Genomic DNA, 56340 nt, shown 5'->3' with positions numbered 1-56340 from the left:
GGCCCTCGGCGGAGCGGCCATTGGCGGCGCGATGATCGCCGTGATGGGCCCCGGCTGGGTCCTGGCCGTGGACGCGGCGGCCTTCGCGCTCGCGGGCGCCCTGCGCGCCTTCCTCGATGTCAGCCACGTCCCCGACCGGGCGCCGGGCGGCGGCCTGCTGGCCGATCTGCGCGAAGGCTGGGTGGAGGTCCGCACCCGTCCCTGGCTGTGGAGCATCGTGCTCCAGTTCTCGGTCGTCGTCGCCGTCGTCGGCGCCGCGGAGGCGGTCTACGGTCCCCTGGTGGCCCGGGACCGGCTCGGCGGGCCGGCGCCCTGGGGCCTGGCCCTGGCCTGCTTCGGCCTCGGCACCATCGCCGGTGCGGTGCTGATGATGGCGTGGAAGCCGCGGCGGCTGCTGCTGGTCGGCACCTTGTGCGTGTTCCCGCTGGCACTGCCGTCGGCCGGGCTGGCGCTGCCGCTGCCCGTATGGGGTCTGTGCGCGGTGATGCTCGTCAGCGGAGCCGCCATCGAGGTGTTCGGCGTGAACTGGATGACCACGATGCACCAGGAGATCCCGGAGGAGAAGTTCTCCCGGGTCTCCGCCTACGACTGGTTCGGCTCGGTCTCGATGCTCCCGCTGGCCACGGCCCTGGCCGGCCCGGCCGAATCCGCCTTCGGCCGCGGCCCGGCCCTCTGGGGCTGCGCGACCCTCGTCGTCCTGGTCACCGCCCTGGTCCTCACGGTCCCGGACGTCCGCCGCCTCACCCGCAAAGCACCGCCGCCCACGTCCCCGAAGATGCCCGCCCCGACGCATTCCCCCGAGCCCGTAGCCTCGGGTACCTCCACCCCCGCCGACGGCTGAGCCACGGGGCCGGGCCCGGCGGCCTCAGGGGAACGTGCTCGCGCGGCAGCCGCCCCTCAGCCCAGGGTGAACGCCCCTTCCGGCGGGGCCGGAGACGGACCGGCCTCGGCGTCGGCCACCGGCCGCGCCCCCCGCATGAACCGCGCCAGCCCCTCCCCGAACTCCACCCGGGCGGGAAACGCGTCGGCCGCGCACCGTCGAGCCAGCGCGGCGACGGGCAACTCCCCGTCCGAGGCCAGCACCAGGACGTTCCCGAACCGCCTCCCCCGGCGCACCGCCGGCTCCGCGATCAGCGCGAGTTCCCCGAACACGGCCCGGAAGTTGGCGAGTTGGGCCCGCAGGAAATCGAACGGCGCCCCGTCCGCCAGATTGGCCGCGTACAGCCCGCCCGGCCGCACCACTCGGGCAGCTGCCCGCGCGTACTCCACCGAGGTGAGCCGCGCCGGCACCCGCGAGCCGCCGAACACGTCGGCCACCACCACGTCCGCGCTGTCCGCCGGGGCCGCTTCCAGCCACGTCCGGGCGTCGGCGGTGTGCACGGTGATCCCGGAGCCCTCCGGCAGCGGCAGGTGCTCCGCGACCAGTTCCACCAGGCCCGCGTCGTATTCGACGACCGCCTGCCGTGACCCGGCCCGCGTCGCCGCCGCGTACCGCGGCAAGCTCAGCGCGCCGCCGCCCAGGTGCAGCAGGTCCAGTGCCCGCCCCGGCTGCGCCGCGCAGTCCAGGACGTGCGCCAGCCGTCGCGCGTACTCGAACTCCAGGTACTCCGGCTCGTCCAGGTCCACGTACGACTGCGGCGACCCGTCGACGGTGAGCAGCCAGGCCCGCCGCCGGTCCACGTCCGGCATCAGCTTGGCGGTGCCCTGGCCCACTGCCCGGATCACCGGGATCTGTTCGTCGCTCACCCCACCATTGTCGGGCCGGGTCTCAGTCCTGCCGGACCGGCCAGATCGCAGCGGCCTCGGCCGCGTGCGCGGCGGCCTGCGCCAGGCCCGCGCGCGCCGCCGGGTCGCGCCGGGCGGGGTCGAGGACGTTGCGCCCGAAGGTCTTGCGGGCCGCGGCCGACGGGGTGATCAGCAGCACCCGCGCCCCGGCCTTCCGCAGCGCGGCGGCCTGCGCGGCCGGTGAGGGGACGAGCCCGGAGCCCAGCGTGAGGGGGGCGATGATCACCACGCGTGCGTAACCCTCGGCCAGATCCGCGTTGGTGGCGGAGCGGATACCGCCGTCGATGAAACGCCGCCCGCCGACCGTGACCGGCGGCCATACGCCCGGGACGGCGCAGCTCGCCGAGACGGCGTCGACCAGTCCCGCCGTGCCCTCCCGGTCGAAGGCGGCCAGTTCGCCGCTGAGCGCGTCCACCGCCGTGACGAGCAGCCGCCGCTCGGGCCACTCGTGCGCGACCAGCCGGGCCGCCAGGACCTCGCGCCGCCGCGCCTCCGCGCCCGTATCGGCGGCCAACGCCATGGCGCCGACCCGCCGCCGGTAGGCGGTCGCGTCCCGCGAGCGCACCATCGCGACGGCATAGCGCGCGACCAGGCCCGCGCCCAGCCTCGCCGCGCTCTCGCCCGCGGCGTCGCCGAGCTGACGCTCGTACAACTGCCGCGGGGTGAGCAGTCCGGAGGTCAGCTGGGCGCCGACCACAGCACCCGCCGAGGTGCCGACGACGAGGTCGGCGGTGGTGAGGTCCACGCCGGCGCGGGCGAGCCCGTGGAGGATCCCGCACTCCCAGCCGATGCCGGTCAGTCCCCCGCCGCCGAGCACCAGTGCCGTATCGCCGCCCATCGCGCCCCACCCATCCTCGTACGCCTGTGAGGCCGCAGTCTGACGCAGCGCGGCCGCCGCCACCACAGGGGGGCCCGGAAGCGCTCGGCGCCGAGGGCCTCAGTGGTCTTCGTCACTCTTCGACCGCGCCCGCCGCAGCAGGTGAGGGTGGCTGGGAAGGACGCGACGGCCCTCGCGGGCCGCCGGTCGTTCGCCGGCATGAGGCCGGGATGACGGCGGGCCGCCGCACCCGTCGGCTACGCTCCCCGGGTGTCCCTCCTCCTCGCGCCGTGGACCCGGCTGTCGCTCCTCGTCGTGCTGCTCCTCGCGGCCGGCGTGTGCGTGCTGCTGTACGAGCCCCAGCGCTTCCTCTCGGAGGGCTGGCCCCCGGGACTCCCGGTGGGTACGGCGGTGCTGATGTTCGCTGTCGCATACGGCGTCTGCTCCGCTGCCTTCGTACCGCGGCCGCTGCTCAACCTGGCCGCGGGAGCCGTCTTCGGCGCGCAGTTCGGCCTCATCGCTGCGGTCGGGGGTACCGTTCTGGGTGCCGCCGCGGCCTTCGGCCTCGGCCGGGTGATGGGCCAGGAGGCTTTGCGGCCGTTTCTGCGCGGCCGGTGGCTCCAGGCGGCCGACGGCCAGCTCAGCCGGCACGGGTTCCGCTCGGTGCTCGCCGTCCGGATCTTCCCCGGTGTCCCCTTCGTGGTGGCCAACTACTGCGCGGCGGTGTCCCGCTGCGGCTGGTTCCCCTTCCTCTTCGCCACGGCGATCGGCGTGGTCCCGAACACGGCGGCCTACGTGATCGCGGGGGCCAGCGCCTCCTCCCCCGGCTCCCCCGCCTTCCTCCTCTCGTTCGGCTTCATCGCGGTCTCTCTCCTGGCCGCCGCGGCGGTGGCCTGGCGCAAGCGGCACCGCCTGACGCCGCCTCGAACACGCGAAGTCCCGTACGAGCTGACGCCCCAGCACCCCCCTGTGGTCAGCGGTGCCTCGCGCGGGCCCTAGCATCGGACGCGAACTGCCCGACGATCACAAGGACGAGCGCACACCGACATGAGCTGGTTCGAATCCCTAATCCTCGGTCTCGTCCAGGGCCTTACGGAGTTCCTTCCGATCTCCTCCAGCGCGCACCTGCGGCTGACCGCGGCGTTCGCCGGCTGGCAGGACCCGGGGGCGGCCTTCACCGCCATCACCCAGATCGGCACCGAGGCCGCCGTGCTGATCTACTTCCGCAAGGACATCGCGCGGATCGTGTCCACCTGGTTCCGCTCGCTGTACACCAAGGCGCTGCGCTCCGAGCAGGACGCGAAAATGGGCTGGCTGGTGATCGTCGGTTCGATCCCCATCGGCGTCCTCGGTCTCGCCTTCACGGACGAGATCAAGGGCCCCTTCCGCGACCTGCGGCTCATCGCCGCCACCCTCATCGGGATGGGCATCGTGCTCGGCATCGCGGACCGGCTGGCGGCCCGTGACGAGGTCGGCGGGCGGCACCGGGCGATCCGCGAGCGCAAGACGCTGGCGCAGCTGGGCGTCAAGGACGGTCTGATCTTCGGTCTCTGCCAGGCCATGGCCCTGATCCCGGGCGTCTCCCGCTCCGGCGCGACGATCTCCGGCGGTCTGCTGCTGGGCTTCACGCGCGAGGCGGCGGCCCGCTACTCCTTCCTCCTCGCCATCCCGGCCGTCCTGGCCTCGGGCCTGTTCGAGATCAAGGACGTGGTCGAGGACCCCGGCCACATCTCCTGGGGTCCGACGGTCTTCGCGACGGTCATCGCCTTCGTGGTCGGGTACGTGGTCATCGCATGGTTCATGAAATTCATTTCCACCAAGAGCTTCATGCCCTTCGTGATCTACCGGATCGCGCTGGGCATCGCCCTGTTCATCCTCATCGGCATGGGCGTGCTGAGCCCGCACGCCGGTGAGGCGAGCTTGTAGGCGCTCCCGTTCGCTACTTCGTGTGAAGGGGAGGCCGGTCGGGAACGTTCCCGACCGGCCTTCGCGTCGTTGTCCCTGGAGAGAGCTGAAGGCAAACCCAGGGGGTGTCCCATGGTTCGCATGGTGTTGGAGCGCTTTCCGGCCGGAAGTCCGAGGGGCAGCTGGCCGGCCGAGGAGTACGCCGCGCAGCGGATGCGCGAGGGCGTGCCCGCCGAGGTGGTAATGGACCTGGACAGTGACGCGTTCCTCGTCGTGGTACGGCAGCGGGAGGCGCATTCCGGTCGTTGACGACTCGATCGCCGACCGCGCGCGGGTCCGTTTTTCGGCGGTCCGCCGGCACCACCCCTTGGCCTTGTGCCCCGGCAGCCCCACACTGACCCGATGACGCAGCGTGTGGACCTCGCGACGGTAATGGACCGGCTGGCCATCGACGAGGTGGTGACGGGCTACGCGGTGGCCGTGGACGACGGCGACTGGGCGGCCTACCGCGCCCTCTTCACCGCCGACGGGCGGGCCGACTACAGGTCGGCGGGCGGGATCGAGGGGCCGGCCCGGGAGGTCGCGGACTGGCTGGAGGAGACCATGAAGCTCTTCTCCGTACGACAGCACCTGGTGGTCAACCGGCTCGTCCGGCTGGAAGACCTGGGCGGGTCTCCCGGCGACCGGGCCGAGGTGCAGGCGGACTTCTTCAATCCGATGCGGCTGTCGGGAGTCGCTCCCGGTGCGACCGGGGCGGCGCCCGATCTCCTCGCCGCCGGGCGGTACGCCTTCACCCTCGCCCGTACGCGGGACGGCTGGCGGCTCGCGGGCGTCACCGTCCACGAGAGATGGCGCCACACCTCGGGCTGAGCCGGCCGGGCTGTGCCGGCAGCGCGCGTTGTGCCGACTGCCCGGGCCGCACCGGCGGTTCCGGCTGTTCCGTACACATGATCCACCCGTTCCACGTGTTCCCCGTGTTGCACCTGTTCCACACTGGAAGCGGAGGCAGGCATGGTCGCAAGGCAGAACGGCTTGGTCCCGCGGTGGCGCGCGCCCGCCGCGGTCGGCGCCGGTGCGCTGCCCGCCCTCGCCTTCCCCGCCCCCTCCCTCTGGTGGTGGGCGTACGCGGCCCTGGTGCCCTGGATGCTGCTGCTGAGGTCGGCCCCCGCCGGGCGGCGGGCGGCCTTCGAGGGGTGGCTCGGCGGAGCGGGCTTCATCCTGGCCGTCCACCACTGGCTGCTGCCCAGCCTGCACGTGTTCCTGGTGCCGGTGGCCGCGCTGCTGGGGCTGCTCTGGATCCCCTGGGCGCTGCTGGTGCGGGGCCTGCTGGGCGGGGTGCCGTCGGCGGGCCGGGCGGGGGCCGCGCTGGTCCTCGTACCGGCGGGATGGCTGCTGTCGGAGCTGGTCCGTTCCTGGCAGGGGCTGGGCGGGCCGTGGGCGCTGCTGGGGGCGAGCCAGTGGGAGGTCGCGCCCGCGCTGACGCTGGCTTCGGTGGGCGGGGTGTGGCTGGTGAGCCTGCTGGTGGTGGCGGTGAACTGCGGGCTGGTCCTGCTGATCGCCGTGCCGGCGGTGCGGGTACCGGCGGTGGCGGGGGTGGCGGGCTGTGCGGTCCTCACGGGGGCGGTGTGGCTGTGGGCGCCGCGGCCCGAGGCTTCGGGCGGGCTGCGCGTGGCCGTCGTACAACCGGGCCCGGTGGCGGGCGCGGAGGGCCCCGAGCGGCGGTTCGCCGCCGGGGAGCGCCTGACCAGGGAGCTGGCCGGCCGGCCGCTGGACCTGGTGGTGTGGGGCGAGAGCAGCGTCGGCGCGGACCTGGCCTCGCGCCCCGATCTGACCCGCCGACTGGCTTCGCTGTCCGCTGAGGTGGGGGCTCCGCTGCTGGTGAATGTGGACGCGCGGCGCTCGGACCGGGCCGGGATACACAAGAGCTCGGTGCTGATGGGCCCCGGGGGCCCGACGGGCGACCGGTACGACAAGATGCGGCTCGTCCCCTTCGGCGAGTACGTCCCGGCCCGCTCCGTCCTCGGCTGGGCCACCTCGGTGGGCAAGGCGGCCGGTGAGGACCGCATGCGCGGCGCGTCCCCGGTGGTCATGGACCTGCCGGGCAGCGGCGTCCGCGTCGGCCCGCTGGTCTGCTTCGAGTCGGCCTTCCCCGACATGACCCGCCACCTCACCCGCGACGGGGCCGCCCTGCTCGTCGCCCAGTCGGCGACCTCCACCTTCCAGGACAGCTGGGCACCGGCGCAGCACGCCTCCCTGGGCGCGCTGCGGGCCGCCGAGAGCGGCCGCCCGGTGGTGCACGCCACTCTCACCGGCATCAGTGCGGTCTTCGGCCCGTCCGGCGAGCCGGTCGGCAGCCCCCTGCCCACCTCCGCGAGCACGGCGGCGGTGTACGACGTGCCGCTCGCCGCAGGCACCACCCTCTACGTGCGCTTCGGGGACTGGGCGGTGGCCGTGTCCCTCGCCGCCCTGGCGGCGTACTGCGCCGTCCACGGCGCCCGTTCGCTCAGGAAGCGTGCTCCAGAGCCGAGCGCACCACCCGCTCGCACAGCTCGTGGGTGAGCAGCGCGTCCCGGGCGCTGACGGTCCTGCCCGTGGCCACGGCCCGCAGGAAGGCGTCCACGGCCTGCTCGATGCCGCGCTGGCGGGCGACGGGCACCCAGTCCCCGCGGCGCCGCACGGTCGGCTGGCCCTTGTGGTCGATGATCTCGGCGAGGTTGACCACCTGCCGCTTGGTGTCCTGACCGGAGACCTCCAGGATCTCCTCGGTCGAACCGGACAGCCGGTTCATGATGCCGAGCGCGGTGAACCCTGCGCCGGACATCTGGAGGACCACCTGACGCATCAGTCCGGCGCGGACCACGGCGCGGACGTCGATGTGGTCGGCTTCCCCGGGCAGCAGGAAGCGCAGCGTGTCGACCACGTGGATGAAGTCGTCCAGGACGAAGGTGCGCGGGTCCTCCGGCAGCCCGACCCGGTTCTTCTGCATGAGGATCAGGTCGCGCGGGTGGTCGGCGCACTGCGCGTAGCCGGGCGCGTGGCGGCGGTTGAAGCCCACGGCGAGCGAGACCCCGCGCTCCTCGGCCAGTTCCACCAGCCTCGTGGAGTCGGCGAGCTCGTAGGCGAGCGGCTTGTCCACGTAGGTCGGCACGCCGGCTTCCAGCAGCCGCTCCACGATCTCCGGGTGGACCGGGGTCGGAGCGTGCACGAAGGCCGCGTCGAGCCCCTGCGCGAGCAGCGAGTCGAGATCCGTGTGCCGGCGCTCCGCCGGGAGGTGGTGGTGGGCGCCGACCCTCTCCAGCGTGGCGGGGGTCCGGGTCTGCAGGTGCAGCTCGACTTCCGGACGGTTGGTGAGGACGGGCAGGTACGCCTTCTGCGCGATGTCGCCGAGTCCGATGCAGCCGACCTTCACCGGGAGCCTCCAGGTTGTTCCTTGTGGACGCCCGCAGCTTAATCCCTGGTGGCCGGGGACTCGTTCGCCGAGGATGTGGACCATGACTTCCGACGGATCCCACCGCCCAGAGCCCTCCACGACCGCCAACGAGCGCGACATGCTCGACGGCTGGCTCGACTACCACCGCTCGACCCTCGCCTGGAAATGCGCCGGCCTCACCGAGGGGCAACTGCGTCTGGCCCCGCTCAAGCCTTCCGAGCTGAGCCTGATGGGGCTCGTACGGCACATGGCGGAGGTGGAGCGCTACTGGTTCCGGGAGATCATGCTGGGTGAGGAGCTGCCCGAGCTGTACAGCACCCGCCACGAGCCGGACGGCGACTTCCACTTCACCGACGCGGACACCTGGTCGGCGGCCGAGCAGGTGTGGCAGACCGAGGTCGAGCTGGCGCGGCAGGCCGCGGCGGGCCGTTCCCTCGACCTGGTGTCGGACGCCGCCAGCCACCACCGGGGCGAGTCCTTCAGCCTGCGCTGGGTGTACACGCACATGATCGAGGAGTACGCGCGCCACAACGGCCATGCCGACCTGCTGCGCGAGCACATCGACGGAGCCACCGGCGAGTAGGCGGGTGTCCGCCGGACACCCGCCTACCGTCACCCGTGCGGGGTCAATTTCGGCTCCGGGTTTTCACAACGGGGTCCTGGCACAGCAGAGTTGCGCGGGTGCATCCAACCCGAACCACGACAAGCCTGCTGCTCGGAGTCGCCTGCGCCGTCTCGGCCGTCTCCGGCTGCGCGCAGGCGGGACCCGTCCCCGCGCAGCCGGCGGCCGCCCCCTCCTCGGGGGCGCCGCCGCAGCACCAGCCGCGGGGCGGACCGGAGGCCGGTCTGGTGGTCGTCCAGGCGCCCGCCCTGGAGGCGCTGCAGGCGGCGCCGGAGCGGCCCGCCGGTCCGACCGCCTCGGCCACGGCCACGGCCCGCACGCCCTCCGCTCCGCGCGCCGCGAAGGGCCCGGTCGGCGGGTCGCGGGAGGCCGCGCCGCCGGTGCCGGACATCCCCGAGCCGCCGAAGTCCGTACACCGCGGCCCGGGGCGCCCGGACGGCCGCCCCCACCGTCCGCGGGCGGAGGCGGAGGTGCCGCGGGAGCTGATGCGGGAGCTTCCGGTGCGGCCGGCCGACGTGTGCGCGCTGGGCCGCCGGCACGGTCACTGGGACCCGGACGGCCCGGAGGCCCGGATCTGCGCGGGGGTGCGCGACGGGTGACCGGGCCGGGGCCCGGGCCCCGTCGTCGAAGTGGCCCCCGGGCCGGGAGGGACTTTGGCGAAACGGCCTACGGCGACTGCTCCGGGAACGGGCGGTGCCCCCCGTCCGGTTCCGCGGCCAGCCGCTGCTCCAGCCGGGCGATGGCGGCCCGTACGCCGTTCCCGTACCCGTCGTCGGACAGGGCCCCGGTGGCGGCCCGGGCCCGCGCCAGGTGGACCCGGGCGGCCTCAGGCCGCCGCAGCTTGACGTAGTCGGCGGCCAGGCTGAGGTGCAGGGACGGGTAGAACACCCGCATGGCGAGGTGCGGCTCCTGCTGTCCCGTGCGCCCGCGCGGCGGTCCGAGGTCCTCACCCAGCCCGTCGGCGGCCTTCAGGGCGCGCAGGTCCCAGGCCAGTTCCTCGGCGGGATCGTCCTGGGCGTCGGCCATGTAGTGCGCGAGCGTGCAGAGGTGGAGGCTGTGGCCCTCCTCGCCGATCTCGGACCAGATCTCACCGAGCCTGTTGCGGGCCTCCTCGCGGTCGCCGGCGTGCAGCAGGATGACCGCTTGACCGATCCTGGTCATGACGGCGTCTTCCGACGCCTCCTGCTGCTCCGTCAACGCGGCCTCCGGCGTGTTCTGCCAGACCTGCTCCGGTCTGATCATCAACACGCTAGCCGCAGGCACCGGCAATGGCGCCGAGGCGCGGTGTGGCGTCAGCCGAGGTCGGGGATCCGCCAGTCGATCGGCTCATGGCCCTGCGCGGCTACGGCCTCGTTGATCTGGGTGAAGGGCCGGGAGCCGAAGAACTTCTTGGCCGACAGCGGGGAGGGGTGGGCGCCCTTGACGATCACGTGCCGCGCCTCGTCGATCAGCGGGATCTTCTTCTGGGCGTAGGCGCCCCACAGCACGAAGACGGCCGGGTCGGGGCGGTCGGAGACCGCGCGGATCACCGCGTCGGTGAACCGCTCCCAGCCCTTGCCCTTGTGCGAGTTCGGCTCGGCCTCCCGGACGGTGAGCACCGCGTTGAGGAGCAGGACGCCCTGCTGGGCCCACGGCATCAGGTATCCGTTGTCCGGGACCGGAAGGCCGAGCTCCTCCTTCATCTCCTTGTAGATGTTGCGCAGCGAGGGCGGGACCTTGATCCCGGGCCGCACGGAGAAGCACAGGCCGTGCCCCTGGCCGGCGCCGTGGTAGGGGTCCTGGCCGAGGACCAGGACCTTCACCCGCTCGAAGGGGGTGGCCTCCAGGGCGGCGAAGACCTGCTCGCGGGGCGGGTAGACCGGCCCGTTCGCCCGTTCCTTCTCGACGAACTCGGTGAGTTCTCCGAAGTAGGGCTGGTCCAGCTCCCCGCCGAGGACGGGGAGCCAGGACTCGGGCAGCATTTGGGTCACGGCGACAACCTCCGGTACAAGTTCGTGCGACTGCTCCAGAACCTACCCGGGGCCACTGACAACGCTGCGGCCGGCCGCCTGTGAGCCGTGGTTACCAGCTGGGCTTGCGGAACAGCTCCCACATCTGCATGGCGGCCTGCGGGTCCATCGCCCGTTCGGCGCCGGCGATGTCCTCACGCGCGGCGACGTACAGCTTGCCCTGCCACAGCGGCAGCAGCCGGACGTCCTCGGCGAAGATCTGCTGGGCCCGCTCGAACTGCTGGATGCCGGCCGAGCGGTCGCCCTCGCGGCGGGACTTGGGCAGCAGCTCGGTCAGGACCTCGGCGGGCTCGTACGGGGTCCCCACCGCGTTCTCCTTGCCGACGAACGGGGCGATGAAGTTGTCCGCGTCGGGGAAGTCGGGGAACCAGCCGCGGCCGAAGACCGGGTACTCGCCGCTCTTGTAGCCCTCCTGGAAGACCTTCCAGGGCTGGCCGCGCAGCGTGATCTTGAACAGCAGGCTCTCGTCCAGCTGGCGCTTGATCTCGGTGAACTCGTCCGCCGTGGAGGCTCCGTACCGGTCGGTGGTGTACCAGAAGGTCAGCTCCACCGGCTGGTTGATCCCGGCGTCCTTGAGGATCTTCTTGGCCTTGGCGACGTCCGCGTTGCCGTACTTGTCGAAGAACGGCGTCTTGTGGCCGACGACGCCCTTGGGAACCATCGAGAAGAGGGGTTCGGCGGTGCCCTGGTAGACCTTGGACACCAGTGCGCCGCGATCGATGACCTGGGCGATGGCCTGGCGCACCGGAAGCTTGTTGACCTGGGGGTCCTTGGGGTTGAAGACCAGGTAGCGGATCTCGGCGCCGACGTTCTCGACGACCTGGACGCCCAGGTCGTTGGAGGCGGGGCTCTGGAGGTCCTTGATCTCGGGGGCGGACAGGCCCCGGTAGATGGCGTCGATCTCCTTGGACTTCAGCGCCCCGACCATCTTCGCCGACTCCTTGAAGTAGCGAATGGTCACCGCGCTGTTACGGCGGTTGGCGAACCCGGCGTAGCTCGGGTTGCCGCCGAGGACTGCCTCGCCGCCTTCCTCGTACGATTCCAGGACGTACGGGCCGGAGCCGGTGATCTTGCCGTCCGTGCGCACCTTGTCCGCCGGGTAGTCCTTGGGCGCGACCAGCGAGGCGGCGGGCGAGCCGAGGACGTACGGGAAGGTGGCGTCGGGGGTCTTCAGGTGGAAGACGACCGTCAGCGGGTCCGGGGCCTCGATCTTCTCAAGGGTGCCGAAGAGGTCCTTGGGGCCGAGTTTGTCGCCGATGGTCCGGATGCGGTCCAGGGAGTGCTTGACGGCCTTGGCGTCGAGTGCCTCGCCGTTGGAGAACTTCAGGCCCTTGCGCAGGGTGCACCGGTACGACTCGTTCGCGGAGTCCGTGAACTCGCAGCTCTGGGCGGCGTCCGGCTGGGGCTTGGTGGCGCCCGTGGGGAAGGCCAGCAGAGTCTGGTAGACGTTCCGGTAGAGCTCCCAGGAGCCGTCCCAGGCCGCCGCGGGATCGAGGCTGGTGGGCGCGCTCGTCGTGCCGACGACGATCGGCTTCGCGTCGTCGTCGCTGCCGTCCGAGAACATTCCGCATCCGGCGAGCATGGATATGGACGCAAGGGCCGCAGTGATCTGCAGGCATCTGGTCCGGTTGAACACGTGCACGCTCCTCGATCAGCCAGGGGTGCGGCAGACCCTACCGCAGTGCCCCACGAAACCAATGACTAGGTTCCGTGGGGCACTTGACCGGTTCCGTGCATATTCGGTATGCATTTGCCCCTCTTTCCGGGGCGCATGTGTCCGCTTATCGGTCAGTGCACTCCGGCATTGAGGAACATTCCTCCGTCGATGACCAGAGTCTGCCCCGTGATCCATTCCGCTTGTGGAGAAGTCAGAAAAGCCGCGGCCCCTCCGATGTCCTCCGGCAGCCCGAGCCGGCCGAGCGGGTAGGCCGCCGCGGCCTCCTGCTCCCGGCCCTCGTAGAGCGCCTGGGCGAATTTGGTTTTGACCACGGCGGGAGCGATCGCATTGACCCTGACCCCCGGTGCCATCTCGTGGGCGAGCTGGAGGGTGAGGTTGACCATGGCGGCCTTGCTCATTCCGTACGCGCCGATGAAGGGGGAGGCGGAGATACCGGCGATGGAGGCGATGTTGACGATCGCGCCGCCGTTGTCCTTCTGCCAGGCGCGCCAGGTCCGCTGGGCGAAACCGAGCGCCGAGATCACATTGGTCTCGAAGACCTTGCGCGCGACACCGAGGTCCAGGTCGGCGATCGGGCCGAAGACCGGATTGGTGCCCGCGTTGTTCACCAGGAAGTCGACGCGCCCGAAGGCCTCCATGGTGCGCTCGACCGCGACGGCCTGGTGGGCCTCGTCGTGGGCCTTGCCGGCAACACCGATCACCCGGTCGGCACCGAGCCGCTCGACGGCCTCCTTGAGGGCGTCCTCGCTGCGGCCGGTGATGCAGAGCCGGTCGCCGCGGGCGACCAGTGCCTCGGCGATGCCGTAGCCGATGCCCCGGCTCGCGCCGGTGATCAGCGCGACCTTGCCCGTGTCGGGGCGGCCGTTCTCCGTGCTGCTGTTCGTCATGACGTTGCGTCCCGTCTCTCGTCAGCTGAGCGGGCCGCCGGCCACGTACATGACCTGGCCGGAGACGAAGCCGGCGGCCTCGCCCGTGAAGAACGCGATGGCGTTCGCGATGTCGTCGGGGCGGCCGACGCGCTGGACCGGGATCTGGGTGGCCGCGGCCGCCTGGAAATCCTCGAAGCCCATACCGACGCGGGCGGCCGTCTGAGCCGTCATCTCGGTGACGATGAAGCCGGGGGCGACGGCGTTCGCGGTGACGCCGAACTTGCCCAGTTCGATGGCCAGGGTCTTCGTGAAACCCTGCAGACCGGCCTTGGCGGCGGAGTAGTTGGCCTGGCCCCGGTTGCCGAGGGCCGAGCTGCTGGAGAGGTTCACGATACGTCCGAACTTGGCCTCGACCATGTACTTCTGGCAGGCCTTCGACATCAGGAAGGCACCGCGCAGGTGCACGTTCATGACCGTGTCCCAGTCGGTTTCGCTCATCTTGAACAGCAGGTTGTCGCGCAGCACGCCCGCGTTGTTGACCAGGATGGTCGGAGCGCCGAGCGTGCCGGCGACGCGCTCGACGGCCGCCTCCACCTGCGCGCCGTCGGAGACGTCGCAGCCGACCGCCAGCGCCTTGCCACCGGCCGCCGTGATCGCCTCCACGGTGTCCTTGCAGGCGGCCTCGTCCAGGTCGAGTACGGCGACCGCCCGGCCCTCGGCGGCCAGGCGTACGGCGGTGGCCGCGCCGATGCCCCGGGCCGCCCCGGTCACGATCGCGACGCGCTGCTCGGTGGTGGACATGCTGGATCTCCTCGCCCTTGAGAGGCGGCCGCCCAGAGATGAGCAACCGCTTAGTAGCTTCAGCTGAGGAGACGCTAGGAGCCCTGGCACCCGGTGTCAACGGCAGCGGTGCGCCTTGCGGCCCCCCGCGCGGCGCGCCGGGGAGCGGCCGGGGCCGAGGGCTCCGCGCCACGGCCTAACGGACCAGCAGCTCCAGCAGCCGTTCCAGTTCGGCCTCCGGGTCGGCCGTCAGGCCGGTGTGTACCGGCCCGGGCTGGACGACCGTGCTGCGCGGGGCGATCAGCCAGCGGAAGCGGCGGCCCGCGTCGTCTCCCGCCGCCTGGCCCGCCCGCTCCCCGCCGCGGCACACCCCCTCGATGCCGCGCAGGGCGGCCCGTACCCCGGCCACGTCGGCCTGCGGGTCCAGGGCGATCAGCTTGGCCTCGTCCAGGTGGGTGCGTGCGGCGACGTAGGAATGCGCCCGGCAGTAGACGATCACTCCGGCGTTGAAGCACTCGCCGCGTTCCATCCGGGGCACCACGCGCACCAGCGCGTACTCGAACACGTCCCGCTTGCTCACTCGCCGTCGCTCTTCTTCTGGTGGGTCTTGTGGGGCCACTCGGTCAGGTGGTCGGTGAGCCAGCCGGGCGGACCCGCCGGGGCCTTCACCTCCGCCTCCAGCGAGATCCGTTCGTGGATCGTCGCGGCCCGCGGCAGCAGCGCCTCCACGTAGGCGCGGCGCAGGGCGTCGGTGGAGTCGAATCCGGGCTCGTCGACCAGCCACTCGTCGGGGACTTCGGCGGCCACCTCGGTGAGGAGTTCCTCCGTGACGCGAGGCGCGAGATCGGCGGCGGCGGCCTCGATGTCCGGGCCCACGGGAGCCAGTACGTGGTCGGAGGCGTTGTACGGCTTGGCGGCCGCGGCCCGGGCCGTGGGCCAGTTGTGGTGCCAGATCATGGTGGCCCCGTGGTCGATGAGCCACACGTCTCCGTGCCAGACCAGCATGTTCGGGTTGCGCCAGGACCGGTCGACGTTGTTGATCAGGGCGTCGAACCAGACCACGCGCCCCGCCTCGACCGGGTCCACCCGGTACGCGAGCGGGTCGAAACCGATCGAGCCGGGCAGGTAGTCCATGCCCAGGTTGAGGCCGCCGCTGGCCTTGAGCAGCTCCTGCACCTCCTGGTCCGGCTCGCCGAGCCCGATGACGGGGTCGAGCTGGATCCGCACCAGCCGCGGGACCCGCAGACCCAACCGCTGGGCCAGGCGCCCGCAGATGACCTCCGCGACCAGGGTCTTGCGCCCCTGGCCGGCGCCGGTGAATTTCATGACGTAGGTCCCGAGGTCGTCGGCCTCGACGATTCCCGGGAGCGAGCCGCCCTCACGCAGGGGCGTGACGTAGCGGGTGGCGATCACTTCTGTGAGCATTTCCCCAGGCTAACGGGGGGGCACCCTTCACGATCCAAGGTTTTTGTCCCGAGCCGCTGCCTGCCCCGACCGGACCGGCGATCAGCCCTGCGGCGAGTCCGTGGAGTTCGGGCCGGAGCCCTCGCTCCCCGGACCCCAGCAGCCCGTCGGACCGCCGCGCCGCACCCGGAGCGGTTCAGAGCCCTGGTGCGGCGCCTCGGGCCCTCCAGGGTCAGGCGGCCGTGGGGAAGCGCTCCCACACGCGGTGTGCGCCCAGCAGCTGGATGATCTGCTCCAGCGTGCCGCTGCCCGTGTCTCCTCGCACCACGCCGGGTGCGTCGGCGGGAATGCCGGCGCCGGGCAGGACGGCGTCCGCGCCGGACCAGTGCCCGATGGCCTTTCCGTGGCGGAAGGCTTCGTTCAGGAGCAGCAGCAGCCTCGGGTCGGTGGCGGGGCGCTGGGCACCCCCGGCCTTCGCGTCCCTCGCTCCATATGCGTCCGCGCCGGCAGCGGGTGCGCCGGCCAGGAGGATCGCGTCGAATTCGACGGAGCGGGCGGTGGCGAAGGTGCGTTGCACCGTGATCGGTTCGCCGTCGGCTCCGATCGTGCCGCCGGCGGGGGCGATCATCAGGGGGACCATGCCTGCGTCCAGGACTGCCTGGCGTACGGACCTGACGCCCTCCAGGTCTGCGGCCGCGTCGGTCACGATCCCGATGATCCGGCCGTCCGGCGGCCAGGTCTGCCCGAGCTGGGACAGAGCCGGGCTGGGCTCCGGATCGGCGAGCCGGCCGGCGGCGGCCGGTGCGGACAGGCCGAGCCCTGCCGCAACCCGTTCACAGAGCTGCGGGTCGATGTTGGCCAGTACGCTCAGCGCCCTCTCCTTGATGGCCTGCTCGTAGCACTTGCCCAGTTCGAAGGTGTAGGCGGCGATGATGTGTTCCCGCTCGGGCGGGGTCATGCTGAGCCAGAAGAGGCGTGGCTGGCTGAAGTGGTCGTCGAAGGAGGCCGGGGCCTGGCGGACCTTGCGGCTCTGTGCCACCTGCGCGGGCACGTCGATGAAGGCTCCGGTGTCCGCGCCGGCAAGGAAGGGGCAGCCGCCGTCGAGGCTGTTGGGCCGGTAGGGCGCGACCCCGCGGTGCACGGCGGTCTGGTGCATGCCGTCGCGCTGCATGTCGTTGACCGGGGCGTGGGTGCGGTTGATGGGCAGCTGACCGAAGTTGGGGCCGCCGAGCCGCGTGAGCTGGGTGTCCAGGTAGGAGAAGAGCCGGCCCTGCAGGAGCGGGTCGTCGGTGACGTCGATGCCCGGGACCAGGTGGCCGACGTGGAAGGCGACCTGCTCTGTCTCGGCGAAGAAGTTCGACGGGTTGGCGTTCAGTGTCAGCAGGCCGATCGGCCGGACCGGCGCCAGTTCCTCGGGGACGATCTTGGTCGGGTCGAGGAGGTCGATGCCCTCGAAGGTCTGCTCCGGATTGTCGGGGAAGGTCTGGATGCCCAGTTCCCATTGGGGGTACGCGCCGGCCTCGATGGCGTCGGCGAGGTCCCGGCGGTGGAAGTCGGGGTCGACGCCGGCGGCGATCTGCGCCTCCTCCCAGACCAGCGAGTGCACCCCGAGTTTGGGCTTCCAGTGGAACTTCGCCAGCGTCGTGGCACCCTCGGCGTTGACCAGCCGGAAGGTGTGGACGCCGAAGCCCTCCATGGTGCGGTAGGACCGGGGGATGCCGCGGTCCGACATGTTCCACAGGGTGTGGTGCGTGGCCTCGGTGTGCAGGGTTACGAAGTCCCAGAACGTGTCGTGGGCGCTCTGGGCCTGCGGGATCTCCCGGTCGGGATGCGGCTTCCCGGCGTGGATGACATCGGGGAACTTGATGGCGTCCTGGATGAAGAAGACCGGGATGTTGTTGCCCACCAGGTCGAAGACCCCCTCCTCCGTGTAGAACTTCGTGGCGAAGCCCCTCGTGTCGCGCACGGTGTCGGCGGAACCGCGCGATCCGAGGACGGTGGAGAACCGCACGAACACCGGCGTCTCGGCGCCCTCCGCGAGGAACGCGGCCTTGGTGACCCCGGCCGCGGTGCCGTAGGCCTGGAAAACACCGTGGGCGCCCGCGCCGCGGGCATGGACGACGCGCTCCGGGATCCGCTCGTGGTCGAAGTGCATGATCTTCTCGCGCAGGTGGTGGTCCTGCAGCAGGACCGGCCCGCGCGGGCCGGCCTTCAGCGAGTGATCCGTGTCGTACAGCCGGGCGCCCTGGGCTGTGGTCAGGTGAGCGCCGCTCTGCGCCATCCGGGCCTGCTGCGCGCCGGTGGGCCGGCCGGTGGGGCTGACCGTTTCCGGGCCGTGCTGGTCCGCCTTCGGCGGCAGTGGTTCCGTCGGCGCGGTCGGCTCCGCCACCTGGGGCGAGACTGCGGCCGGCTTGCCCGGGACGGCGTCCTGCGGACCGCCGTCCTCGCCCCGCAGCGTGCCTGCGATCTTCTCCGCCGCGGACTTGATGGGGTTCTGCTCGTTCACCTGCTGCTCCTCAGTCATGATGTTTCAGGGCGAACCGACGAAAAGCCTCTCAAGATAGGCATACAGACGGTTAGGGACTCGGGAACACGCCGCTTCTCCGACTGCGCGGGATCGGCGGCCACCCCCAGGAGCCCGGTGCTCCGCCTGCCCGGCCACCCGCTGATCACTCCTCGCAGCCATGAATGATCGTCAGTTCCTCCCGGGTGGGTGGCTCAAACCACAGGCCGCGCTCTGCGCGCTCCCAGGAGCGAGGGGGCAAGGACTGAAGGGGCGCTACGCGATGTCACCTCACGCCGTTTCACATCGTGCGGCCGTCGCCCCGGCGAGCCTCAGCCGCGACGGTCACCGGCCCTCTCCACCGTGTGTCTGCTACAACCAGCCGTTGCGGCGGAAGGCGCGGTACAGGGTGCCCGAGGCGAGTGCCATGAGCCCCACGGCCGCCGGGTAGCCGTAGGTCCAGCCCAGCTCTGGCATGTGCTCGAAGTTCATCCCGTACACACCGGCGACCATCGTGGGGATTGCGAAGATCGCCGCCCACGCGGAGATGCGGCGCATGTCGTCGTTCTGCCAGGTGCCTACCCTGGCCTGCTGCGCGTCGAGGACCGAGTTCAGCAACTCGTCCAGGGTCCGGACTTCGATGTCCGTGCGGTACAGGTGGTCGGCCACATCGCGGACGTACGGCCCGATCTTCAGCGCATGGTCCTCCTCCCCCGGGCCGCTGAGGAGGCCTTGGACCACCGGGACGAGTGGCTGCACGGCGTCCCGGAACTCGCGTACCTCCCGCTTGAGGGAGTAGATGCCCTCGGTGTGGTCGACGCGCGAGGTCGAGAAGACCTGGTCTTCGAGACGGTTCAGCGCGGTGCGCACCCTGCGGGCCGCGTCGCTGTAGGCGTCGACGGCGACGTCCAGCACGGCGTGCAGGACAGCCCAGGGACCCGACCGCAGCATGTCCGGGTCGGCGTCCAGCCGGCGGGCCGCCTCGGCGCAGGGGTCGACCACTCCGTGGCGTACGGTGAGCACGCTGCGGGGCCCGACGAAGACCATCATCTCGCCGGTCTCCACGGCCGTCTCCTCCTCCACATACCAGAGGGTCTTCAGCGCGACGGCGAGGACATCCCCGAACCGCTCCCGCTTCGGGCGCTGTTGCGCATGGACCGCGTCCTCGACGGCCAACGGATGCAGTCCCAGCTCCTCGGCCAGCCGCACGAGCTCATCCTCGGACGGATCCGCCAGCCGCACCCAGGCGAACTCGCCGTCCCCCAGCCCCCGCAACCGCTTGACGACCATGTGGCACCCGTCGTCCGGCAGCTCGCACTCCACGAGCTCCGACCGGCCGGAGTCCTTGTCGTAGATGACGCATTCCATCCCCCGCTCCTGCTTCACGATCCGGGCTTCATGCGTGCCTGCGGTCAGCCGCCTCCCGGCGGATTCCGCAGCCCACGGAGTCGGCCGGTGGCGAACAGGGCGGGGCGGGCGCACGAGAACCGGGGGACGCCGGTGGCTCGGCATCCTTCTCACCTCGAAGGATGCCGAGCCACCGGCTGCTGTGGGGACCCAGGAGGCCCAGGACGACGCCGGTTACTTCGGCATCAGCACGGTGTCGATGATGTAGACGTTGGCGTTGGCGGTCCTGACGTTGCCGCACACCACGCTGGCGGTGTCGTTGACCTCGTAGGACTCACCGGATCCGGTGGTGGTGACCATGCCCTTCTGCAAGGTCTCGAAGGAGCCGTTCTCCAGCTGCTGCGGGGTGAGCTTCTGGCCCACCACGTGGTAGGTGAGGATCTTCGTCAGCGTGGCCTTGTCGGCGAGGACCTTGTCGAGGTCCGCCTTGGGGATCTTGGCGAAGGCGTCGTTGGTCGGGGCGAAGACGGTGATGTTCTGGGCGTTGTTGAGGGTGTCGACCAGGCCGGCCTGCTTGACGGCGCTGACCAGGGTGGACAGGGCCGGGTTGTTGGAGGCGGCGGTGGCGACCGGGTCCTTGGCCATGCCGTCGAAGGATCCGGCGCCCTGCTTCGGGACACCGGCGCAGGCCGGGCCGAACGGCTTGTCGCTCGTCATCGCGCCGTCGGACGGGGTGCTCTCGCCGGTCTTGGCCGCGTCCTCGGCGGCTGCGGTGGGGGCGGCGGCCTTGGTGTCGCTGCCGGAGTCGGTGCAGGCGGCCAGGGAGAAGGGCAGCAGGGCGGCTGCGGCAACGGCGATCGCGGTACGGCGGATGGGCATGCTGTTCATGATCAATTACTCCTTGGAAGGTTTCGTTCTCAGGTCTGGAAAGGCTTGTGGGGTGTGCTGCCGGACGGGCGTGGGGCTGGTCCGGTGGTCTAGGTGACGGTGACGAAGACGCTGTGCCAGCCGCTCGCTCCATCGGGGACGGTCCGGGTGCGCTGCTCGGCCTGTGTCTGGCCGGTGCCGTCGGTGGCGCGGACGGTGATCGTGTGGCCGCCGGGGCCGGCCTTCCAGGGGAAGGACCACTGGCGCCAGGTGTCGACGGTGTCCTGGGTGGCGAGGTCGGCGTCCTGCCAGGGCCCCTCGTCGATGCGGACCTCGACGCGGGTGATGCCGCGTCTCTGGGCCCATGCGACGCCGGCGACCGTGACCGTGCCGGCGGCGGGGCGCCCGAAGGGCTTGGGCGTGTCGATGCGGGACTGGGTCTTGACCGGAGCCCGGCGGGCCCACTTGCGTTTGACCCAGTACGGGTCGTAGGCGTCGAAGGTGGTGAGTTCGATGTCGGTGATCCACTTGCAGGCCGAGACGTACCCGTACAGGCCGGGGACGAGCATCCGGACGGGGAATCCGTGGTCGAAGGGCAGCGGTTCGCCGTTCATACCGAGGGCGAGGATCGCGTCGCGTCCGTCCATGACGTCTTCGACCGGTGAGCCGAGCGTCATGCCGTCCACGGAGCGCGCCACCAGCTGATCGGCCTTGCCGCCCTTGGAGGGCGCCTTGACGCCGCATTCGGCCAGCAGGTCGGCCAGGCGTACGCCGAGCCAGCGGGCGTGCCCGATGTAGGGGCCGCCAACCTCGTTCGAGACACAGGTCAGTGTGATGTCCCGTTCGATCAGCGGTCGGGCCAGGAGGTCCTCGAAGGTGTAGGTGCGGGGGCGGGTGACGCTTTTGCCGTGGATCCGCAGCCGCCAGGTGCCGGCGTCGACCATCGGGACGGCCAGGGCGGTGTCGACCCGGTAGAAGTCCCGGTTGGCTGTAGTGAAGGAGCTGACCCCGGGCACCTTCAGCTGGGCGCCGGCCGGAACCGCGGGAGCGGGCGAGGCAGCAGCGGGCAGGGTGAGGCCGTCGCGGGAGGCGACGGCCCCCTGACCACGTTGCCCGGACAGCGCCCGGCCCAGCACCCCAGCGCCCGTGGCGGCCGCGGCGGTCACGGCTGCCGCGGTGAGGAACCCCCGCCGGCTCCAACCGCCTCCTGTGCTCTCATCACCCGACTGGGAGCCGGCAGCGGTGGCCTTCCCCGCCAGGACGTACAGCACCAGCGCACCGGCCAGCGCCCCCACGAGAGAGGGCAGCGCATCACCGGCCCCCGCGGAGTCCGGCCTGCCCAGGGCAGCGGCCGCGCCGACGACCCCGAACAGCAGAACACCGGCTGCGCCCAGACGCCGGTACTTCAGTGCCAGGACACCCAGGACCATCGCGAACAGGGCCAGCAGCGCGAGGATGCCGAGCTGGAGGACGGCTTTGTCGTCCTCCCCGAAGGTGCGGATCGCGAAGTCCTTCACCGCGGCCGGGGTCCGGTCGATCACCGCCCCGCCGACCACCGTCACCGGCCCGGCGGCCGGGCGTACCAGTGCGGCGACCAGCTCGGCTGCGGCCAACGCGGTGAACGCGGCCAGGAGACCGGCCAGCGCGCCGAGGCCGGCCTGGGAGATGGTGCTGCGGAAGCTGCTCACACCCTCCATTCGGCGGCGCCCCGCAGGCGGATTGGTCACCTACCCAAATCAATCGCGTACGAGGCCAAGGCGTTTCAGGGCCGAGGCTCGCGAGCGGCCTTCATGCGGACTTCTTCGCCGGGATCGGCGGGCTCCTGTAGGAGGTCCGGGCGCGTCCTGCCCGCTGCCGCCGTACCGGGCAGCGCGGCCTCCTCCGCCGCGGCAGGTCGGCGCGCAGCCTGACCGGCCTGGCGGAGGGCATCGTTCTGCCGGATTGGCGGCCTTTCCCATCCTTCGTTCCGTTCGCGGCGAACCTCTGGTGACGCTCCTGCTGAAGGAGCTGGCACAGCCGACTATCCGACGAAGGGAGGTGAGTGCGATGACCGCTTCACCGCACATACGGCGTCTGGTGGCCGGGGCCGCTTCAGCCGGGCTCCTGGCCGGCGTCTCGCTGCTGGGACTGTCCGGTACGGCGAATGCCGCCCCGGTGTCCTCCGCCACGGTGAGCTCGGCTCTCACCGGGGACCGCGACCACCGGCACGACCGCTGGGACCGCTGGGACCGCCATGAGCGGTGCACCTGGGCCAAGGGTCACTGGGCCCACAAGTGGGTCAAGGGCCATGGGGAAGGCAAGTGGCACCACGGCACCTGGCACCAGGGCCACTGGGACCACCACGGCACGTGGCATGACGGCTGGTGGGGCAAGGGGTACTACGAGCAGCACTGGGTGCCCGGCCACTGGGTCGACCACTGGGTTGCCGGCAACTGGAACTGCCACGACAAGTGGTAGCCCGGCCCGGCACGAAGGGGTTCTGGGGCCACCGCCCTGGAACCCTTGTCCCTCCTCCGCGCGGCCCTGACGCGCTGGGGGACGCCCGGACACCGAGGACCGTCATGGACATCGCAATCGCACGCTCCACGCAGCCGGCCACCGTGCACTGTCCGCTGCCATCGGGGCCGCAAGTCGCCCGGGCAGCCCGTGAGGTGGCCGCACGGACGCTCGCGTCCCACGCGGTGCACTGCCCGCACAGCACCGCCGAGGACATCGTCCTCATCGTCTCCGAGCTGGCCGCCAATGCCGTCCAGCACGCCAGGCCGCCCTACGCGCTCACACTCAGCTTCGAGCAGAGCCGGGCCGGCATCGCCCTCAGCGACGCCTCACCCGCCCTGCCCCGGCAGCACGGTCGCAGCGGCAGCCTGGCGACACGGGGGCGGGGGCTTGAGATCATCCGGGCCCTCGGCGCGGACGTCTTCGTCAGCCGCTCACCCCACGGCAAGCAGGTCATCGCGGTGATCACCTGGGCCGACCACTGACGGCCGGTGCGGTGGGGATGCCGCGGGTGGCTGTGCCGCCAGCCACCCGCAGCCGACCCGCCCGGGCCCGCGGTGTGCGCGGGAGGTGTCAGCAATCCTCCCGCCCGTGAGCCACGGCAGGTCACCGGTCCGCGCCATCCCGTCTTACGGCGGCGGACCGGAGTCTTTCAGCGATTCCCGGTCAGGCGTTGACGCAGGTGTTGCCGAAGGACGGGTTCAGCAGGCTCCGCCGCGCGGAAGAGCCGCGCGGCGGCCGAGGGAGCCGGTGAACCCCTTCCGGCTCCCTCGCCCTGTCCTTCGCAGCCGCCTCAGGGTCGGCTGGGCCGCGGCGGCCTGGTTCCCTCGAAGGAGGGAACGGCGGTTGTCGCGGTGACCGAACGCCCTCCCATCCGCACGCACGTCCGCTACGAAGAACCGTCAGAGACAGCACACGGCTCTGGGCGGGACCTTCCCTGGCGGCGGTCCGGCCCCGCTCTACGGACAAGGACCCCCATGCGATGGACACCCCGCCCCCGGCCGGCCGCCATCGGCCGCCGCTTCGGCTGGTCGCCATGGCCGGAGGCCGGCCGGTGAACCAACCACTCCCCTTCGGCCGCACCGGCCACACCGGCCGCGCCGCCGAACTAGCCGAGGTCATGCAGAAGGTCGCGCACGGCGACAAGCAGGCCTTCTCCGTCCTGTACGACGCTCTCGCGCCCCTGGTCTTCGGAACCGTCATCAAAGTCGTACGCGACCGGGCGCAGTCCGAGGAGGTCGCCCAGGAGGTGATGATCGACCTGTGGCGGCAGGCCACCCGCTACCGGGCAGAGGCCGGCAGCGTGACCACGTGGGCGGCGACCATCGCCCACCGCCGGGCCGTGGACCGGGTCCGCTCCGCCCAGGCATCGGCCGACCGCGAGCAGACCCACGCCGCCCGGCAGCACCAGACCGCGTTCGACGAGGTCACCGAGCAGGTCGAGACCAGGCTGGAGAGCGAGCAGGTACGCCGCTGTCTGCGCGGCCTGACCGAACTCCAGCGCCAGGCGGTGACCCTGGCCTACTACCGGGGGCTGACCTACCGTGAAGTCGCCCAAGCCCTGCGCACACCGCTTCCGACCATCAAGACACGCATGCGCGACGGGCTGATCCGGCTCCGCGACTGCATGGGGGTGACCACATGAAACAACACCACAACGACATCCACACCCTCGCCGCCGCCTACGCCCTGGGCGCCCTCGAACCCCCCGAGCGCCAGGCATTCACCGACCACCTCCAGCACTGCGACGCGTGCCGCCAGGAGACCGCCGAGTTCCAAGCCACCGCCGCACGCATGGCCGACGCCGCGGCCCAGGCCCCGCCGGCCTCCCTGAAGCAGCGCACCATGGCCGCCATCGACGGCGTCCGCCAACTCCCTCCCCGGCTGCCCGGTACCACGCCGACGCTCAGCCTCGCCACCCTCGTGCGGCGCAAAGCCGTGCCCCTGGCGCTGGCCGCGAGTCTGGCCGCCGCCGCCTCGTTCGCCGGCCTCGCCGCCTGGCAGAACCAGGAAGGCCGGGAACTGGCGCAGCGCGCCCGGCAAGCCGAACAACGCCTCGACGACGTCAGCACCGTCCTGGCCGCGCCCGACGCCCGTACCACCCACGCGAAGACCAGCAACGGAGCCCTGACCGCCGTCGTTGCCTCGCCGCGGCAGAACAAGGCCGTCTTCACCGCCACCGGCCTGCCCGCACCCGCCCCCGGCAAGACCTACCAGCTCTGGCTCGCCCACGACGGCACCATGCGCCCGGCCGGGCTGATCCACCAGGACGGCACCGTCCCCATCGACGGCAACGTCACCGACGCCAGCGCCGTGGGCCTCACCCTCGAACGCGCCGGAGGATCCCCTCAGCCCACCACGGCCCCCCTGGTACTGATGAACCTGCCGACCTGACGGGAACCACCGGACGCGAGGACTCGACGCCGCAGCGGCCGCCGGCCGCGATCCGCTTGCCTGGGCCCTGCGGCTGGTGTGCCTGCCCTCTACAGTTCCTCCTCCCGCAGGTCTTCCTCGTCGCGCAGCCTGTCATCCTGGGGGCGAGGGGATGATGCCTCGACGCCCGGCTCGCGGGACGGCTGACCGGGGTGCAGGGGGTCGGGGCCGGGATGTCCCAGGCGCTCCTGCTCCTCGCCGCCCCTGCCCCGCCTCTCGCGCCTGCTCTGCCTGCCGGCCATGACGGTGGCTCCCTTCGGCGCGCGGATGGCGATGCCCTTACCGCTGGCGCCCCGGCACCGCCGGGCCGTATCCGGGCCCGCTTCGCCCACGTACGGGAGAATGGGAAGAACCCGCGGGGCACCGAGACGAAACGGTCGCCCGCAGTCAAGTATGAGGCGTTACTCGCGCCTATGAGGTGTTACTCCCGCCCCGAGGCAGGGCGCCTGAGCGGGACTTCCCTCCGGACGCCTGCGAGGGCCCTTGCCGGGGTAGACGATGGTGCACACGGGTGTCGCCCGCTGTCGGATGGCTGGATCTTCATCGCCACCGTGCCGGCGGGCGGGAGGAGCTGCCATGGGCGCGGACGGTTTCCAGGCCGATCTCGGTCCTGCCGGGCATGCGGAGTTGAGCGGCTCCCCCCGGGGCGGGCTGCTGGACGTGCTGGGCGTGGCGGCGATCGTGCTGGACGCGGAGGGGCGGATCGTGTTCTGGAGCCCCCAGGCGGAGATGCTGACGGGTTACAGCGCCGGGGAGGCGCTCGGCCGGTACGCGACGCAGGTCCTGGTGGCGGACGAGCACGTCGATCTCGTCCTGCGGCTGTTCGCCGAGGTCATGACCGGTGAGGGCAGCTGGGCGGGCACGTTCCCGGTGCGGCACAAGGACGGCAGGACGCGGCTGCTGGAGTTCCGCAACATGCGGCTGCAGGACGACCTCGGTGATCTGTACGCCCTGGGGCTGGCGACCGATCAGGCGCTGCTGCGGCGGGTGGAGCGGGATCTGGCCCTGTCGGTGCGGCTGGTGGACCAGTCCCCGATCGGGCTGGCCGTCATGGACACCGATCTGCGGTACGTGACGGTCAACCCGGCGCTGGAGCGGATCAACGGCCTGCCCGCCGAAGAGCACCTCGGCCGGCGTGTGGGCCATGTGCTGCCGTTCCTGGACACCGAGCGGGTGGAGTCCGCGATGCGCCAGGTCCTGGCCACCGGCACCCCGCTGGTCGACCAGTACACCCTGGGCCGCACCCGCGCCGACCCGGATACCGAGCACGCCTGGTCGATCTCCTTCTACCGCCTGGAAGACCCCGGCGGAAAGGTGCTGGGGGTGGCGACCTCGGTGGTGGACGTCACCGACCGGCACCGCGCGGCCACCGAGGCGGATCGCGCCCGGCACCGGCTGGCCCTGGTCGCCGACGCCTCCGTACGCATCGGCACCACCCTGGACCTGGAGCAGACCGCCCGCGAGCTGGCCGCCGTCGCCGTGCCCGAGCTCGCCGACATGGCCGCCGTGGACATCCTCGACTCCGCCCTCGTCGGCCATCCCGCCCCGGCCCCCGCTGACGGGCCGGCGCTGTTCAGGGCCCTGGCCGTCGCCACCGCCTACCCCACCGAGGCCGCGGCCGCGGCCGACCCTCCCGGTGCGGCGGCCCACTACGCCGCCGACCGCCTGGTCACCCGGTGCGTGAACACCAGCCGGCCCGTCATGGTGCCGCACGTGGAGGCAGCCGACCTGTCCCTCATCGCCCGCGACCCCAGGGCCGCGGCCATGCTCGCCCGGGCAGGCGTCCACTCCTACCTCGCCGTCCCCCTGATCGCACGCGGTGAGGTCCTCGGCGCCCTGGACCTGGCCCGGGCCCGGAACCCGCTGCCCTTCACGGGCGACGACGCCACCCTGGCCGCCGAGCTGGCCGCCCGCGCCGCCGTCTGCATCGACAACGCGCGCTGGTACCAGAAGCAGCGCGACACCGCCCTCACGCTCCAGCGCAGCCTGCTGCCCCAGCCGCCGCCGCACCTGTCCGGCCTGGAGGTCGCCTCCCGCTACCAGCCCGCCGGCGCCGCCATCGAGGTCGGCGGCGACTGGTACGACGTCCTGCCCCTGACCGGGGACCAGACCGCGCTCGTCGTCGGCGACGTCATGGGCAGCGGCATCAACGCCGCCACCACCATGGGACGACTGCGCACCGCCACCCAGACCCTCGCCGGAATGGGCCTCGACCCCGCGGAGGTGCTGCGCAATCTGGACCGGATCACCACCGGCCTGGACCCGTACATCGCCACCTGCACCTACGCCCTGTACGACCCCCACAGCGCCCGGTGCCACATCTCCACCGCCGGCCACCTGCCCCCCGTCCGCATGCGGCCCGGACACCCGCCGGAACTCCTCGACCTGCCCACCGGCGCCCCGCTGGGCGTCGGCGGCGTGCCCTTCCGCACCACCTCCGTCGACCTGGACCCGGGCGACCAGCTCCTCCTCTACACCGACGGCCTCGTCGAAACCCGCGACCAGGACATCGACGCCCGCCTGGAGACCCTCCTCACCCTCCTTTCCGGCCCCCAGCGGGGCCTCGAATACACCTGCGACCACCTGCTGGCCGCCCTGCGGCATCCCGACGACCACGACGACGTCGCCCTCCTCATCGCCCGCGTCCGTCGATGACCCTCCGTCCGGACCGCTGAACGTCCCCGTCCGCGTCCTGTACCAGTACGCGCCGGCCCATGCGACCATTATCACCGTACGTAGTCGAGCCATCACGCCGCCCCGCCAGACCACAGGGGCGGCGGACAGGAGCCGCGCGACATGGCCGTGGAACGACCAAGGGCGTCCCGGGTCTCCCCGTCCCGGGCGGGCCTGGCGCTGGCGGCCGCGTTCTCCGCGGCGGCCTGTGCTCAGGCGCCGCCCGGTTCCCCGGCGCCGGACGGCGCCGAGGCGCCCGGCGTCGTCCGGACGGACGCCGGTCAGGTACGCGGGGTGGTCGCCCACGGGTTCCGGGTCTTCCAGGGCGTCCCGTACGCGGCCGCCCCCGTGGGGCAGCACCGGTGGGCCGCGCCGCGCGAGGCGCCGCCGTGGAAGGGAGTCAGGGACGCGACGAAGCCCGGCCCCTTGTGCCCCCAGGTCCCCAATCCCTACGCGCAGATCTCCAGCCTTGAGGAAGACTGCCTGGCCCTCAACGTCACCACCGCCTCCGGCACGCGCTCGGGTGAGCGCAGGCCCGTACTCGTCTGGATCCACGGGGACGGGACGGTCGGCGGCGGCTCCTTCTTCGACGGCCGGCGTCTGGCCGCCCGCGGGCTGGTGGTGGTGACGGTCAACTACCGGCTCGGCGTGTTCGGCGGCTTCGCCCACCGCGGCCTTCCCGGGTCGGGCACGTACGGCTTGCAGGACCAGCAGGCCGCGCTGCGCTGGGTGCGCCGCAACGCGGCCGCCTTCGGCGGCGACCCGGGCCGGGTCACGGTGGCCGGTTCCTCCTTCGGCGCGGCTGCCATCGCCGGCCACCTCACCTCCCCGGGCGCGCGGGGGCTGTTCCAGCGCGCCGTACTGGCCAGCGGCGAAGGGATGACGGACATGCCGGCCGGGGCGATGGGGCCGGGTGTGCCCGCCTACCCCTGGTACACGTGGCGCACCACGCGGGAGATGCAGGACACCGGAGCCGAGACGGCCTCGGCCCTGGGCTGCGGGGGGCGGGATCCGGCGGGCACGCTGGCCTGTCTGCGGGCGGTGCCGGTCAAGCGCGTACTGGAGGTCCCGTACGTCATGAACGCCTTCCAGGCCTTCGCCTTCGGCAATGAGGTACTGCCGGAACTGCCCGAGGAGGCCCTGCGCGCGGGACGCTTCGCGCGGATCCCGCTGCTCTCGGGCGCCACTCGCGACGAGCACCGCCTGTTCGCCGGGCTCACCTACGACGCGGCCGGCAAGAAGCTGAGCGAGCAGCAGTACGACGCACTGCTCGACACCGCCTTCGGAGCGCGAGCACCCAGGGTGCGCGCCGAATATCCGGTGAAGAGCTTCCCCTCACCCGCCCTCGCGTGGGCCGCGGTGATCACCGACCGGATGTGGGCGCGCGGCACGTACGCGCAGCACACCGCCTTCGGCCGGTACGCCCCCACGTACGCGTACGAGTTCGCCGACCGGCAGGCTCCGATGTACCTGCCCTCGACCGGCCCCTTCGACTTCGGCGCGTACCACGGGAGTGACACGCCCTACGTGTTCGAGGACAAGGACGCGCAGTCCCGCTTCACCCAGGCTCAGGTGCGGCTCTCGCAGACGATGGCGGACTACTGGGCGGGCTTCGCGCGCAGCGGCGTACCGGCCGCCGTCGGCCGTCCGCCGTGGCCGAGGTTCGTGCCGGGGTCGCGAACGCCGTACACGCAGTCCCTCGCACCGGGGCGGATCGGGCCGGTGGACTACTCCGCCGAACACCGCCTGCCCTTCTGGGAAGGGCTGCGGTAGCCGGGCCTGCTCCCCCGGCTGGCGTTCCTCGGGTTTCCGCATTGCGCACCTCCCGCAGCCTGGCGTGGGCGGCCCTCACCCTGGTGCGCAAGGTGATCAGCTCCCGGCGGCCCGGCCACTGACCCCTCCACGCCCTCGCTGCTACGGAGGGCCGGGCGCGGGAGTCCACTGGGCGAGAAGGGCTTCGGCCGTGGTGATGGCCGCGACCAGCGCGAGGGAGTTGCGGATGACCTCGGCCGTGCAGGAGGCGGGCACTCCGGCGATGGCGTCCGCGGGGACGACGACCTGGTAGCCGAGGTTCACGGCGTCGAAGACGGTGCTGGGGATCGCGATGTTGGAGGAGACCCCGGTGACCACGAGGGTGCGGATGCCGAGGTTGCGCAGCAGGGCGTCCAGACCGGTGCCGGCCATCGGGGAGAGTCCGTGCAGCCGGCGCACCACCAGGTCTTGTTCCGCCACGGTGATCGGGGCGGCGATCTCCACCGCGGCGGTCCCGGACAGCTGCCGCACGGGCAGCTTCCCGGCGGCCCGGAACAGGCGCGCGTTGGTGCTGGCGCCGAGCCCGTCCGGCCGCCGTTCGGCGACCGCGTGGAGCACCTGTACGCCGGCTCCCCGGGCGGCCTCGACCAGGGCGGCGACACGCTCCAGCATTCCCGAGTCCCGTGCCTCCCGCGCGAGTTCCGGAAGGGCGCTGCGCGCGCCGACGACGCCGTTCTGGCACTCGACGGTGAGCAGCGCCGTGGTGGCGGGATCGGATTCCGGTATGGATCCCGGCATGGATTCCGGCATGGGCTCCCCCTGGCGTGGCGGCGCGAGAGGGCTCATGATTCCTGACACCTAGTCAGATGTGAAGGGGCGCGGAACACATGGACGAGACCCAGCGGCGGGGCCGCCGCATCATGATGACCGACGCGGAAGTGGACGCCTTCCTGCGCGAGCAGCGGACCTGCCGGGTCGCGACGGTCTCCCCGGACGGGCGGCCGCACGTGGGCGCCCTGTGGTTCGTCTGGGACGGCAGCTCACTGTGGCTGTACTCGCTCACGCGCAGCCGTCGCTGGTCCGACCTGCGCCGGGACCCGCGGCTCTCGGTGGTCGTGGACGCGGGCGAGTCGTACGCCGAACTGCGCGGCGTGGAACTGTCCGGCAGCGCCGTCTTCGTGGGCGAGGCACCGCGCGCGGGGGAGCCGTGCCCCGAACTGGCGCAGGCGGAGCGGATCTTCCCGGTCAAGAACTTCGGCATCGAGGAGATGCCGCACGACGGACGGCACGCCTGGATCCGGCTGACCCCCGATGCGGTCGTCTCCTGGGACTTCCGCAAGCTGTGACCCGCGGCCCCCGGCCGGCTCGCCCCGGCAGTCCGGTGCCCGCCCGCCCGCTTCGGGCGCTCCCGTGCCCGCATGCTCGCTGCGCTCCGGCGTTCCCGTACCCGCCGGCAAGGCGCCGGACTCCGCCTATGACTGCGCGGACGCCGCCTGGCGCAGTGCCTGGACGGCCGCCCGGATGGAGGGACGCCGGTCGGCGTCCGCTCGCCAGACGACGTACACGTGACGGCGCACGGTGTCGCAGACCGGCAGCAGCCGGACCCCCTCCGGTACGGGCCCGCGACCCAGCCTCGGCGCCACGCACACCCCGAGCCCGGCCTCGACGAACGCCAGTTGGGTGTGGTGCTCCTCGGCGACGTGGGCGATGCGCGGCTCGATCCCGGTACCGCGCAGGGTGAAGACCAGCCACTCGTAGCAGAACTGGCCCTCGCTCCACGAGATCCACTCGTCGCCGGCGAACGCGGACAGGGAGATCGGGCCACGGCGGTCGGCCAGCGGATGGCCGGCCGGGACCGCGATGTCGACGGAGTCGTCCAGCAGGTGCGCCCGGGCGAGTTCGGCGGGCACGGGCATCCGCTTGTTGTGCCAGTCGATGGCGAGGGCGAGGTCCAGATCGCCGCGTACGACCGCGGCCATGCCCTCCCCCGGCTCCTTCTCGCACACCGCGGCCCGCAGCTCGGGGTGGTCCGCCCGCAGTGCGGCCACGGCCCGCGGCAGGAGTCCGCGCATGGCGGTCGGGAAGGCGCCGATCCGCAACTCCCCTACGGCGCGGCCCCGCTGAGCCTCCACATCGGCCTGGGCCAGCTCCACCTGCGAGATGATCCGCGCCGCGTGGTCGGCGAGCAGCCGCCCCGCGTCGGTGAGGCGGACGCCCCGGCCGTTCTTGGCCAGCAGCGGCTGCCCGACTTCGCGCTCCAGCTTGGCCATCTGCTGGGAGACGGCGGAGGTGGTGACGTGGAGTCCGTCGGCCGCGCCGCCGACCGAGCCGTGCCGCGCGAGGGCATCGAGGGTACGCAGGCGCTCCAGATTCAACATGTAAGCGATGCTACGACTTCGCATCCAGGAAATCTCGCTTGTTCTACGATGTTGATACGAGCACAGTAAGGCCCATGAGTGCACCGCCTGCCGCCCGGCCAGCCCTTTTCACCCCTGCCCGCCCTTCCGCCGCTGCCGCCTCTCCGGCCACGGCCCCGGCGACGGCCAGCCGCCCCCCGACGCGCCGGGCCCGCCTCCTGGACTGGCGCGTCCGCTTCGCGGTCCTCTCGGTGATCTGGGGCTTCAGCTTCCTGCTGATCAAGGTGGGCACTGAGGCGTACGCGCCCTTCCAAGTAGCCCTGGGACGGGTGCTGTTCGGTGCGCTGGCCCTGCTGGCCGTGCTGCTGGTCCGCCGCGAGCCGCTGCCCCGCGGGCTGCGGACCTGGGGCCACCTCTCGGTGGCGGCCATCCTGCTCAACACCGCCCCGTTCTCCCTGTTCGCGTACGCCGAGCTGACCATCCCGTCGAGCCTGGCCGGAATCTGCAACGCAACCTCGCCGCTGTGGGGCATGGCGCTGTCGATGGTCGCGCTGTCGGAGGACCGGCCCACGCGCCGCCGGTTCGCGGGCCTCGGCCTGGGCTTCCTCGGAGTGCTCACCGTGCTCGGCGCCTGGCACGGCTTCTCCGGCGTCGACGGCAAGGGCACCGCGCTCGCCCTGCTGGCCTCGCTCTGCTACCCCATCGGCTGGATCTACGTCCGGCGCACGCTTGCCGCCACTCCCGGCTCGCCGGTGGCCCTGACCGGGGCTCAGCTCCTGGTCTCCACCCTCCAGCTGACCGTGTTCAGCGCCCTGTTCACCTCGGCCCCCGCTTCGCTCCCCCTCTGGCCCACCCTGTCGGTGATCGCCCTCGGCGCCCTGGGTACGGGCATGGCCCTGCAGATGCAGTACGGCCTGGTGACGGAGGTCGGCCCGACCACCGCCCAGATGGTCACCTACTTCATCCCGGTCATCGCCACCACGGCGGGCGTCCTGGTCCTGGGCGAGCAGCTCCACTGGAACACCCCGGTGGGCGCGGCGATCGTCCTGGCGGGAGCCGCCCTCACCCAGACCCGCCCCGGCCCCCGCAAGGCTGTCTGACGGATCAACAGCCCTGCGGCCCGGGCCCGTTGCAGGAGCCGTCGAGGCACCGCGCCCACCATACGAAGGGGCCCGCGACGAGACGGGCCCCGACGCGGCGCGGCGGCCGGGCGCGTCAGTCGTAGCGCACCCCCGGCGCGCCCGGCCGCACGGCCGCCGCCACCGCGTCCGCCAGCCCCGCCACCTCCTCCACCGCCAGCGGTGACACCGTCAACCGCACGCCGGGCGGGGACTCCACGCGGAACCGGGCCCCGCCCGTCACCGCCCACCCCGCCGCCAGCAGCCTCGTCACCACCGCCGTCTCATCGGCGACGGGCACCCACACGTTCATCCCGCTGCGGCCGTGCGCCCGCACCCCCCGTTCCCGCAGGGCCGCCACCAGCCCGTCCCGCCGCTCCCCGTACGAGCGGGCCACCGCCGTACGGTCCACCGCGCCGGAGGTCCACAGCTCCACCACCGCGTACTGGAGCAGCCGGCTCACCCACCCCGGCCCCAGCCGCTGGCGTCCCCGCACCCGGTCCAGCGTCACCGCGTCGCCCGTGAGCACCGCGAGCCGCAGGTCCGGTCCGTACGCCTTCGCCGTGGAGCGGACCAGCGCCCAGTGCCGGGTCACACCGCCCAGGGAACTCAAGGGCAGATCGACGATGCCGTGCGCGTGGTCGTCGTCGATCACCAGGACGCCGGGGTACCGGGCCAGCAGCGAGCGCAGCTCCCCCGCCCGCGCCGTGCTGACGGCCGCCCCGGTCGGGTTCTGCGCCCGCGAGGTCACCACGAGCGCCCGCGCCCCCGCCTCCAGGGCCCGCGCCACCGCCGCGACTTGCGGCCCTTCGTCGTCCACCGACACCGGCAGCACCCGCAGGCCCAGCGCCGGGACGAGGTCCAGCACACTGCCCCAGCCCGGATCCTCGACCGCCACCGCGTCGCCGGGCCGCAGGTGCGCGGACAGCACCCGCTCGATACCGTCCAGCGCGCCCGAGGTCACCGCCACCGGTCCGGCCGGCACCCCGTCCGTGTCCAGGTCGGCCCGGGCCAGCCGGGCCAGATCCGGCGCCACGGGGTCCTCCCCGTAGAGCGTCGGCGCCCGCCCGTAACGCCGGGCGGCCGCGGCCAGCACCCCGTCCAGCGCGGGGAGCAGGGCCACGTCCGGGTTGCCCTCGGCGAGATCCCGTACGCCGGACGGCACCGCCATCCGCTGGGCGTCGCGGGGCGCGCTCGACGGGCGGGCCCGTACCCGGCTGCCGCGCCGCCCGTCGGTCTCGATGACCCCCCGCTCGCGCAGCGTCCGGTAGGCGGCGGCCACGGTGTTGGGGTTCACCCCCAGCACACCGGCCAGCTCCCGCATCGGCGGCAGCGACGCCCCCGGCGCGAGTGCGCCCGTCCCGACGCCGGCCTCGACGCTGGCCGCGATATCCGATGCGCGCCGCCCTGTGATCCGATAGTCTCCTAGCACAAAGCTCATTATGCACTAGTACAACGGAGCCCGCACCATGACCACCTCGCCCCCCGCGCCGGCCACGGAGACCACCAGCGCGTACGAGCCCACCGCCCGCACGGTCCCCAGCCGCTCCCGCGACCGGGCCCGCTACGACCGCGAGACGGTCCACTCGATACTCGACCAGGCCTACCTCTGCCACCTCGGCTTCATCCGCGACGGCGCGCCGGTGGTCCTGCCCACCCTGTTCGGCCGGGTCGGCGAGGCCCTCTACCTGCACGGTTCCACGGGCTCCCGGCCGCTGCTCGCCGCCGGCAAGGCCGATCCGGGCCTGCCCGTCTGCGTGACCGTGACCCACGTGGACGGCCTGGTGCTGGCCCGCTCGGCCTTCCACCACTCGCTCAACTACCGGTCGGTCGTCGTCCACGGCACGGCCTACCAGGTCACCGACGAGGCCGAGCGACGCATCGCACTGGACGCCCTCGTGGACCAGGTCGTCCCCGGCCGCTCCGCCGACTCCCGGCCCGCCAACGCCAGGGAACTCGCCGCCACGGCGGTGATCCGCCTGGACCTGACCGAGGTGTCCGCGAAGCTCCGTACCGGAGGGCCGAACGACGATGCCGAGGACCTCGGCCTGCCCTACTGGTCGGGCGTGATCCCGGTCGCGCCGGCGTACGGGACCCCCGTGCCCGCCGCGGACCTGGCCCCCGGCATCGCCACCCCGGATTACCTCGCGGCGCTCTGAGCCAGCGCCTCCCGCGCGGCGGCGGGCCGCACCACCGGCCCGCCCGCCGGACGGCGCGACTCCGCCGCGATCAGGGCGCCCACCGATGTCAGCAGCAGTACGGTGCCCACCACCACGGCGCCGGTCAGCCGTTCACCGAGCACCAGGACGGCGATCACCGCGGCGCTCACCGGTTCGATCAGCATGACCACGGACACCGTCGCGGCCCGCACGGCGGCGGCCCCGGTGAAGTACAGCGCGTACGCCAGGGCCGTCGGCACGGTGGCGACGTACACCAGCAGCCACAGCACCCGCGCCAGTTCGGCGGTGTGCGGGAGCAGTCCCTCCACGGCGGCGAGCGGCAGCAGGCACACGGTGCCCACCGCCACCGACCAGGCCGTGGTGACCAGCGGGTCCCCGCCCGCTCCCCGCCGGCCCAGCCACCGGGCCCGCAGGGTCATCGCCGCGTACCCGAACGCCGACAGCAGCGCCCAGCCGACGCCGAGCGGCCGCACCTCGGCGCCACCGCTGCCCAGGACCAGTACGGCCAGCCCCGCGAGCGCTCCGACGACGGCGACGACCCCGCCCCGGCCGAGCCGCTCGCCCATCCAGAACCGCGCCCCGAGCGCGATCAGCACGGGCCCGGCGCCGAGGGTGACCACGGTGCCGACCGCGAGGCCGGTCTCGCGGACGGCGGCGAAGTACGCGGCCTGGAACAGGGTGAACAACAGCCCCGTCGCGATCAGGGAGCCCGTCGACGGCCGCGGCCGCCGGGCGGCGCGGTGGCCGGGCCGGCGGATGGCCAGCACCCCCAGCAGCACCGCGAGCCCGCCCGCGCACCGCCAGAACGACAGGGCGAGGGGCCCGAGGTCACTGGCCAGGAAGAGGAGTGAGGCGGCCGCTCCGGCGGTGCCCCAGGCGGCTCCGGCGACGACGAGGTACAGCAGACTGCGCCCGGCAGCGGGCGAATGGTTCGACACGTGTCTCTCCGCGCTTGCGTGAAGGATGAAAGGAGCAGGTCATCGCTTCGCGGGCAGCGCGGACCCGCCCGGGAACTCATCGCCCCGGGCCGGGGTCACGTTCGTGGAAGTGCCGCCCGCGCTAGGCGGCGGGAGGCGGAAGCACGGTCGAAGGCATGATCCGCAGCTTAGGCCCTGGTCCTCGCGCGGTCCAGCACGGCCGGATCGGCGGGATCGGCGGCACCGGCCGGAACCTGCTTGCCGGCCCGGGAGGACTGCGCGATGAAGGCACCGCCCAGGACGAGCGTTCCACCGGCGATCTGCCAGGTCGACAGGTGCTCGCCGAGCAGGACCCAGGCCAGCACGGTCGCGACCACCGCCTCCAGACAGGCCACCACGCCCGCGACCTGCGGCGAGAGCCTGCGTACGGAGACCACGCCGGTCAGGTACGCGAAGACGGTCGCGATGATCACCACCCAGCCGAGGAGCGCCAGGGCCGGCACCATCGTCTCGCCCACCGCCGCCTGCCCGGCCAGCACCTGCCAGTCCATCTGCCACGGCCGTGCGATCACCGTCATCACCAGCGTGCCGAAGAGCATGCCGTACGCGATCACCCCGAGCGGGTCGGGCACGTCCGCGCCGTCGGCGCCCTGGTCGGCGAAGACGAAGTAGAAGGCCTGGCAGCAGGCCGCGGCGAGGCCGAGGAGCACCCCGAGCGGATCGAGGCTCAGACCGGACCAGATCTGGACCACGCAGGCCAGCCCGACGACGGCCACCGCAGCGCCCGCGGCTGCCGCCCGCGTCACCGGCTTGCGCTGGACGAAGCGGATCCAGCCCAGCAGCAGGGCGGGCCCCAGGTACTCCAGCAGCAGGGCCACTCCGACCGGGATCCGGGACAGGGAGGCGAAGTAGAAGGCCTGCACGCCCGCGACGGCCACCAGCCCGAAGCCCGCGAGCAGTGCGGGCTTGCGGCGGACGAGATCGCGGTGGCGCCATGCCAGCGGGGACAGCACCAGCGCTGCCCCGGCCACCCTGAGCCAGACCATGTGGAGGGGGTCGAGACCCGCCTCGATCAGCGGCTTGGCCGCCACTCCGGAACCACCGAACGCGAACGCCGAGACCAGGGCGAGGCCCAGTCCTCCGGCATGTCTCCCTGACGCTTGCATCGGGCCATCATGGCAGGGTCGGTCAGCAGCGTCATGAGCGTGACGCCTGTTGAGACAGAGTCGACACGGGGCGCGCCCGCGGCCCGAGAAAAGTGGGCACACCTCGGGCCCACGACGGGCCCACGACGGGCCCACGTCGGATGCGTCCCCCCGCGACCCCCACTATCTGACAGGCCGTCAGTCTTGTATGTTCCCGCGCCGGGGGCTACCTTCCGCCGCACGTACCCGACGAGAAGGGGTGGTCGCATGGCCGAGGTCACGGCGGAATCACGCATCGGGGCGTCCCCGGCGAAGCTCTGGTCCCAGCTGACCGACTGGGACGCGTACGACCAGTGGAGCATGACCCACACCAGCTTCCCCCAGGGCGGCCCCGAGACCCTCGCGGTCGGATCCACCTTCGCGGAGAACATGAAGATGATGGGCTTCCCGGCCGAGGTCCTCTGGACCGTCTCGGAACTGGGGGACGAGCGCCTCTTCGCCATCACCGGCAAGGGTCCGATGGGCATGGCCGTCCTGACCCGCTACACGCTGGTCCCCGACGGCGGGGGCACCACGGTCCGCATCGAGGGGGAGTTCACGGGAGCGGCGGTCTCGCTGATGGCGGGCAAGCTCAAGGATTCGGCCACGGCCGCGCTGAACGAATCCCTCCGCAAGCTGGCCGCCCTGGTCACCTGAGCCGCTCGGCAACCCGGATCATCACGGCGTCGGCAGCCAGCCCACCTTGCCCGCGAGCAGCGCGTATCCGCCGAAGGCCACGATGTCGAGCAGCGCGTGCGCGACGACGAGCGGTCCCACCCGCCCCCAGCGGCGGTAGGCCAGCACGAACACGACCCCCATCACCACATTGCCGATGAAGCCGCCGATGCCCTGGTAGAGGTGGTAGGAGCCGCGCAGCACCGCGCTGGCCAGCAGCGCGGGCATCGGCGACCAGCCCAGTTGGTCCAGCCTGCGCAGCAGGTAGGCCAGCACGATGACCTCCTCCACGATGGAGTTCTGCAGCGCGGAGAGGATCAGTACGGGGAATTTCCACCACACGTCGGGCAGCGCCTCCGGCACCACCGTGAGGTTGAATCCGGCGGCCCGGGCGCCCAGGTAGAAGGCCAGCCCCGCGCTGCCGATCCCGGCCGCGACCAGCACCCCCCGGCCCAGGTCCCGCGCGGGCCGGCTGCGGTCGAAGCCGAGCACCCGCAGCCCCGGCGCCCCCTCCCGCGTGAGCAGGTGCGCGACGAGGAGCACGGGAACCAGCGCGGTGGCGATGCCGAACAGCTGCCAGGCCAGGTCGAGCCAGGGCCGGCCCGGCGCGTAGGAACCGTTGAGCGTGGCGGCCTGGTCCTTGAGGCCGCCCGGTTTGGTGAGCGAGCCGAGGAAGCTGATCAGCGCCGAGACCCCGCTCGCGCCCAGCGACAGCGCCAGTACGAGCAGGGTCTCGGTCCGCAGGACACCCCGCCGCGCGTCGCCCTCGCGCAACTCCACCACCACCGGTTCCGGCTCCGCCCGCACGCCCCGCTCCCGTCCCGCCGTCCCGCTCCGACGACCCCATACTGCCCCCTCGGCGGGCCGGGAAGGCAGCGTGGGCGTCGGCCGGTCGATCGGGCGGCCGGTCCGGGCCGCTCCGGCGGCTCAGCGCGCGGCCGGTACGGAGACCCTCACCTCCTCCTCGGCCAGCCCCACGGGCCAGGTGTGTACGGGATTCCCCTGGTGCATCAGCTCGCTGTAGCGCCGGGTGGTCGCGGCCAGCGCGGCGTCCCGCTCCAGCCCGGCGGCGACCGCCGCGTGATAGGTGTCCACCTGCCAGGTCGCCCCGTTGACCCGCCGGCGACAACGCTCCTCGATGATGCCGAGGTAGTGGTCCCGGTCGGCGGGCTCGATGCCCCAGGCGTCCAGTCCGGCCGCCGCCATCGGCAGCAGGTCGTCCAGGACGAGCTGTACGGCGGAGACGCCGGTCAACCCCCCGGTCCGGCCCCGGCGCGGCCAGCGCAGCCGCGCGTCGATCCCGTACCGGCACGCCGCGTCGAAGTTGGCCTCCGCCTCGGCGAACGGCAGCCGGGTCCACACCGGCCGCGGTTCGTCGGCGAGGGTGCGGACGAGCCCGTAGTAGAAGGCGGCGTTGGCGACGACATCGGCGACCGTGGGCCCGGCCGGCAGCACCCGGTTCTCCACGCGCAGGTGCGGCACCCCGTCGGCGACCCCGTAGACGGGCCGGTTCCACCGGTAGACGGTGCCGTTGTGCAGCACCAGTTCCTGCAGGCTCGGCACCCCGCCCTCGCCGAGCACCCGCAGCGGCTCCTCCTCGTCGCAGATCGGCAGCAGGGCCGGGAAGTACCGCACGTTCTCCGCGAAGAGCTCGTAGGCCGAACCCACCCACCGCTCACCGAACCACGTACGCGGCCGCACCCCCTGCGCCTGGAGTTCGGGCGGGCGGGTGTCGGTGGCCTGCTGGAAGAGCGGCGGCCGCGATTCGCGCCACAGCTCGCGCCCGAAGAGGAAGGGGGAGTTCGCGCCGACGGCTATCTGTACGGCGGCCACCGCCTGCGCCGCGTTCCACACGTCGGAGAAGCGGGCCGGCGTCACCTGGAGGTGCAGTTGTACGGAGGTGCAGGCGGCCTCCGGCACGATCGACCCGGAGGTCCAGGTCAGCCGCTCGACGCCGTCGATGTCGAGGGTGAAGTCCTCGCCGCGCATCATCAGGATCTGTTCGTTCAGCAGCGAGTACCGGTCCACCGCGGAGAGGTTGGCGGTGACCAGGTCCTCGCGGGAGATGGTCGGCAGAATGCCGATCATCACCACCCCGGCGTCGATCTCCGCGGCCTGCCGGTGGGCATAGCCGAGCCCCGTGCTGAGTTCCTCGGCGAGCTGGTCGAATACCCGGCCGCCGAGCCGGTGCGGAAGGACGTTCACCTCCAGATTGAACATTCCCAGCTCGGTCTGGAAATCGGTGCTCGCAATCCGCTCCAGCACCTGGGCATTGACCATTCTCGGCAACCCGTCGGCACCCGCTAGATTCAGCTCGATCTCCAGCCCCATCATGTTCTTCGGTCGGTCGAACCTCTTCTCTGCCAGAAGCCGCTCCAGCCCCTCCAGGCACTCGTGAAGCTTCCTCCGATACCGCTGCCGATCGGACAGGTCGAATCCTCCTGCCACGATCTTCTCCCCCATCGAAGCGTCCCTCCTCCAGTGGGCCCGGCACGGGACACCCAGGCGCGCGTTACGGTCGATGATGCCCCGGCGGAGTGATCCATAACGCGGAAGGGGGCGTGAGTGGCGAGGAGCGCGCGCCGGTTTGGCCGAAGGGTGCTTGGGCACATTCATCTGGCAAGTCACTTCTCGCAAATTCCGCATCGACTTTGCCGATTTCGGATAACCGGCGCTTTCCAGCCGAGCCCCCGTCCGGTACCCTCCGAGGTCAGCGCGGTATGTTCACGCGCAAGGCGGCATGAATGCCCTGACAGTGGGTCCGGTAAGCGCCTTGTCGGCAATAGACGGGACGGCTAGCCGAAACACTGCGTGAACACGTGTCGTATAAACTCCGTTAACGAGGCAGAGAGTTGGCGCGCGGCCATTGCCCCTCAGCCCCCCTCTGGCCCCAGAATGCGACAGCGCCCGTCCGCACCCCGCCCCCGCACCACCGGTCTCCCTAGTGAGAGGCGACCCACCATGCCGCTGCATGTCCCTCCGGCTCCCGCATCCGCCCTGCGCAGCGTCCTCGCGGCACTCGGAACCCCCACCGCCGTCCATGAGGCGCACACTCCGGCCATGCGCGCGCTGCACGGGCCCATGACCGCCGAGCTCCCCCTTCCGGTCCACGTCCTCGACCGGCTGAACACGTCCCATCTGGCGGCGGGCGGCAGGCCTCCCCGTACGCGGCTCACGGGGTGGCGCTTCCTGATCCGCGGCGGCGACCGCCACGTCGCCGCCGCCGACACCCGGCTGACGGCGGACGGCTGGTCCTTCTCGCACTTCTTCGAGGGCCCGTACGTCGCCGCCACCGAACGCGCCCTGCGCCAGGCGGAGTCGCTCAGCCAGAACTACCAGCCCAGACTCCTGTCCGTACCGGAGCTGTACATGCTGACCCTGTGGCTGCACGGCGCGGTCGGCGCCGACGCCTCCGCCGGCCTGCCGGCCGGTGAGGACCTGCTCGTGCCGCTGGCACCGGCCCCGCCCGGCATCACCGCGTACCGGCCGCACGCCGTGTCCGAGCTGCTGCCCGTGATGACCCACCGGCTGACGCCCGCGCCGCCGCCGGCGCCCCCCTCGCTGGCCGCGCCCGCGGCCTGACCTGATTGACCCATTCGGCCTAGCCCGCTCGGACCACTGCGGAACCACCCGAAATGACAGGGGAGTTGAGCTGAACCGCCCGCACGAGTGATGCGTCCTCCCTCTATGAGGGCGGCTGCCGGGAAATGCCTGCGAAGCAGCTGTCATGGGGGAACACTGAGGACATCTCCCCGCGGGCGCGGGGGTGACACAGGGGGACGGCCATGAATCACGCATCGAGCCGTAGCACACAGACCACACCGCAGCGAAAGAACGCATCCATGTGCCAGCACCAGCCTGCCTGCCCGTCAGCCGACTCAGCCGACCGAGAGGCCGCGCAGCCTGTGGCCAACCACCCGGAGCAGGGCTGGAGCCTGCTGTGCAATGGCGTCCTGCTCTTCGAGGACACCGGTGAGCTGCTGCCGGACGGCCAGATCATCGCACCGCACCGCCCGCTCGCGGCTTCGGCGGCCTAGCGCTGACCCAGCCGGCGGGAGTGCGGGCGAAGGGGCCGGTCCGGGAGGTTCTCCCGGACCGGCCCCTTGGTCACGTCACATCGCATCACGCATGGGTGATACGCCCGTCATGGGACGCCGTGCGGTTCAGTTGTCGTACGCGTCCAGCGGCGGGCAGGAGCAGACGAGGTTCCGGTCACCGAACGCCCCGTCGATCCGGCGCACCGGCGGCCAGTACTTCTCGGCGGCCGTGACCCCGCCCGGGAAGACGGCCTCGTCACGGGTGTAGTGGTGGTTCCACTCGCCGCCCAGCGCCGCCGCGGTGTGCGGGGCGTTGGCCAGCGGGTTGTCGTCCACCGGCCACTCCCCGGCGGCGACCCGCTCGATCTCGCCGCGGATGGCGATCATCGCGTCGCAGAACCGGTCGATCTCACCGAGGTCCTCGGACTCCGTCGGCTCGATCATGAGCGTGCCCGCGACCGGGAACGACATGGTCGGCGCGTGGAAGCCGTAGTCGATCAGACGCTTGGCGATGTCGTCCACGCTCACACCGGTCGCCTTCGACAGCGGGCGCAGGTCGATGATGCACTCGTGCGCGACCAGGTTGCCCGGGCCGGTGTAGAGCACCGGGTAGTGCGGCTCCAGGCGCTTGGCGATGTAGTTGGCGCCCAGCACCGCGACCTGGGTGGCGCGCTTGAGTCCCTCACCGCCCATGAGGCGTACGTAGGACCAGGAGATCGGCAGGATGCCCGCCGAGCCCCAGGGAGCGGCGGAGATCGGGCCGACACCGGTCTCGGGACCGGCGGTGGGCTGGAGCGGGTGGTTGGGCAGGTACGGGGCCAGGTGCGCCCGGACACCGACCGGCCCGACGCCCGGGCCGCCGCCGCCGTGCGGGATGCAGAAGGTCTTGTGCAGGTTCAGGTGCGAGACGTCGCCGCCGAAGTGACCCGGCTTGGCCAGGCCCACCAGGGCGTTCAGGTTCGCGCCGTCCACGTAGACCTGGCCGCCCGCCTCGTGCACCTGGGCGCAGATGTCGGCGACGTGCTCCTCGAACACCCCGTGCGTGGAGGGGTAGGTGATCATCAGCACGGCGAGCTCGTCGCGGTACTGCTCGATCTTGGCGCGGAGGTCCTCCGCGTCCACCTCGCCGTCGTCGGCGGTCTTGACGACGACGACCTTCATGCCGGCCATCACGGCGCTGGCGGCGTTGGTGCCGTGCGCGGAGGACGGGATGAGGCAGACGGTGCGCTGCTCGTCACCGTTGGCGCGGTGGTAGGCGCGTACGGCCAGCAGGCCGGCGAGCTCACCCTGGGAACCGGCATTGGGCTGGATGGAGACCTTGTCGTAGCCGGTCACCTCGCAGAGACGTTCCTCCAGCTCGGTGATCAGCGACAGGTACCCCTCGGCCTGCTCCACCGGAGCGAAGGGGTGCAACTGGCCGAACTCGGGCCAGGTGACCGGCTCCATCTCGGTGGTCGCGTTCAGCTTCATGGTGCAGGAGCCGAGCGGGATCATGCCGCGGTCCAGCGCGTAGTCCTTGTCCGCGAGCCGGCGCAGGTAGCGCAGCATCGCGGTCTCGGAGCGGTGCTGGTGGAAGACGGGGTGGGTCAGGTACGCGTCCGAGCGCAGCAGCCCCTCCGGCAGCGCGTCGGCCGCGGTGGCGTCCAGCGCCTCGATGTCCGCGGCGTCGCCGCTCACGCCGAAGGCGGCCCAGACGGTCTCGATGTCGGCGCGCAGGGTGGTCTCGTCGCAGGCGGCGGAGACCAGGTCGGCGTCCACCTGGAACAGGTTGACCCCACCCTCGCGGGCGGCCGCGACGACCTCGGCCGCGCGGCCCGGAACGCGGGCGGTGACCGTGTCGAAGTACGCCCCGTGCACGACTTCGACCCCGCCGGCGGTCAGACCGGCGGCGAGCAGGGCCGCGTAGCGGTGGGTGCGGCGGGCGATGGTCCGCAGGCCGTCCGGGCCGTGGTAGACGGCGTACATGCCGGCCATGACGGCCAGCAGCACCTGCGCGGTGCAGATGTTGCTCGTGGCCTTCTCGCGGCGAATGTGCTGCTCACGTGTCTGCAGCGCCAGCCGGTAGGCCTTGTTGCCGTCCGCGTCGACGGAGACTCCGACGAGGCGGCCGGGCAGGGAGCGGGCGTGCTTCTCCTGGACGGCCATGTAGCCGGCGTGCGGGCCGCCGAAGCCCATGGGGACGCCGAAGCGCTGGGTGGTGCCGACGGCGATGTCCGCGCCGAGCACACCGGGAGAGGTCAGCAGGGTCAGCGCGAGCAGGTCCGCCGAGACGGTGACGATGGCGCCGAGCCCGTGGGCCTGCTCGATGACCGGCTTCAGGTCCCGTACGGCACCTGAGGCGCCCGGGTACTGCAGCAGGACGCCGAAGACGCCGCGATCGGCGATCTCGGCCGGGATGCCGTCCGAGAGGTCCGCGACGACGACCTCCACGCCCGTGGGCTCGGCGCGGGTCTGGATCACGGCGATGGTCTGCGGCAGCGCGTCGGCGTCGATGAGGAAGACACCGTTCTTGACCTTGCCCACCCGCCGGGCCAGCGACATGGCCTCGGCCGCGGCGGTGCCCTCGTCGAGCAGGGAGGCGCCCGAGGTCGGCAGCCCCGTCAGCTCCGCGACGACGGTCTGGAAGTTGAGGAGCGCCTCCAGGCGGCCCTGCGAGATCTCCGGCTGGTAGGGCGTGTACGCCGTGTACCAGGCCGGGTTCTCCATGACGTTGCGCAGGATCACCGGCGGGGTGAAGGTGCCGTAGTAGCCGAGCCCGATCATCGAGGAGAGGACCTGGTTGCGGTCGGCGAGCGAGCGCAGCTCGGCCAGCACCTCGGCCTCGGTCCGCGCCTCGGGCAGGTTCAGCGCCCCGGCGGTCTTGATCACATCGGGCACCGCGGCTGCGGTCAGTTCGTCCAGGGAGCCGTAGCCCACCTGGGCCAGCATCTTCGCCTGCGCCTCGGCATCCGGGCCGATGTGGCGCTGCTCGAAGGGGATGCCTCGCTCCAGCTGGGAGAGCGGAATGCGGTTGGCGGTCATGTACGGAGGCCTCCTGGTCGTATGACCTGCGAGGGGCACCACGGCGCGGGCACCCGGACGGCCTCCCCCTCTGTCATCTCAACCTGAGAGCTTCACCGGAGTCGCGGGCAGAGCCCGAGAGATCCGGCTTTCACCGTCGGTGAGGAGAGGAACCGGCACTGCGCGCCCGGTACCCGCCCCTGCTTTCCAGAGTGGCCTCGTCCGTGCGGTACGTATGCCTGAGAGATTCCGGGGAGGATTTGCTCCTTCGGCGCCTCCGTCTCGTTCACTCGGAGGACTCTCCCGCACAGGGTCGACAGCCATGACCCAGCCTACCAGCGAGGATCCGGAGCCTTCCCGAGTGGCCTGCGGCCCGAATATGCCCTTCTGTAGTCATTACGGAGGGAGCTGCGACCATGTGGAGGGACCGTGCAGACGGACATCGATCCGCGCAGCCTGATCGGCCGCAAGGCATTCGACCGCAACGGCAACAAGATCGGCACTATTGACGAGGTCTACCTCGATGATGCCACCGGTACCCCGGAGTGGGCCGCCGTACGGACGGGCCTGTTCAGCCGCGACGCCTTCGTCCCGCTGGAGCCGAGCGAGCTGGTGGGAGGCACCCTGCGGGTGCCGTTCGAACGCGCCCTGATCAAGGACGCTCCCGACTTCGGCGTCGGCCGCCACCTCTCCCCCGAACAGGAGCTGCAGCTCTACCACCACTACGGCCTGGACGTGACCCTGCCCAGCGAGTTCCAGCGCCCTGCCGCCGACGGGGCCGACCGCGACTTCGGCCACCTGGCGGGCGACGAGAACCAGGCCTGAAACGGGCGCTGACACGGGCGCTGAGCCGGGCGGGAATCCGGCCCGGCCCGGGCGGTCCGGGCGTGGGCCGGGCGGCAGCCAGGCAGGCGTGAGCCAGGCGTAGGCCGGGGTTGGTCCTCGCCGGAGCCAGACCGGAGCCGGCCTGACCCGGGACGGAGCCGCGCCGGATGCGGCCGGAGCCGCGCACCAGCCCGTTTAGGGCGGGTCTTTGGGATCATGTCGGCCGAGCCCGCGTTGTCCGGTGCCGTGCATCCCAAAGCGGAGGAGCTTGCCTCTATCCGGACGTACTGGGAAGCCCCGACAAGGCGGGGAGGTGCGGTGCCGGGCAGCGCGGGCCCGGCAAGATCCGAAAGACCCGCCCTAAGCCCGGGCGCCGGTCGCGGAGCCGCCCTCCGCCTCCGCCTCTCCCACCAGCGGCAGCGGATCGGCCGGCTCCAGCTCAAGGTCGTCCACCCGGAAGGTCCGCACGCGGCCGGGCCGCGAGCCGGGCTGCTCGAACCGTACGGTCACCCGCCCGACCCCGCTGCCCTGCACCCACCCGGGCCCGTACACGGCATGCCGTACGTCGGTCCCGGCCGGCCAGCGCCGCTCGGCGGCGGGCTCGTCCTCCCCGGCCGGCTCCCGGGCGGGCTCCTGCGCCCGCGGCGGCGGCCCGTCCGGCGCCGGCCCGCCCGCCGGGCCTGCCCCGGCCCCGCTCTCCGCTGCCAGGTCAGCGGCCCCGCTCACCCCTGCGGCCCCACCGTCCGTACGTATCTCCCCGGCCGCCTCCGCGGCATCCACCCCACCGCGCGCATGACCCTCGTCCGGCGCCCGCGCGGCATCCGCCCCACCGGCGGCGAGCGCGGAGGCCTGGGCGAACAGGTCCTCCTGCGTGTAATCGGCCAGCCCGGTCACCCCGACCCCGAGCAGCCGCACGCCGCCCGTGGTGTCGACGCCTTCCAGAAGCCGCGCCGCCGCCTCGCCCACGACGCCCGGGTCGTCCGTCGGCCCCCGCAGGGTCTCGGACCGCGTGAGCGTGGAGAAGTCGTAGCGCCGCACCTTCAGCACGATCGTGCGCCCCGAATGCCCCGACGCGCGCAACCGCCGCACGCACCGGTCGGCGAGCCGCTGCACCTCATTGCGGATACGCACCCGGTCGTGCAGGTCGATGTCGAAGGTGTCCTCGACCGACACCGACTTCGCGTCCCGCTCCGCGACCACCGGCCGGTCGTCCAGTCCCAGCGCCATCCGGTAGAGCCCGACGCCGTGCGCGCGCCCCACCATCCGGACCAGCTCGTCCTCACCGGCCTCGGCCAGCTCCCCCACCGTCGTGATGCCGGCCCGCCTCAGGTGCTCCCCGGTGGCCGGACCCACCCCGGGCAGCGTCCGCACCGACATCGGCGCGAGCAGTTCCCGCTCCGTCCCCGGCTCGATCAGCAGCAGCCCGTCCGGCTTGGCCTCCTCGGAGGCCACCTTGGCCAGCATCTTCGACCCGGCCAGGCCCACCGAACCGCTGAGCCCCGTCACCGCCCGGATGTCCGCGCGCAGCCGCTCACCGGCCGCCCGGGCCGTCGGCGCGTCGAAGGCCGTGCCGCCCGCCTCCAGGTCCACGAAGGCCTCGTCCAGGCTGAGCGGCTCCACCAACGGCGACAGCTCCCGCAGGAGGGCCATGACCACGTCGCTGACCTGCCGGTAGAGGGTGAAACGCGGAAAGAGATACGCGCCGTTCGGGCAGAGCCGCCTGGCCTGCGCCGTCGGCATCGCCGAATGGACGCCGAACCGCCTGGCCTCGTACGAGGCGGTCGCGACGACCCCGCGCGGCCCGAGCCCGCCGACGATGACGGCCTTGCCGCGCAGGCTCGGCTTCGACGCCTGCTCCACCGAGGCGTAGAAGGCGTCCATGTCCAGGTGCAGGATCGTCGGCGCGGGTCTCACAGCCCCGATGCTCCCCCATGCCACTGACAATGGCGCCCGCCCCGGGCCGGGGACCGGATCCGGGGTCAGACGGCGCGGTTGCGGCGGGCGGCGAGCTCGTCCGCCGGGTTGTTCCCCACCAGGGTCTCGCCGGTGTCCACGCGCTCCCCGTGGAGCTGCGAGAGCGCGCTCTCGACATCGCGCCACACCACGCCCACGGCGATGCCGAAGACGCCCTGCCCGCCTTGGAGGAGGCTCACCACCTGGTCCGGGGAGGTGCACTCGTACACGGTCGCGCCGTCGCTCATCAGCGTCATGCGCTCCAGGTCCGGGAATCCGCGGTCGCGCAGGTGCTGCACGGTGGTGCGGATGTTCTGCAGCGCCACCCCGGTGTCCAGGAAACGCTTGACGATCTTGAGGACGACGACGTCCCGGAAGCTGTACAGCCGCTGCGTGCCCGAACCGTAGGCGGCGCGCACGCTCGGCTCCACCAGTCCGGTCCGCGCCCAGTAGTCGAGCTGCCGGTACGTGATGCCGGCCGCGGCGCAGGCCGTCGGCCCGCGGTAGCCGACCTGCCCGGGCGCCGGGTCGGTGCCCACCGGTCCGACCGGCGTCGACTCCGGCTGACGGCGCGCGGAGCCCGCGGCACCGCCGTGCAGCGGGTACGGTCCGCCGTCGATCCGTGCGGGGATGCCCCCGGTCGTACCGTCGCCCGTGATCCTCACGCCGACCCTCCGTCCTCGACCTGCCCACCTCGAAGGTAGGCAGTCACCAGGGGTGCGTCAACGATCGCCACACTCGGCACGCCGAGTGATAATCACCCTGAGAGTGGTTTCCCGTTTCCTTTCGCGGGGAAAGGCTACTCGAATGGGCTGGTGGTTCCCCGTGGACGACGCGCTCGGCGCCTCACTGCGGGCCGGTACCGAAGTCCTCGGGCGAGATCTGGTCGAGGAACTCGCGGAACTTCTCCACCTCGTCCTCCTGCTCGTCCGGAATGGCGATTCCGGCGTCGTCCAGCACGCCGTCACTGCCGTAGATCGGCGTCCCCGTCCGCAGGGCCAGCGCTATGGCATCGGAAGGCCGCGCACTCACCTCGACCCCGCTGGCGAAGACGAGCTCCGCGTAGAAGACGCCCTCCCGCAGATCCGTGATCCGCACCTCGGTGAGCTCCTCGCCGATCGCCTCCAGCACGTCCTTGAACAGGTCGTGCGTCAGCGGCCGGGCAGGAGCCATGCCCTGCTGTGCGAAGGCAATGGCGGTCGCCTCCCCGGGGCCGATCCAGATGGGGAGGTACCGGTCGCCTCCCACTTCACGCAGGAGCACGATCGGTTGGTTGGAGGGCATTTCCACCCGGACACCCACAACGTCGAGCTCGTTCACACAGCAACCCTAGGACCTGCCCGGCCGGTTTGGGTAGTCGGGGCCCCTTCCGGGCCGGTGCACTCAGTGCAGCCGGACGCCCAGAGCGCTTTGTACGAGGGCTTCGTGGAGCCGTACGGAGAGCCCCGCGAGCTCCTTCATGGTGGCCTCCGCATGGGCCCTGGTCTGCGGATTGCGGTGGCGCCTCAGCGGTGCTACGACTTGCTCCACCAGCCCGGCCTCCCGGTCGGCGGCGGCCTTCATCGCCCGCAGGTGCCGCGGCTCCAGCCCGAACCGCCCCAGGTCGGCCACCAGCCGGGCCACCGTGACGGCCTCGGCGTCGAATCCCCCGCCGGGCGCCTCGGCGAGCAGTCCGTACGACTCCCACTCGGCCAGCCGGGCCTCGTCCACCTCGGCGGCGGCGATCAGCTCGGCCCGGCCCACGCGGGCCACGGTGGGGCGCTCACGGCCCACCTCGCCGTACACGGCCGCCGGGCCGGTGGGATCGCCGGCGTCCCCGTGCGCCGTCGGCGCCGGGATCCGGACCTGCTCGCCACGGGAGAGCGCGTCGAGCTGCTCGCGGATGACCTTCAGCGGCAGGTAGTGGTCCCGCTGCAGACGCAGCACCTGCGCCAGCCGCTCGACGTCACCCGTGCTGAACTTGCGATAGCCGGAAGGTGTGCGCCGGGGCTCGACGAGCCCCTCCGCCTCCAGAAAACGGATCTTCGAGATCGTGACTTCGGGGAACTCGTCACGCAGCATGGTCAGCACCGTGCCGATGCTCACCAGCCGCCCGGCCGAGCCGGCGGTGCCGTTTCCGGCACCGCCTGTCGGGGTGCGCAGCATGAGACCTTCCCTAGACGGGTCAGACGCCCCGCAGGCTCGCGTAGAAGACCAGCCGGTACTTGCCGATCTGCACCTCGTCGCCGTTGTGCAGGGCGACCGAGTCGATCGGTTCGCGGTTCACGTACGTGCCGTTGAGGCTGCCGACGTCGGCGACGGTGAAGCCGCCCTCCTGGCCCCTGCGAAATTCGACGTGCCGGCGGGAGACGGTCACATCGTCCAGGAAGATGTCGCTCTGCGGATGCCGGCCCGCCGTGGTCAGCTCGCCGTCCAGCAGGAAGCGGCTGCCCGAGTTGGGACCGCGCCGCACGATGAGCAGAGCGGAACCGGGAGGCAGCGCTTCCACCGCGGCCTGGGCCTCGGGGGACAGCGAGGACGACACGTGCTGTTGCCCCGACACCTCGGCCTCGTAGGCCTCAAGGCCCGAGATCGAGATGGTGGACGTGGTCTCCGAGGCTCGCTCCGGCGTCAGGCCCGGCCGCAGCGGCGCACCGCAGTTGGAGCAGAACCGGCTGGCCGCATCGCTGCGGTGTCCGCACCTGCTGCAAATCTGCTCGGCCGACATGGACGGCTCCTCGCGCCGCGGCTGCCCCGCGGAGGCATTGGTGGCATACGGGTCGGAGGGGAACCCTCCACCCGCAGTTGAGGTTGACGGTTCACCGAAACCTATGCGTCCGCTACCAGCGGGGTCAACGGCCGACGCGCCCTGCGCGCCCGAAATGTCGCCCGGCCCCGCGACCTCGTCCCGGAAGAGCGGCCGGTCACCGCCCGGCCCATCCCCGGCCCCCTGCCGCGCGCGATGCCGTGCGCTGCCGCTTTCCTCACGGTTCTTCTTGCCGAACAACTTCTCAAACAACTTCACGGGCGATTCCCCTTGACCGAAACAGACCCGCCCGTGGGGCAGGACGAACTCCGAATGCACACACCTGCCGACCCGGACATCCTCACAACGTCCGTAACCACCAGACAGTTTCCACCACGCACCGCGACTTCGGTGCGCCGACCCCCCGCAGGCATCCGCCCGCGTGAGCCGGTCCCCCGCACGCCCCGCGTCACGACGATGACGACCGAGCGTAGTCAGGCTGCTTCGCAGCCCGCAAGGCGTCCACAACGATCTTCGCCGATCGCGTGACGGCGACGGTGGCCTGTTCCTTCTCCAGCGTCTGGACCACACCGCCCGGGATGTTCAGCGCCGGCTCCAGGTCCTGCGCCTTGCCGATCGCCTTGAACTCGTAGGGCTGTGTGATCTTCTTACCGTCGATCCCGACTCCACCGCTCTCGTCCGAGAAGTACGATCCCGCCACGACGCGCACCCCGTTGACCTGGATCGCCTCGGCCCCTGCCGCCCGCAGTTCCTGCAGTGTGTCCAGCAGTTGGTCGGACTCCACCTGACCCGTCGGATCAGTGATCTTCAGCGTGATGCCGGGGCCCTGCGCTGCCACCGTACCGGCCAGGATGCCGAGTTGACGCTCCTTCTCCACCGTCTGCTTACGGGCCTCCTCGGCCTGATTGGAGCTGCTCTCCAGCTCCTTGCGCTGATCCTCCAGCCGCTGCTTCTCCTCCTCCAGGCGCTGGGTCCGCCCGTCGAGCTCGTCGAGGATCCGTACGAGGTCCTCCTGACGGGCGCCGCGCAGCGCACTGGAATCGCTGTTCGACCGCACCTGGATGGCCAGCCCCAGGCCGAGGACGAACAGCAGCAGGGCGACGATCAGTTGCGCCCGGCTCACCCGCGGCGGCCACAAGCCGGCCGCGAGCCGCTGCCGGCCCATCTGCTCCTGCCGCGCCGGCTGCTCGGGCATGGGCTCCCCACGCGTCGGCTCCTCGGGCGGTGTGTCGTTCGTAGCCATCGGCCTCACGCCCGGAACACGTGCCGGCGGATGGCCGCGGCATTGGAGAAGATGCGGATGCCCAGGACCACGACCACGCCCGTGGACAGCTGCGAGCCGACGCCCAGTTGGTCGCCGAGGAAGACGATCAGAGCGGCCACGACCACGTTCGACAGGAACGACACCACGAAGACCTTGTCCACGAAGATGCCGTCGAGCATCGCACGCAGACCGCCGAAGACCGCGTCCAGCGCCGCCACCACGGCGATCGGCAGATATGGCTCCACGACGGCCGGCACTTCGGGCCGGACCAGAAGCCCGACCAGCACTCCGGCCACGAGGCCCAGTACCGCGATCACGATGCACCCTTCTGCTGCTGCTCTGCTGCTGTAGCCGTACGTACGGTCAGGCTCGACGCGGCCGGCAGCCGCACCTCGTCCACGGCGGAGAGGCTGTAGCGGATCCCGTAGCTCTCTTGCAATACGTGCAGGTACTGCCCGTCCGCCGAGTCCTGGAAAGCCGAGGCGAGCCGCTTCTTCTCCCCCACCGCCAGCACCTCGTACGGCGGCGCGAGCGGCCGGTTGTCGACCAGTATCGCGTCACCCGCGGCCCTGATGGCCGACAGCGCCGTCAGCCGCTGCCCGTTGATCGACACGGCCTCGGCCCCCGACTGCCACAACCCGTTGACGATCTTCTGCATGTCGCGGTCGCGCAGGCGGCCGGTGTCCGCGAAACCCGCGCTCTCACGAGGGCCGTCGCCGTCGCCCGACGAAGCACCCTTCGCATCGTCCACCACCAGCTTCACACCGGGCCCACGCACTGCCGTGGCGCCGGACAGCAGGGCCGCGAGCTGGCCCTGGTCCCCCCCGTGCTGCTTGAGCGCGGCGCGCTGGCGGTCGGCGACGTTCAGGCGCAGCCGCTCGATGTCCCGCTCCACACCGTCGGCGCGCTCGTCGGCCCGCTCCACCCGGTCGATCAGTTCCTGCCGCTCCTTGGCCAGCACCGGTGCGGCCAGCCGCGTCTCAGCGGCACCAAGGGTCACGATCATGGCCGCGACCACCAGTCCGGCGGCCAGCGCCAGTTTGGCTCGGAGGGTGCGCGGCAGACCCGCCGTACCCTCCGCCTGGCGCCGGGCCGTGGACTCCGCGTAGCCCTCGTCGAGGCTGTGGTCCATCACATGGGTCAGCAGCGACATGGAAGCGTCCGGGCGCGCGGTCCGGGCAGGGCCCGAGCCCGGGGGCGGCGCCGAACTCCTGTTGTGGGGCGGCTGCGACATACCGCACATCGTCGCATGTCGCCAGCGCACCCACCCAATGCACCCCGGCGGGCCGGGCGCCTCTCCTCGCGCCCGGCCCGCCGGTCCCTTCGTACGTTCCTACCTCACCGCGACCCCGGTGCTCAGTGCCCGGCTCCGTCCACCACGGCGGCCCACTCGTCCAGCAGGGCCTGCGCGGAGGTGTCGTCGGGGCCTTCTGCCCACAGATGGGTGACCGCCTCCGCCGGGTCGGGCAGCACCAGCGCCCAGCGCCCGTCGGCCTCGACCACGCGCACCCCGTCGGTGATGTCGACCTGCCGGTCGCCGGCCGCTTCCACGACCCGCCGCATGACGAGCCCCTTGACCGCCCACGGCGTCGGCACGTCCCGCTTGAGCACGTGCGCCCTGGGGATCCGGGCGTCGATCTGGCTCAGCGTAAGCTGCGTCCGCGCCACGAGCCCGAGCAGCTGCACGAAGGCAGCCGACCCGTCGAAGACACTGCTGAACTCCGGAACGATGAACCCGCCCCGGCCGTCCCCACCGAAGATCGTGTTCTCCGCCCGACCCACCCGGGTCAGGTCGTCGGGTGAGGTCGTCGTCCACTCGACCTGCGTGCCGTGGTAGGCCGCCACCTGTTCGGCGACCCGGGTCGTGGTCACCGGCAGCGCCACCTTGCCGCTGCGCTTCTCCGCGGCCACCAGGTCGAGCAGCACCAGCAGGGCCCGGTCGTCCTCGATGATCCGCCCGCGCTCGTCCACCAGGGAGATCCGCTCGCCCACCGGGTCGAAGCGCACCCCGAAGGCCGCCCGCGCCGAGGCCACGATCTCTCCGAGCCGCACCAGCCCGGCCCGCCGCGACTCGGCGGTTTCCGTCGGCCTGGTCTCGTCGAGCCCCGGATTGATGGTGAGGGCGTCCACGCCGAGCCGGCCCAGGAGGCTGGGCAGTACGAGACCGGCGCTGCCGTTGGAGGCGTCCACGACGACCTTGAGCCCGGCCGCGCTGATTCCGGTGATGTCCACCCGCCGCAGCAGCGAGCCGGTGTACGAGTCGAAGACGCTCGACGGGAACTGCAGGTCGCCGATCTCCCCCGGGAAGGCCCGGCGGTACTCCTGCCGCGCGTACACGCGGTCGAGCTTGCGCTGCTGCCCCTGCGAGAGGTCCGCCCCGCGCTCGTCCAGGAACATGATGTCGACGGAATCCGGCACTCCGGGCGAGGTCCGCAGCATGATCCCGCCGGCGCTGCCGCGCGCGGTCTGCTGCCGCGCCACCGGCAGCGGCACGTTCTCCAGGTCGCGGACGTTGATCGCGCTGGCTTGCAGCGCCGAGATCACGGCCCGCTTGAGCGCTCTCGCACCCCTGGAGTGGTCACGCGCCGTCGTGACGGTCGCGCCCTTCTTCAGGGTCGTCGCATAGGCACCGGCCAGCCGCACGACCAGCTCGGGGGTGATCTCGACGTTCAGGATGCCGGACACCCCCCGGGCACCGAACAGATGAGCCTGTCCGCGGGACTCCCAGATGACCGACGTGTTGACGAACGCACCGGCCTCGATCGTCTTGAAGGGGTAGACGCGCACGTTCCCCTGAACGATGGATTCCTCGCCGACGAGGCACTCGTCACCGATGACGGCGCCGTCCTCGATCCGCGCGGCCCGCATGATGTCGGTGTTCCTGCCGATGACGCAGCCGCGCAGGTTGCTGTGGGGGCCGATGTACACGTTGTCGTGTACGACGGCCTTGTGCAGGAAGGCCCCGCTCTTGACGACGACGTTCGAGCCGATGACCGTGTGCTCGCGGATCTCGGCGCCGGCCTCGACCTTGGCGTAGTCCCCGATATACAGGGGCCCGCGCAGTACCGCGTCGGGGCTGACCTCGGCCCCTTCGGCGATCCACACCCCGGGCGAGATCTCGAAGCCGTCCATCTCGATCTGGACCTTGCCCTCAAGCACGTCGGCCTGCGCCTTGACGTAGCTCTCGTGCGTGCCGACGTCCTCCCAGTAGCCCTCGGCCACGTAGCCGTAGATCGGCCGGCCTTCCTTCATGAGCTGCGGGAAGACGTCACCGGACCAGTCCACCGAGACATCCGGGTCCACGTAGTCGAAGACCTCGGGCTCCATGACGTAGATGCCGGTGTTGACGGTGTCGGAGAACACCTGGCCCCAGGTCGGCTTCTCCAGGAAGCGTTCTACCTTGCCTTCCTCGTCCACGATCGTGATGCCGAATTCCAGGGGGTTCGGCACCCGCGTGAGGCACACCGTGACCAGTGCGCCCTTCTCCTTGTGGAAGCGGATCAGATCGGTGAGGTCGAAGTCGGTGAGCGCATCGCCGGAAATAACGACGAAGGCGTCATCCTTCAAGGCTTCCTCGGCGTTCTTCACGCTGCCGGCGGTGCCGAGTGGCTTCTCCTCGTTGGCATAGGTGAGCTCCATCCCGAGCTCCTCGCCGTCACCGAAGTAGTTCTTGACGAGCGACGCCAGGAACTGGACGGTGACCACGGTCTCGTTGAGCCCGTGCCGTTTCAGCAGCCTGAGCACATGCTCCATGATCGGCCGGTTCGCCACCGGCAGGAGCGGCTTCGGCATGCTTGAGGTCATGGGGCGAAGGCGGGTACCTTCACCACCGGCCATCACGACGGCCTTCATGTCGGAAGAGTCCTCCTTGAGAGATGACGGTCTTGCCGACCGCACCCGTCTCGGACGGTGACTTGGCGAGTCTTCCGCGTCATCCGGCGCCGTGGCGAGGTCAATCGGCCGTGGTGTCCGCCTTCACGAGACGACGGACTTGAACCACGTAAAGCACTCCTGCCCACCAATAGAGGGTTGTACCCCAACCTGCGAACGCCCATCCGAAAACAGCCCCCGTCCAGGCGAGCCAGCCTGAGCCGTCACTGAGCAGGAGGAGCGGAAAGGCGTACATGAGGTTGAAGGTGGCTGCCTTGCCGAGGAAGTTCACCTGCGGCGGCGGATAGCCGTGGCGGCGCAGGATCCACACCATGACCAGCAGCATCAGTTCACGGGCGAGCAGGGCGCCGGTGAGCCACAGCGGCAGGAGCTCGCGATAGGTGAGCCCGAAGAGCGTCGACAGGATGTACAGCCGGTCCGCGGCCGGATCCAGCAGGCGGCCGAGCCTGCTGATCTGATTCCAGCGCCGCGCGAGCTTGCCGTCGAGGTAGTCACTGATCCCGCTGAGCATGAGGACGGCCAGGGCCCATCCGTCGTGCTCCTCCAGAATCAGCCACAGGAACAGCGGCACGCCGGCGAGACGCGCCATGCTCAGGATGTTGGGAATGGTGAAAATTCGGTCAGTCTGGACCCGAGTCTCCTGGACCTCCACCCGGGGGCCTCCACTGTGACTGTAGATATGTCGAACGCTGCACCCTGACCCTACAGGAGACCGCACACGGGTCCGGAACGCAGGAAAGCCCCGCACCATAAGGTGCGGGGCTTTCCCACAATAAAAGTTCGGCGGCGTCCTACTCTCCCACAGGGTCCCCCCTGCAGTACC

The 56340-nt window shown here is 71.8% G+C and carries 54 protein-coding genes and 1 riboswitch (1 of these 55 only partly in view); of the genes, 21 read left to right on the top strand and 33 right to left on the bottom strand.

The genetic code is table 11. The features are described 5' to 3' along the window. On the top strand, positions 1-841 hold the 3' portion of the coding sequence (locus tag ACWDX7_RS04730) for an MFS transporter (RefSeq protein ID WP_451491948.1). It extends 491 nt beyond the left edge of the window; 841 of the gene's 1332 nt are visible here — the last part of the coding sequence; its start codon lies off the left edge, out of view; it ends in the stop codon at positions 839-841. Positions 842-897: 56 nt separating this feature from the next. On the opposite strand, the gene ACWDX7_RS04725 is transcribed toward ACWDX7_RS04730, so the two are convergent. After that, positions 898-1689: a spermidine synthase gene (locus ACWDX7_RS04725; protein ID WP_451491997.1), complete on the bottom strand. Its 792-nt coding sequence runs from the start codon at positions 1687-1689 to the stop codon at positions 898-900. A 79-nt stretch (positions 1690-1768) separates the two neighbouring features. Continuing rightward, positions 1769-2623 (bottom strand): patatin-like phospholipase family protein, encoded by an 855-nt coding sequence (locus ACWDX7_RS04720; RefSeq protein ID WP_451491949.1) that lies wholly within the window; start codon positions 2621-2623, stop codon positions 1769-1771. 249 nt (positions 2624-2872) lie between these two features. On the opposite strand from ACWDX7_RS04720, the gene ACWDX7_RS04715 reads away from it, so the two are divergent. The 5 genes from ACWDX7_RS04715 (at position 2873) to lnt (ending at position 7066) form a co-directional block, all read left to right on the top strand. Continuing rightward, a complete protein-coding gene (locus tag ACWDX7_RS04715) occupies positions 2873-3601 on the top strand; it encodes a TVP38/TMEM64 family protein (RefSeq protein WP_451491950.1) in 729 nt (242 codons plus the stop codon). Positions 3602-3649: 48 nt separating this feature from the next. After that, entirely contained in the window at positions 3650-4528 is an 879-nt protein-coding gene (locus ACWDX7_RS04710; RefSeq protein WP_451491951.1) for an undecaprenyl-diphosphate phosphatase, read from the top strand. 111 nt (positions 4529-4639) lie between these two features. Beyond that, positions 4640-4816: a hypothetical protein gene (locus tag ACWDX7_RS04705; RefSeq protein ID WP_451491952.1), complete on the top strand. Its 177-nt coding sequence runs from the start codon at positions 4640-4642 to the stop codon at positions 4814-4816. Between the two features lie 93 nt (positions 4817-4909). Beyond that, complete coding sequence (locus ACWDX7_RS04700; protein WP_451491953.1) at positions 4910-5377, top strand: nuclear transport factor 2 family protein; 468 nt, start codon at positions 4910-4912, stop codon at positions 5375-5377. Between the two features lie 141 nt (positions 5378-5518). After that, positions 5519-7066: an apolipoprotein N-acyltransferase gene (lnt, locus tag ACWDX7_RS04695; protein WP_451491954.1), complete on the top strand. Its 1548-nt coding sequence runs from the start codon at positions 5519-5521 to the stop codon at positions 7064-7066. Here lnt and ACWDX7_RS04690 read toward each other — a convergent pair. Beyond that, entirely contained in the window at positions 7011-7916 is a 906-nt protein-coding gene (locus tag ACWDX7_RS04690; RefSeq protein ID WP_451491955.1) for a Gfo/Idh/MocA family protein, read from the bottom strand. The two genes, lnt and ACWDX7_RS04690, sit on opposite strands and share 56 nt — an antisense overlap. An 82-nt stretch (positions 7917-7998) precedes the next feature. Here ACWDX7_RS04690 and ACWDX7_RS04685 point away from each other — a divergent pair, with 82 nt between their 5' ends. Together ACWDX7_RS04685 and ACWDX7_RS04680 are read left to right on the top strand one after the other, a co-directional pair. Continuing rightward, complete coding sequence (locus ACWDX7_RS04685) at positions 7999-8520, top strand: DinB family protein (RefSeq protein ID WP_451491956.1); 522 nt, start codon at positions 7999-8001, stop codon at positions 8518-8520. A gap of 98 nt (positions 8521-8618) precedes the next feature. Next, complete coding sequence (locus ACWDX7_RS04680; protein ID WP_451491957.1) at positions 8619-9158, top strand: hypothetical protein; 540 nt, start codon at positions 8619-8621, stop codon at positions 9156-9158. A gap of 67 nt (positions 9159-9225) precedes the next feature. On the opposite strand, the gene ACWDX7_RS04675 is transcribed toward ACWDX7_RS04680, so the two are convergent. The 11 genes from ACWDX7_RS04675 to ACWDX7_RS04625 form a co-directional block, all read right to left on the bottom strand. After that, complete coding sequence (locus tag ACWDX7_RS04675) at positions 9226-9801, bottom strand: hypothetical protein (protein WP_451491958.1); 576 nt, start codon at positions 9799-9801, stop codon at positions 9226-9228. 50 nt (positions 9802-9851) lie between these two features. Beyond that, positions 9852-10520, bottom strand: coding sequence for a uracil-DNA glycosylase (locus ACWDX7_RS04670; protein WP_451491998.1), 669 nt, complete (start codon positions 10518-10520; stop codon positions 9852-9854). Positions 10521-10620: 100 nt separating this feature from the next. Further along, positions 10621-12204, bottom strand: a complete 1584-nt coding sequence (locus ACWDX7_RS04665; RefSeq protein ID WP_451491959.1) for an ABC transporter substrate-binding protein — start codon at positions 12202-12204, stop codon at positions 10621-10623. 152 nt (positions 12205-12356) lie between these two features. After that, positions 12357-13133: an SDR family oxidoreductase gene (locus tag ACWDX7_RS04660; RefSeq protein ID WP_451491960.1), complete on the bottom strand. Its 777-nt coding sequence runs from the start codon at positions 13131-13133 to the stop codon at positions 12357-12359. Between the two features lie 21 nt (positions 13134-13154). Continuing rightward, on the bottom strand, positions 13155-13916 hold the full coding sequence (gene fabG, locus ACWDX7_RS04655; protein ID WP_451491961.1) for a 3-oxoacyl-ACP reductase FabG: 762 nt from the start codon (positions 13914-13916) through the stop codon (positions 13155-13157). A gap of 175 nt (positions 13917-14091) precedes the next feature. After that, positions 14092-14475: a DUF3037 domain-containing protein gene (locus tag ACWDX7_RS04650; RefSeq protein ID WP_451491962.1), complete on the bottom strand. Its 384-nt coding sequence runs from the start codon at positions 14473-14475 to the stop codon at positions 14092-14094. Next, positions 14472-15320 carry a HipA family kinase gene (locus tag ACWDX7_RS04645; protein WP_451491963.1) on the bottom strand — a complete coding sequence of 283 codons (849 nt, stop codon included), beginning with the start codon at positions 15318-15320 and terminating at the stop codon, positions 14472-14474. Before ACWDX7_RS04645 ends, ACWDX7_RS04650 begins: the two co-directional genes overlap by 4 nt. A 211-nt stretch (positions 15321-15531) precedes the next feature. Continuing rightward, a complete protein-coding gene (locus tag ACWDX7_RS04640; protein WP_451491964.1) occupies positions 15532-17805 on the bottom strand; it encodes a catalase in 2274 nt (757 codons plus the stop codon). A 369-nt stretch (positions 17806-18174) separates the two neighbouring features. Then, complete coding sequence (locus ACWDX7_RS04635) at positions 18175-19188, bottom strand: magnesium and cobalt transport protein CorA (RefSeq protein WP_451491965.1); 1014 nt, start codon at positions 19186-19188, stop codon at positions 18175-18177. Between the two features lie 195 nt (positions 19189-19383). Next, positions 19384-20037: a fasciclin domain-containing protein gene (locus ACWDX7_RS04630; protein WP_451491966.1), complete on the bottom strand. Its 654-nt coding sequence runs from the start codon at positions 20035-20037 to the stop codon at positions 19384-19386. A gap of 89 nt (positions 20038-20126) precedes the next feature. Beyond that, the gene (locus tag ACWDX7_RS04625; RefSeq protein WP_451491999.1) at positions 20127-21713 is read right to left on the bottom strand and encodes a molybdopterin-dependent oxidoreductase; all 1587 of its coding nucleotides are present in this window, start codon (positions 21711-21713) and stop codon (positions 20127-20129) included. Between the two features lie 349 nt (positions 21714-22062). Between ACWDX7_RS04625 and ACWDX7_RS04620 the strand changes: the two genes are divergently transcribed. From ACWDX7_RS04620 to ACWDX7_RS04605, 4 genes are all read left to right on the top strand, one after another. Further along, positions 22063-22473, top strand: coding sequence for a hypothetical protein (locus ACWDX7_RS04620; protein ID WP_451491967.1), 411 nt, complete (start codon positions 22063-22065; stop codon positions 22471-22473). A 104-nt stretch (positions 22474-22577) separates the two neighbouring features. Next, entirely contained in the window at positions 22578-22997 is a 420-nt protein-coding gene (locus ACWDX7_RS04615) for an ATP-binding protein (protein WP_451491968.1), read from the top strand. A 569-nt stretch (positions 22998-23566) separates the two neighbouring features. Next, complete coding sequence (gene sigK / locus ACWDX7_RS04610; RefSeq protein WP_451491969.1) at positions 23567-24157, top strand: ECF RNA polymerase sigma factor SigK; 591 nt, start codon at positions 23567-23569, stop codon at positions 24155-24157. Next, entirely contained in the window at positions 24154-24906 is a 753-nt protein-coding gene (locus tag ACWDX7_RS04605; protein ID WP_451491970.1) for an anti-sigma factor, read from the top strand. The genes sigK and ACWDX7_RS04605 overlap by 4 nt, the downstream gene beginning before the upstream one ends. Positions 24907-24995: 89 nt before the next feature. Here ACWDX7_RS04605 and ACWDX7_RS04600 read toward each other — a convergent pair whose 3' ends face one another. Then, a complete protein-coding gene (locus tag ACWDX7_RS04600) occupies positions 24996-25187 on the bottom strand; it encodes a hypothetical protein (protein WP_451491971.1) in 192 nt (63 codons plus the stop codon). 334 nt (positions 25188-25521) lie between these two features. Between ACWDX7_RS04600 and ACWDX7_RS04595 the strand changes: the two genes are divergently transcribed. After that, complete coding sequence (locus ACWDX7_RS04595) at positions 25522-27600, top strand: SpoIIE family protein phosphatase (protein WP_451491972.1); 2079 nt, start codon at positions 25522-25524, stop codon at positions 27598-27600. 141 nt (positions 27601-27741) lie between these two features. Then, complete coding sequence (locus ACWDX7_RS04590; RefSeq protein ID WP_451491973.1) at positions 27742-29391, top strand: carboxylesterase/lipase family protein; 1650 nt, start codon at positions 27742-27744, stop codon at positions 29389-29391. 141 nt (positions 29392-29532) lie between these two features. On the opposite strand, the gene ACWDX7_RS04585 is transcribed toward ACWDX7_RS04590, so the two are convergent. After that, positions 29533-30180, bottom strand: a complete 648-nt coding sequence (locus ACWDX7_RS04585) for a cysteine hydrolase (RefSeq protein ID WP_451491974.1) — start codon at positions 30178-30180, stop codon at positions 29533-29535. Positions 30181-30257: 77 nt separating this feature from the next. Between ACWDX7_RS04585 and ACWDX7_RS04580 the strand changes: the two genes are divergently transcribed. Beyond that, positions 30258-30716 carry a pyridoxamine 5'-phosphate oxidase family protein gene (locus ACWDX7_RS04580; RefSeq protein ID WP_451491975.1) on the top strand — a complete coding sequence of 153 codons (459 nt, stop codon included), beginning with the start codon at positions 30258-30260 and terminating at the stop codon, positions 30714-30716. A 126-nt stretch (positions 30717-30842) separates the two neighbouring features. On the opposite strand, the gene ACWDX7_RS04575 is transcribed toward ACWDX7_RS04580, so the two are convergent. Next, positions 30843-31748: a LysR substrate-binding domain-containing protein gene (locus ACWDX7_RS04575; protein WP_451491976.1), complete on the bottom strand. Its 906-nt coding sequence runs from the start codon at positions 31746-31748 to the stop codon at positions 30843-30845. 74 nt (positions 31749-31822) lie between these two features. Here ACWDX7_RS04575 and ACWDX7_RS04570 point away from each other — a divergent pair, with 74 nt between their 5' ends. Continuing rightward, positions 31823-32827, top strand: coding sequence for a DMT family transporter (locus tag ACWDX7_RS04570; RefSeq protein WP_451491977.1), 1005 nt, complete (start codon positions 31823-31825; stop codon positions 32825-32827). Positions 32828-32942: 115 nt separating this feature from the next. On the opposite strand, the gene ACWDX7_RS04565 is transcribed toward ACWDX7_RS04570, so the two are convergent. After that, positions 32943-34277, bottom strand: a complete 1335-nt coding sequence (locus tag ACWDX7_RS04565) for an aminotransferase class I/II-fold pyridoxal phosphate-dependent enzyme (RefSeq protein ID WP_451491978.1) — start codon at positions 34275-34277, stop codon at positions 32943-32945. Between the two features lie 37 nt (positions 34278-34314). On the opposite strand from ACWDX7_RS04565, the gene ACWDX7_RS04560 reads away from it, so the two are divergent. Then, positions 34315-35004, top strand: a complete 690-nt coding sequence (locus ACWDX7_RS04560) for a pyridoxamine 5'-phosphate oxidase family protein (protein ID WP_451491979.1) — start codon at positions 34315-34317, stop codon at positions 35002-35004. Here the strand turns inward: ACWDX7_RS04560 and ACWDX7_RS04555 are convergent. Together ACWDX7_RS04555 and ACWDX7_RS04550 are read right to left on the bottom strand one after the other, a co-directional pair. Beyond that, positions 34986-35963, bottom strand: coding sequence for a DMT family transporter (locus ACWDX7_RS04555; protein WP_451491980.1), 978 nt, complete (start codon positions 35961-35963; stop codon positions 34986-34988). The genes ACWDX7_RS04560 and ACWDX7_RS04555 overlap by 19 nt on opposite strands. A 167-nt stretch (positions 35964-36130) precedes the next feature. Further along, positions 36131-37108 carry an EamA family transporter gene (locus ACWDX7_RS04550; protein ID WP_451491981.1) on the bottom strand — a complete coding sequence of 326 codons (978 nt, stop codon included), beginning with the start codon at positions 37106-37108 and terminating at the stop codon, positions 36131-36133. 246 nt (positions 37109-37354) lie between these two features. On the opposite strand from ACWDX7_RS04550, the gene ACWDX7_RS04545 reads away from it, so the two are divergent. After that, positions 37355-37783, top strand: a complete 429-nt coding sequence (locus ACWDX7_RS04545) for a type II toxin-antitoxin system Rv0910 family toxin (RefSeq protein ID WP_451491982.1) — start codon at positions 37355-37357, stop codon at positions 37781-37783. A 21-nt stretch (positions 37784-37804) separates the two neighbouring features. Here the strand turns inward: ACWDX7_RS04545 and ACWDX7_RS04540 are convergent, their stop codons facing one another. Then, positions 37805-38608 carry a CPBP family intramembrane glutamic endopeptidase gene (locus tag ACWDX7_RS04540; protein ID WP_451491983.1) on the bottom strand — a complete coding sequence of 268 codons (804 nt, stop codon included), beginning with the start codon at positions 38606-38608 and terminating at the stop codon, positions 37805-37807. A gap of 120 nt (positions 38609-38728) precedes the next feature. Next, the gene (locus tag ACWDX7_RS04535) at positions 38729-40264 is read right to left on the bottom strand and encodes a glutamate-cysteine ligase family protein (RefSeq protein ID WP_451491984.1); all 1536 of its coding nucleotides are present in this window, start codon (positions 40262-40264) and stop codon (positions 38729-38731) included. A 498-nt stretch (positions 40265-40762) separates the two neighbouring features. Between ACWDX7_RS04535 and ACWDX7_RS04530 the strand changes: the two genes are divergently transcribed. Both ACWDX7_RS04530 and ACWDX7_RS04525 read left to right on the top strand, forming a co-directional pair. Continuing rightward, complete coding sequence (locus tag ACWDX7_RS04530) at positions 40763-41383, top strand: hypothetical protein (protein ID WP_451491985.1); 621 nt, start codon at positions 40763-40765, stop codon at positions 41381-41383. A gap of 260 nt (positions 41384-41643) precedes the next feature. After that, a complete protein-coding gene (locus ACWDX7_RS04525) occupies positions 41644-41838 on the top strand; it encodes a DUF5999 family protein (RefSeq protein WP_355412767.1) in 195 nt (64 codons plus the stop codon). Positions 41839-41964: 126 nt separating this feature from the next. Here the strand turns inward: ACWDX7_RS04525 and gcvP are convergent, their stop codons facing one another. Further along, positions 41965-44859, bottom strand: coding sequence for an aminomethyl-transferring glycine dehydrogenase (gene gcvP / locus ACWDX7_RS04520; RefSeq protein ID WP_451491986.1), 2895 nt, complete (start codon positions 44857-44859; stop codon positions 41965-41967). Positions 44860-45055: 196 nt separating this feature from the next. Then, positions 45056-45154, bottom strand: a riboswitch (glycine riboswitch). Between the two features lie 113 nt (positions 45155-45267). Between gcvP and ACWDX7_RS04515 the strand changes: the two genes are divergently transcribed. Further along, complete coding sequence (locus ACWDX7_RS04515) at positions 45268-45663, top strand: PRC-barrel domain-containing protein (protein WP_451491987.1); 396 nt, start codon at positions 45268-45270, stop codon at positions 45661-45663. Between the two features lie 360 nt (positions 45664-46023). On the opposite strand, the gene ACWDX7_RS04510 is transcribed toward ACWDX7_RS04515, so the two are convergent. The 10 genes from ACWDX7_RS04510 to ACWDX7_RS04465 all read right to left on the bottom strand — a co-directional run bounded on the left by ACWDX7_RS04510 (position 46024) and on the right by ACWDX7_RS04465 (position 56169). Further along, the gene (locus ACWDX7_RS04510; protein WP_451491988.1) at positions 46024-47577 is read right to left on the bottom strand and encodes a DNA polymerase IV; all 1554 of its coding nucleotides are present in this window, start codon (positions 47575-47577) and stop codon (positions 46024-46026) included. A gap of 65 nt (positions 47578-47642) precedes the next feature. After that, positions 47643-48281 carry a MerR family transcriptional regulator gene (locus ACWDX7_RS04505; protein WP_451491989.1) on the bottom strand — a complete coding sequence of 213 codons (639 nt, stop codon included), beginning with the start codon at positions 48279-48281 and terminating at the stop codon, positions 47643-47645. A 181-nt stretch (positions 48282-48462) separates the two neighbouring features. Beyond that, positions 48463-48936 carry a bifunctional nuclease family protein gene (locus ACWDX7_RS04500; protein ID WP_030009777.1) on the bottom strand — a complete coding sequence of 158 codons (474 nt, stop codon included), beginning with the start codon at positions 48934-48936 and terminating at the stop codon, positions 48463-48465. Positions 48937-48999: 63 nt separating this feature from the next. Continuing rightward, positions 49000-49761 carry a transcriptional regulator FtsR gene (gene ftsR / locus ACWDX7_RS04495; protein WP_451491990.1) on the bottom strand — a complete coding sequence of 254 codons (762 nt, stop codon included), beginning with the start codon at positions 49759-49761 and terminating at the stop codon, positions 49000-49002. 19 nt (positions 49762-49780) lie between these two features. Continuing rightward, a complete protein-coding gene (locus ACWDX7_RS04490) occupies positions 49781-50728 on the bottom strand; it encodes an FHA domain-containing protein (RefSeq protein WP_451492000.1) in 948 nt (315 codons plus the stop codon). An 82-nt stretch (positions 50729-50810) separates the two neighbouring features. After that, a complete protein-coding gene (locus ACWDX7_RS04485) occupies positions 50811-51605 on the bottom strand; it encodes a DUF881 domain-containing protein (RefSeq protein ID WP_451491991.1) in 795 nt (264 codons plus the stop codon). Between the two features lie 5 nt (positions 51606-51610). Further along, complete coding sequence (locus tag ACWDX7_RS04480) at positions 51611-51943, bottom strand: small basic family protein (protein WP_355412751.1); 333 nt, start codon at positions 51941-51943, stop codon at positions 51611-51613. Continuing rightward, entirely contained in the window at positions 51940-52869 is a 930-nt protein-coding gene (locus ACWDX7_RS04475; RefSeq protein WP_451492001.1) for a DUF881 domain-containing protein, read from the bottom strand. The genes ACWDX7_RS04480 and ACWDX7_RS04475 overlap by 4 nt, the downstream gene beginning before the upstream one ends. Positions 52870-52982: 113 nt before the next feature. Further along, positions 52983-55478 carry a sugar phosphate nucleotidyltransferase gene (locus tag ACWDX7_RS04470; protein ID WP_451493392.1) on the bottom strand — a complete coding sequence of 832 codons (2496 nt, stop codon included), beginning with the start codon at positions 55476-55478 and terminating at the stop codon, positions 52983-52985. Positions 55479-55578: 100 nt separating this feature from the next. Then, positions 55579-56169: a CDP-alcohol phosphatidyltransferase family protein gene (locus tag ACWDX7_RS04465; RefSeq protein ID WP_451493393.1), complete on the bottom strand. Its 591-nt coding sequence runs from the start codon at positions 56167-56169 to the stop codon at positions 55579-55581. Positions 56170-56340: the final 171 nt, after the last annotated feature.

The organism is Streptomyces sp. NPDC003034 (assembly GCF_053591375.1).
This window is presented reverse-complemented; position numbering and strand designations above follow the sequence as displayed.

Bases quoted from the DNA above. Each gene is read 5' to 3' on its own strand.
- ACWDX7_RS04725 (WP_451491997.1), bottom strand. From the start codon at position 1,689: ATGCCGGACGTGGACCGGCGGCGGGCCTGGCTGCTCACCGTCGACGGG.
- ACWDX7_RS04720 (WP_451491949.1), bottom strand. From the start codon at position 2,623: ATGGGCGGCGATACGGCACTGGTGCTCGGCGGCGGGGGACTGACCGGC.
- ACWDX7_RS04710 (WP_451491951.1), top strand. From the start codon at position 3,650: ATGAGCTGGTTCGAATCCCTAATCCTCGGTCTCGTCCAGGGCCTTACG.
- ACWDX7_RS04705 (WP_451491952.1), top strand. From the start codon at position 4,640: ATGGTTCGCATGGTGTTGGAGCGCTTTCCGGCCGGAAGTCCGAGGGGC.
- ACWDX7_RS04700 (WP_451491953.1), top strand. From the start codon at position 4,910: ATGACGCAGCGTGTGGACCTCGCGACGGTAATGGACCGGCTGGCCATC.
- lnt (WP_451491954.1), top strand. From the start codon at position 5,519: ATGGTCGCAAGGCAGAACGGCTTGGTCCCGCGGTGGCGCGCGCCCGCC.
- ACWDX7_RS04685 (WP_451491956.1), top strand. From the start codon at position 7,999: ATGACTTCCGACGGATCCCACCGCCCAGAGCCCTCCACGACCGCCAAC.
- ACWDX7_RS04675 (WP_451491958.1), bottom strand. From the start codon at position 9,801: ATGATCAGACCGGAGCAGGTCTGGCAGAACACGCCGGAGGCCGCGTTG.
- ACWDX7_RS04670 (WP_451491998.1), bottom strand. From the start codon at position 10,520: ATGCTGCCCGAGTCCTGGCTCCCCGTCCTCGGCGGGGAGCTGGACCAG.
- ACWDX7_RS04660 (WP_451491960.1), bottom strand. From the start codon at position 13,133: ATGACGAACAGCAGCACGGAGAACGGCCGCCCCGACACGGGCAAGGTC.
- fabG (WP_451491961.1), bottom strand. From the start codon at position 13,916: ATGTCCACCACCGAGCAGCGCGTCGCGATCGTGACCGGGGCGGCCCGG.
- ACWDX7_RS04645 (WP_451491963.1), bottom strand. From the start codon at position 15,320: ATGCTCACAGAAGTGATCGCCACCCGCTACGTCACGCCCCTGCGTGAG.
- ACWDX7_RS04630 (WP_451491966.1), bottom strand. From the start codon at position 20,037: ATGAACAGCATGCCCATCCGCCGTACCGCGATCGCCGTTGCCGCAGCC.
- ACWDX7_RS04625 (WP_451491999.1), bottom strand. From the start codon at position 21,713: ATGGAGGGTGTGAGCAGCTTCCGCAGCACCATCTCCCAGGCCGGCCTC.
- ACWDX7_RS04620 (WP_451491967.1), top strand. From the start codon at position 22,063: ATGACCGCTTCACCGCACATACGGCGTCTGGTGGCCGGGGCCGCTTCA.
- ACWDX7_RS04615 (WP_451491968.1), top strand. From the start codon at position 22,578: ATGGACATCGCAATCGCACGCTCCACGCAGCCGGCCACCGTGCACTGT.
- ACWDX7_RS04605 (WP_451491970.1), top strand. From the start codon at position 24,154: ATGAAACAACACCACAACGACATCCACACCCTCGCCGCCGCCTACGCC.
- ACWDX7_RS04600 (WP_451491971.1), bottom strand. From the start codon at position 25,187: ATGGCCGGCAGGCAGAGCAGGCGCGAGAGGCGGGGCAGGGGCGGCGAG.
- ACWDX7_RS04595 (WP_451491972.1), top strand. From the start codon at position 25,522: ATGGGCGCGGACGGTTTCCAGGCCGATCTCGGTCCTGCCGGGCATGCG.
- ACWDX7_RS04590 (WP_451491973.1), top strand. From the start codon at position 27,742: ATGGCCGTGGAACGACCAAGGGCGTCCCGGGTCTCCCCGTCCCGGGCG.
- ACWDX7_RS04585 (WP_451491974.1), bottom strand. From the start codon at position 30,180: ATGCCGGAATCCATGCCGGGATCCATACCGGAATCCGATCCCGCCACC.
- ACWDX7_RS04580 (WP_451491975.1), top strand. From the start codon at position 30,258: ATGGACGAGACCCAGCGGCGGGGCCGCCGCATCATGATGACCGACGCG.
- ACWDX7_RS04575 (WP_451491976.1), bottom strand. From the start codon at position 31,748: ATGTTGAATCTGGAGCGCCTGCGTACCCTCGATGCCCTCGCGCGGCAC.
- ACWDX7_RS04570 (WP_451491977.1), top strand. From the start codon at position 31,823: ATGAGTGCACCGCCTGCCGCCCGGCCAGCCCTTTTCACCCCTGCCCGC.
- ACWDX7_RS04560 (WP_451491979.1), top strand. From the start codon at position 34,315: ATGACCACCTCGCCCCCCGCGCCGGCCACGGAGACCACCAGCGCGTAC.
- ACWDX7_RS04550 (WP_451491981.1), bottom strand. From the start codon at position 37,108: ATGCAAGCGTCAGGGAGACATGCCGGAGGACTGGGCCTCGCCCTGGTC.
- ACWDX7_RS04545 (WP_451491982.1), top strand. From the start codon at position 37,355: ATGGCCGAGGTCACGGCGGAATCACGCATCGGGGCGTCCCCGGCGAAG.
- ACWDX7_RS04535 (WP_451491984.1), bottom strand. From the start codon at position 40,264: ATGGGGGAGAAGATCGTGGCAGGAGGATTCGACCTGTCCGATCGGCAG.
- ACWDX7_RS04530 (WP_451491985.1), top strand. From the start codon at position 40,763: ATGCCGCTGCATGTCCCTCCGGCTCCCGCATCCGCCCTGCGCAGCGTC.
- ACWDX7_RS04525 (WP_355412767.1), top strand. From the start codon at position 41,644: ATGTGCCAGCACCAGCCTGCCTGCCCGTCAGCCGACTCAGCCGACCGA.
- gcvP (WP_451491986.1), bottom strand. From the start codon at position 44,859: ATGACCGCCAACCGCATTCCGCTCTCCCAGCTGGAGCGAGGCATCCCC.
- ftsR (WP_451491990.1), bottom strand. From the start codon at position 49,761: ATGCTGCGCACCCCGACAGGCGGTGCCGGAAACGGCACCGCCGGCTCG.
- ACWDX7_RS04485 (WP_451491991.1), bottom strand. From the start codon at position 51,605: ATGGCTACGAACGACACACCGCCCGAGGAGCCGACGCGTGGGGAGCCC.
- ACWDX7_RS04475 (WP_451492001.1), bottom strand. From the start codon at position 52,869: ATGTGCGGTATGTCGCAGCCGCCCCACAACAGGAGTTCGGCGCCGCCC.
- ACWDX7_RS04470 (WP_451493392.1), bottom strand. From the start codon at position 55,478: ATGAAGGCCGTCGTGATGGCCGGTGGTGAAGGTACCCGCCTTCGCCCC.